This is a genomic window from Ruegeria marisrubri (genome assembly GCF_001507595.1).
Taxonomy (GTDB): domain Bacteria; phylum Pseudomonadota; class Alphaproteobacteria; order Rhodobacterales; family Rhodobacteraceae; genus Ruegeria; species Ruegeria marisrubri.
Genome location: NZ_LQBQ01000003.1, coordinates 1 through 53,933 on the forward strand (window position 1 = coordinate 1; position 53,933 = coordinate 53,933).

The window sequence follows — 53,933 nt, forward strand, 5'->3', positions numbered from 1 at the left end:
GCGATAGCGCACCGAGCGGCCCGACTTGTAGAATTTCGGGCCGAACCCGGTCACGCGCCATTTCTGGATGGTGCGCACGCTCTGGCATAGGAAATCGGCAGCTTTGCTTTCGTCAATAAAGCCGTCCAGATAGTCCGTGGCCGGGCGGTTGTTGTCGTTTGCAGGTTCCTTGGTGAGCATCTGTTTTCTCCCTTTCGAATCTCAGATGCTCTTGATTTGGACCAATCCCCAATCTCGAAAAATATCTTTAAATCCCCAAACAATTTATAGTTTGGAGGATTCCTTCAACTCATTGAAAAGAGGCGCAAAGTACTTTTGGATTGTTTTGTCCGATATGTATGCGGGTGGCACTTCGAGGTCCGGTCGGTGCAATTCAAGCCACCTTTTGACCTTCGGGTAATGTGACATCTGCGACGCTTCCGGATCAATTTCACCGGCTTCGTGGAGCCCGTGAAAGGCCGCTTCGATGTCACGCTTGACCGAAGGCCTGCCGGGCGCTCGGGTCGGTGTGGTATCCACGTTGCCGCGTTCGAGGATTTCATTGCGGATGCGGTTGGTCGTGAGGCGGATGTCGACAAATTCCAATCCCCTGTAGCTCAGAGCACCTCCGGTCCAATCGCAGCGACCGGCCCATGCAGCTTTCGGGATTGCGACAGGGGCACTGGAAACCTTTCTCGGCAATTCGTAGCCAAAGCCATGAAGGTGGCCGCCCGCGATATACTTCAAAATGTTCTTTTGCAGGGTTTCCCGAAGCTCGGTGCGAGCCCTGAGGATTTTCTGCGGCCCTTCGAGCGCCATTTGGATTTTTGCAACTGCATCGCCTTCAGATGCAGATGCCATTGCAGCGCCTTTTTCGAACGCATCGCTCGCCGAACGCTGCTGAAGCTCTGCCCAGCGTTCTTTCAGATCCGGCTTGGCGTATGTCACCCAAGCCTGCGTCATCGGCACACCCTTGTGCCACAAACGATTCAACTGGTCTGTTGTTTCCTGGGCCACTGCATCGCCTCTAATTAATTAGTTAGCAATCCGTACGCCATACGGCGCGTTTAGTTAATAGGGTGCGTGTTCCCGCCTGCGCCTACGTGTACGGGCCACTCTCCACCCTATGTAACGTAGAGTCGACGCGCGCCCCTATGTAGCGTAGGCTTACGTATACGTTTACGGGGGGAGTCGCGCCTAACTAATTACTTGACTAGGCGCAGCCCGGGACTGGTTTCCTGCGCCCCAACGATTGCGTTTAGCCGTGCCGCGTTATCTTCCGCCGCCCGCCGCACCGGATCATCGGCCAGATGCGCGTACCGCATGGTGGTCTGAATCTGGCTGTGACCCAACAACCGCCCGACCATCTGAATCGGCATGCCCGACGATACCGCATTCGACGCATAGGTATGACGCAGGTCGTGAATTCGCACATTTGGCAACCCGGCACGTGCACGTATGCGCCGCCACGGTTTTTGCAGGTCGGTGGCATAGTGGCCGGGAACAGCCCCGGCAATGACGTACGGGTTGTCAGGCAGCCGTGGGAGGGCGCTCAGAACCGCTCTGGCGGCTTGGGGCAGGGGAATGCGCCGCGCGCCTGTCTTGGTATCTGGTAGCTCCATTCCCGCGTCAGTGATGAACGACCATTGCAAGGTCTGGATTTCCCCAAGCCGACAGCCGGTCAGGATCAGCAGTCGGAACGCGGCGACGACGAAGGGCGTTTCCGACCCGTCCTGTTCCGCTTCCGCCAATACCTGCCCAAGACGTTGCAACTCGTCTTGGTTCAGGTATCGTTCGCGCTTCGCTTCCCGGTATTTCGGCACGTGGCGGCAGGGGTTCGACCCGTCAGGCCGCAAGCCCCAGATTTCCGCCAGATTGAACATCTTGGACAGCACACCCAAAGTCCGGTTTGCCTGATAAGGCTTGTCTCTGAACTTGTGATGCAACTCGGCAATGTCTTTCCGCTCCACGTCCACCACTTTGAAGCTCCCCAAGGCAGGGGCAATGAACAGGTCTATTGCCCTGCGGTATTCCCTTTGGGTGGAGGGCTTGCAGCGTTCCTTGACGTGGCTGTCAAAGAACCGCTCACACAAGGCCGCGACCGTCGGCGCACGGCGATGCTGGGCAATCTCTTCGGCGGGGTTCTCGCCCTTGGCGACTTGCCCCATGACTTCTTTTGCCAGCTTGCGGGCTTCGTCGACGGTGATCTTGCCATGCCGACCGATTGAGACCCGCCGGGTTCTTCCGCCTTTGCGGTACTGCGCCTGATAGGTCTTGGCTCCGGACGGCATCACGCGCACCCCGAACCCGGCAATCTGGCTGTCCCAGACAAAGTAATCTTTCGCCTCAAGCGGCAAGGCGTCTACGGCGCGTTTGGTCAGTTTCGGCATCCCTCATCTCTCTCCCTGTTTCCGCCCCGTGGAAGCATTGTGGAAGCAACTGGAAGCGGTTCATGGCGTAACAGGTAGGAACTGGGTGTGCGGATCGTCAATAATAAAACAACGATTACAATAAGATAGGGTAAGTTGGCGTTTGCCGGAGTAGATGGTGCAGATTCCCGCAAGCTATCTCATAACCTGAAGGTCAGAGGTTCAAATCCTCTCCCCGCAACCAATCTTTCCAATCAGATATCAAATGCTTAGCGCCCCAAGGGGCGCTTCCTGCGTTTGAGGCCGCAGCAGCCGGTGCTCCAACGGTGCTACGGAAGAGAGCAAAGTACAGAACTGCAATAGGTATTCGGTGAATCGGTCTAGCCTTCTTGAACAATTGTCCGACCGCTGCCATGGCGGATCTTCGCACCACCGGTAACATGAACGACCGATATGGATCTGTACTTAAGGGAGTGCTTCAAACTACATCGTCATCCAACACAAATATCTCAAGAGCCCATTTTTTGAGATAAGGTTGAACTTGACAGTGGATTTTGCTCTACCCAGCAGTTACTCGGCAAGGCGAGGTTACCGCTTTCGTCTCCTTCACTGCAGAACCGGCTATTGTGAAAAACAACCCAAGATTGAAATCTTGTGTGTTTGGGGGGATGTCTGGAAACATTTGGTGTGGTATGACTGTAAGAAGAATAGGTTTGGCCTCGGATGAAGGGCGGGGCTTTTTGTGGTGAGAAACAGTGGCAGGAGTTACGAATGTTGCATTATGTTGGCATATTGATTGGAAAGCTGAAACGCGACGAGCGGGGGGCAACCCTGGTAGAATACGCGATCGCATTGCTGGTCGCGATCGGAGTGGGCGGTTTTGTTGTTACGAACCTTTCCACAAATACCCAAGACAATTTCTGCAGTGCTGACGACGCGGTTCAGGGAGCAGCGCCTGACGGCTGCTGACTGGGGTGGCTTTCGCTGGTTTGGACGGTTCGGCGTGATTTTCCGGCCTGTCAACCAGCGAACCGATCCGGGTTTTCCGGAACCGGATATGTTGGTTGGACCGGCCGATATGGAAGAAACGAGCCTCTCGTGGCTTGGTGTTGCATTCTGCTGCGGAGAACCGGGGCGGAGCGTTTCCTGAAGTCGGCCTGGCGTCAATGCATCCGCGCTTTATGCGGATGCTCGCTTGCCATTTGGCAAGAGCGCCCGGACAGTTCGACCCCCCATTGACTGCAAGAGACCGTCCGGAATGGACGGTCTTTTCTTGCTGGCCCCTGTCGACTGGAATTGCAAGACGCGCCGCGGAAGCCCCGCCGGTGAAGGGGTCTCCGGCACTATTCAGGGCTGCAATCGTTGGTTGCCGAACCCTTCTGCCAGCGAATTCCAGAACTCCTCGGCCGCCGGGTTGAGACGGCGTGCGGGGTTCGAGATCATCCGCAACTCTCGATCCGCCCGAATGTCCTCGGGTGCAACGAAGCCGATACCATCTGGCCTGTGCGTCAATGCACTGTCAGGCAGCACAGTGGCACCCAGCCCTTCGCGCACGAAGGAGATCAGCGCGGTCGTGTTGCGCGCCTGCAAATTGCAGGAATGCAGCAACTCGAGCACGACCGGCGAGGGTACCAGGTCGCAGAGCGGGTTGGCGATCAAAGGTTCCTGGCGCAGAAGCGACCAGCTCTGTTCCGCGCCCTTGGACAGTGCCCTCGCGATTTCGCCGTCTTCGTGAAAGGCAATGCCAAGCCTGTCCTGCATGATCACGACGCCTTCGACTTCATCTTCACTGGCGGACCCGGTGACGATGCCGATATCCGCCTCATCCATGCGCACGCGGCGGCGCACCGAGGCGCTGTCGAGGTCGCTGATTTCCAGGCGCACCCCGGGGCGGGTCTTGCGGAACGCGGCGATCGCGCGCGGCAGGAACGTGACCGTGACCGAGGGAACCGCGGCTATGCGCACCGTGCCGGCGATGGAACTGGTCAGCCGGATGATTGCCTCTCTGCTGCTTTCGAAGACGTCCGTTGCCCGCGTCGCCTCGGCCAGGACGAGTTCGCCGAGCTTGGTCAGTTGGTTCTTCCGTTCGCCTTCGAAAAGCGGGGCGCCAATGTTGTCCTCGAGCTGGGCAAGCATCATCGACACGGCCGACGGGGTGCGGCCGAGGATCGCTGCCGCCTGTGACAGGGCGCCTTGTTCCGCCACGACGCGAAAGACGCGCAGCATTTCCAGTTTGATAGCCATTTCAAAATTCCTGAAATGATGTTCAGAAGTTCAAGATTGCCTGAAGGGCGGTCGCAGGTCTAGCCTTCGCGAAATCAAGGAGACCATCATGGCACAGGCGACAGGATTGCATATCGCAGGACGTTGGCAGCAGGGGGCGTCGGTCATCGAGAACCGCAATCCCTCGGACATCACCGATCTGATCGGCGAATACGCCCAGGCCAGCAGCGCCCAGCTTGACGAGGCCATCGCGGCCGCCCGTCAGGCGCAGCCGGCGTGGTGGCGCGCGGGTGTGCAGAAGCGGCACGATGTCCTGATGGCCATCGGCTCCGAGCTGATGGCGCGGGCCGAAGAGATTGGCCGGATGGTGTCGCGCGAGGAAGGCAAGCCGCTGGCCGAAGGCAAGGGCGAGGTCTATCGCGCCGGCCAATTCTTCACCTATTTCGCCGCCGAGGTGCTGCGCAACCAGGGGGATCTGGCCGAAAGCGTGCGGCCGGGGATCGAGATCGACGTGCGGCGTGAGCCGGTGGGCGTCGTGGCGATCATCAGCCCGTGGAACTTTCCGGTGGCCACCCCCGCGTGGAAGATCGCCCCGGCGCTGGCCTTTGGCAACGCTGTGGTGTGGAAGCCCGCCAACCTGACCCCGGCCAGTGCCGTCGCGCTGACCGAGATCATCGTCAAGCAGGACATTCCCGCCGGGCTGTTCAACCTGGTCACTGGCTCGGGCCGCGACGTGGGGCAGCGTCTGGTCGAAAGCCGCGACGTGGACGCGATCAGCTTTACCGGCTCGGTTCCGGTCGGGCGCGGTATTGCCGCCAGCGCGATTGCCAACATGACCAAGATCCAGATGGAGATGGGCTCGAAGAACCCGATGATCGTGATGGATGACGCCGATCTGGATCTGGCGGTTGCGCATGTGGCCAACGCGGCCTTTGGCGGGACCGGGCAGAAATGCACCGCCGCATCGCGCCTGATCGTGCATGACGCCATTCACGACGCCTTCGTCGAAAAACTGGCCGCAGCGGCGCAGGCGCTCAAGGTCGGGCACGCGCTGGAAGAGGGAACCCAGATCGGCCCGGCCGTCTCAGAGGGTCAGTTGCAGCAGAACCTGGACTATGTGGCGCTCGGCAAATCCGAGGGCGCGGAACTGGTCTGCGGTGGAGAGCGGCTGACCCGCCCGACCGAGGGCTACTTCATGGCGCCGACCGTCTTTGCCAGCACGCGCAATGACATGCGCATCAACCGCGAAGAGATGTTCGCCCCGATCACCTGCGTGATCAAGGCCGGCAGCTATGACGAGGCGCTCTCGATCGCCAATGACAGCGAATTCGGCCTGACCGCGGGCATCATGACCCGCTCGCTGGCCCGGGCCAATCACTTCCGCGCCAACATGCGCGCCGGCTGCGTCATGGTGAACCTGCCCACCGCAGGCACCGATTATCACGTCCCCTTCGGCGGGCGCGGCGCCTCGTCCTATGGCCCGCGCGAGCAGGGCCGTTATGCCGCCGAGTTCTACACCACCGTCAAGACCGCCTATGTCGCGGCCGGAGCGCCGGAATGAAACCGCTGATCGACGGCCTGCAATACGCCAACTGGTCGGAAAAGATCCTCCGCCAGATGCGCGAGGGCGGAGTCGATGCCGTCCACGTCACCATCACCTATCACGAGAACTTCCGCGAGACGGTTCTGAACATCGAGAAATGGAACCGCTGGTTCGAGCAGTTCCCGGACCTGATCTTTCAGGGGCGCACCGCGTCCGACGTGACCCGCGCCCGTGAATCCGGCCGGACCGCGATCTTTTTCGGGTCGCAGAACCCGTCCTGCATCGAGGATGACATCGGGCTGGTCGAGGTGATGCACACGCTGGGCCTGCGGTTCATGCAACTGACCTACAACAACCAGTCGCTGCTGGCCTCGGGCTGTTACGAGGAAGACGACACCGGCCTGACCCGCATGGGGCGCGAGGTGGTGGCCGAGATGAACCGGGTGGGGCTGGTCGTGGACATGAGCCATTCGGGCGAACGCTCGACGCTTGAGGCGATCGAACATTCGACGCGCCCGATCGCCATCACCCATGCCAACCCCCACAGCTGGCACCCGGCGCTGCGGAACAAGTCCGAGACCGTGCTGCGCGCGCTCGGGGAAAGCGGCGGGATGCTGGGCTTTTCGGTCTACCCCCACCACCTGAAGGGCGGCAGCGCCTGCGGCTTGCAGGATTTCTGCGACATGATCGCGCGCACGGCCGATCTGATGGGCATCGACCATGTGGGCATCGGCACCGACCTCTGCCAGGATCAGCCTGACAGCGTGGTCGAGTGGATGCGCGTGGGCCGCTGGACCAAGGCCATCGACTATGGCGAAGGCAGCGCCGCCGCGCCGGGCTTTCCGCCGATGCCGGACTGGTTCGCGGACAACCGCGACTTTGGCAACATCCAGGGCGGATTGCGGGCGACCGGGATGGGTGACGCGGACATCGCCGCCGTCATGGGAGGCAACTGGCTGCGGTTTTTCGGAACGAGTTTTGGAGGGCAGGCAGAAGAGACGCCCCCCGGTCTTTCCACCAGATGGCAATAGGGCGATTGGAATGGCGATCTCGGTGCAAGCAGGATCATGGCGAACCCGCACTAGGGCACGCGTCGGGCACGAGATGTTCCGGGCCTTGGAGATGCGCGCAATGGCGTTGATACTGACCCCGACCGGTTCAGGCAGGTTCGGCGCGTTGAAGGGTGACGGCGCCGCGGCGCCGGTCTGCCGGAAGCCGGATCAACCGAAGGTGATCGACCTATGAGAAAACACGAGGCCCAATTCGACAAGACCGCCAAACCAGAGCGCCGCTCGCCGGAATGCGTGATGCGGCTGGCCCGGATGGGTTCGGCCCACCCGACGCGCCTGTCCTTCCTGCGCGTGATGCTGCGCCGGATGAAGGAGGAAGGCTGGCGTTTCGACCGGCCGGTCTGGGAGATCGACGCGAAAGGCGTTGGCCGGGCGGTCTACCGCGCCATCGGCCCGGTTCGGACCTACAGTCTGGTGGCCTTTGCCCATGACCTGCCGGACGAGATGCGCTCGGACCGGGTGATCGCCACGGCCTGGGACGCGACCTTCACGCTGTTCGACGGCAGCCCGACGGCTGAGGACCTGGACCGGCTGGCCCAAAACGTCCCGCTGCAGGAGGCCGGGCGCATAAGTGAACGCGAGCTGTCTCTCAGCCGCGCGAACCGCTCGGTCCGGTTGTGGGCGCATGTGGTTGACCGGCTGGCCCAGGGGCGCCAGCCCGACCCGGAAGAGATCGAGAAGGTCGGATACCTGATGCGGACCACGGCGGTTTACGGCTCGGGCAAGTTCGGCGCTGCCGACCGCCGGCAGATCGCCGACCGGCCGGAACTCGCCGCGCCGTTCCAGGCCGAGATGCTGTCGGTCTGGCTGACCCGGCAATTCACGGTCGATATCGTGGAACATCTGGCTGCGGCCAAGGGGGGCGCCTCGGCCGTGCGCCTGTCGCCGCAGATCAAAGGCCGCCTCGGCGTCGGCAACTCCACCGGCCTTGGCATGGCACCCTTCCTTGTGCGCCACCCGGTGCTGCTGAACAACTGGATGGCGGCACGGGAAGAGGCGCTGGCGCGCGTCCGCGCGTTGGGCGCGGCCTCTCCCGAACAGGTCGAAGCCCTGCACCGGGCCTATGAGGCCGCCTGCGAGAATGCGGCGCTTTGGCGGTCCGAGCACCCGATCCAGGTTCGGAAACTGGCTGATCTGAGGGCGGATCTGGAACGGATCGGGGACCGCCTGACAACCTTTCCCGGAGATGAGGCACGGCCTTGGGACGGACTCTGGCGGTGGGGGGAGGACGCCCTCACGCTTGAGGGGCAGGAGATGCTGTTCGCGCTGCTGTTGGAGCCGCATGGCGAGCTGATCGACGATCTGGCGTCCTGCATGGCCGCGGACGAAGAGTCCGCCTTTGCGATCGATGGCGCGATGTCGGTGGGGCAGCTTAGGTCAATTCTGCACAAGCATTATGACTGGGCGCTTGCGACCGATTTCTCGCGCCCCGAGAATGCCGCGCGGTTCTGGTATGTGTCCGAGGAAAAGCTGGAGCCGCGCCTTGGCGACCGTGCCACCGATGCAGGCGTTGAACGCGAACAGCCGCTCTGCGCGGGGCTGCTTGCCAAGAACTTGGATGACGCCCTGTCGGGCTGGCCGGATCCCGAAACCGTCGCCGCCTTTCTGCTGCGCCACCCCGAGCATCGCTTCATGGTGCGGCGCGCGCAGATCGTCGCGCAATATCCCTATGCCGAGGTTCGCGACAACCTGATCGCAGAGGACATGTTGCCCATCGACCTGATGCGTTGCAAGCTGGCCTTCTTCGGCGCCACCCATTTCGACCCGAGATCCGACAAATGGGTGCGGATCAGCCTGTTCCAGGGCGCGCCCTATCCGTTGGACATGCAGGGGAGCAGTTCGGCATGACCTATGAACCCAACGACCCGACACATTCGGGGCCCGTTTTCGAGGACGGGCCGGAAAGCGACCACTTGTCCCGCAACGAAATCGAAAGCCTGTCGATGAAGGCCGCGCGGGGCGCGGGAATGCCCTGGGGGCTGGCCGAAGAGGCCGGCTGGGCCACAGGCTGGCTGCATGCCCGCGGATTGGATGGGACGAGTGCCTTGCTGGCTCATCTGCAGCACATGGATGGAACGCCCTGGCAAGAGGCCTCGCCTGTCGTTCGCCATGGCGCGTGGGGATCGACCACCGGCGGCCTGCTGTGCCCTATCGCCGTTGGAACGGCGTTGAGCGATTTCTGCGGGTTGCCCGAAGGCAGTCTCGCAGATGGCGGGCTTGCAATTGACCCGGTTGCTCGGCCGGTGCTGCTGCTGCCGTTCCTGTCGCGGGTCGCAGGGCGATCGAATCAGGCGGTGACCTGTACCGGAGCCGGGTCCCTTGTCACCGTTTCTGCCATGGGGCTTGTGGCCGGTGATTTCGACCGGTTCTGTGCCTTGTCCCAGTCGGCTATCGAACTGACCGCGACCGCGCCTCCCGAGGGAACCAGCAGGCCGGCGGGCGATTTCACATGCAGGCGCGCGACACTGACGGCGCTCAATGGCCTTGCGATGCGCACGACCGTGCCACCCTCTGAAAAGTCACGCGCCGACGCTGGTGCGGCGACCACTGACAACGACTGAACGGTGGACCGGAAGAAAGGTGGTATGGCGATCACCCACCTGAAACCCGGCTCCTGTATGAGCGAAGCCGTCCGCGTCGGAGAAATCATTTTTCAGGCCGGGCAGATCACCGGAGATAAGGGCACCGGTATCGAAGTGCAGACACAGCAGGTTCTGGACGGGATAGACCAGGCCATGGCCGAGTTTGTCTGCTGGCAATCCGATGTCTTCTGGATTCAGGTTTGGTTGGTGGGGGCAGAAACGGGGGCATTTCCCGGGGCACTCGGGTGCCACGGGTGTCCGTCTATCGATGTTCTGATGAAGTGGCTGGGGTGGTAGGAAACCTTGCCGACCGATGATTGTTATCGGCATTTTCCACTAGCCCGAGAAACTGGGGCGGTTTCGGGGGCATTTTGCGGAGTAGAGCGATGGCGGGTCTGCGCCGGGCATTTCAACCGCCAGAGTGACCGTCGACCACCGCTATCGACCCCGTGGCTGGAGACCTGCTGACTGGTGCTGACGGGTTGGTGGCTGGGGGATGCAGCAGCCTCAAAGCATAAGCGTTACTTGTTGGAGAAGCCGTATCCATCAGCGCTTTCGAGCGAAACGCCGCTTTCTCGTCATCTGTTCGCTGTCAGCTACTCGGATACCGGCCACTTCAACACCCGGCTCTCAAGAGAGCGTCCGCGTGACTTGGCGATGTAGGCCGGATCGCGTCCACCACGATAGCGAGGGCCCTTTTCCACATTGGCAAAGTTGTCGTCGCCAGCCCCGCCCTGCGGCGCTCCGATCCAATAGTCGTCATACGCTCGCAGCTGATATTCCATCCGTCCGGACAACCCACCATTCAAGGGGATTTCGGCGCCGACACCAAGCAAGAAGCCGAGTTCGCTTTCATCCCTGGTCACAACCGGCCCGGAATGCAATTGGTACTGACTGGTGAAGTTGCTGGAAATCGCGCCGAAGCGGCCATACAACAAAGCATTTCCGGGGGTTCTCAATCCCGAGATGGCGCTCAAGCTATAGGCATTGCCGCGCTCGACCGAGAAATTCCGCGCACCGGAATGGGGCCATTCCCCATCATTGAACTCGACCTCGGCCTCCAAGCCGAGCACGAGATCATTCAGGTTTGCCCGATACCCTGCAAACAATCCTGCGACAGGGCTGTTGTCACCGAAATCGGCGGTCAAGAACCCGTTTGAGCCTCGCGGGCCGTCCACCTTGGTTTGCGTAGCCAGGTTCCCGACATGCCCGCCGATGTAGAAACTGGATGCCCCCCAGGATGCGAGATTGCCGGTGCCCTCATCATAATAATTGTCCAGCGCGGCCCCCAACCGCAGGGAAATACGATGTTCATCGTATTCCGCTCCGGCCGCGTCCGACTGTCTTTGTTGAAAGCTGTAGTCCGTATCCAGATAAACGCGAGGATTGAAGTAGTACCGCAGGGATAGTCCCGTTTCCGCCAAATAGTCGGTGCGGTCAGTCTGTTGATAGTCATTCTGGGTCAGGAAAAAGTAACCGGCGAGCGATACGTTCTGCGAAACCCGATGCCGCAACCGCAGCCCCGCAGAGGTCGCCAAATAGCCGGACGCGCCGGTCAGGGTGGTTTCTTCCAAGCTACGTTCGACAATGCCGGTCAATCGTGTGGAGTCACCAATCGACGAACTTAGATCAAGGCCGAAGTCGGGTGCCGTGACTGTATCAAAAGCCGGGTCTTCGTAATCCTGGCTCAGAATCCCAAGCATCACCTCACCGCGCGCGTTACCGATAGAACCGGTGTATCCAACGGCTGCTCTCAGGCCATCGGAATCGCGTTCCACCGCGGTGTCATAGTCCCGCTTTTCATAGATTCCCTGAACGAACACCTCGCCGTTTTCGGTTTTCGAAACACCGATGCGCCCGCCTGCCTCCAAGTGAGTGCGATCACGGTCGTCATTGTCGATGCGTATCCCCGAAATGCTGTCCACGTCATCAAAATCGAGATCACGGGCATTGATGCCAAACCGGTATCTTCTTTCGTCGATTCGACCGCCGACCCCGAAATACCCGCTGGTCTCATCATATACTGTCGGCTCGATACCAAACACAGCATCTGGAGAACTGCGGCTTTCGTGTTCGTGCGCAAAGTCCAGGCCTCCAAAGACGAAAAACTGGCGATCGAATTGGTATCTGAAGTCCGCGCCAACGCTGTAGTCATCATAGTCTTCTGAGCCGTAGTCTGCATAACGGCCAAGTTCTGCCCGAGCATCCAGTCCGAGACTGAACTTCTCGCCTGTTAGCGACAGCCTCGCCCAAGGCGCAATGATCGTTACGAAATCATCACGGCGGTCGTTTGACGTCGCGAAGACGTTGTCGGTGTATTCTTCGGCCAGACTGACGCCAGCGTCGAAATCAACCTGTGCTGCATCCTGAGCCCACACAGAGGGTGCCAGTAATTGCCCGACCGATGCGCCAGCGACAATTGGAAGGAACTTTCTCGTAAGCACTGCCCGACCTTATCCTCAATGTATTCCGAATAATTTATGTATTGATACGACAAGTCGCTGGTGCGTTGACCTGTGTCAATCAAATGCTGAAAACATACGAACCCCTGTTTGACGGCTGCGGTTTTGATACAACGGTTGTCCACTATAATGGCCATCAGTGTGCGAAAGGTATTTTCCGCTCGCCAGCGGGTCACATTCCGCTCCGAAGCCAAGTCTACGGAACACGCGCCACCCAAAAAGAAAAGGAAGTAGCCCCCCGGCAACCCGCTAAGGGCCGCCGAGGGATAGTGTTATGAGGGTGGTCTTCGGTTGACGACATAGTCAGCCAGCCATTGCCAGTAGGCTTCAGCGTCACGATACCCCTGAGCCTGAGCAGCCAGATCTTCCGCTGCCTTACGGGTGCAACCACCATCGTATTCAGCGATAGCGGCTCGTTCCTCGAACGCGTCAATGTCGGGGAACGTCATGTCGGTAACCGGATCTGGTCCACGATCGACCGGCGCTGCTCGTCACTGATGCCAGCCGAGTAAATGCCATAGGTGATCCCGTTCTCCGACCGCGCCGACTTGTGGCCGACCAGAGACGCCGTGAAGTGCTCTGGAACACCGGTTCGCTCGCACTGGGTAATGAACCACTTCCTGGTCGAGTGAAACACTAACCCCGGTCGCGCCAGATCAAGCCGCCGTCTCAGTCTCGCGAACCCCTTGGTCACCTGCGCGACAGTCAGGTCAGGGAACAGTGGGCCAGTCGATGGCAGTCGTCGAAACACCTCGTCCAAGACAGGGTGAACCGGAACCAGTCGCTCCGCCGCCTCCGTCTTCAGCAGTCGAAGCTGGTTGGGTCTCACATGAACGAACGACCCGAGGTTGCCCTTGGACACCAGATCATCCCTGAGCAACCCGACCGCTTCCCCCGCGCGCATTCCCGACAGCAGACAGGTCAGCAGAACAGGATGCAGATCCCGGTCCTTGGCTCGGAGCAGTTGGACCACCTCATCGTCGGTCGGAACCGCGTAAGGCGCTGGGCGCACCTTCCGATCGAAAGGAACCGTCCGAAACGGATTGGCCTCCAGATGCCCCTCGTAGACCACCCAGTCGAGAAAGTGATTGACCTGCGACCAGATCCGCCGCTGGGTTCTGGCCGTTATGGTCACCGACCCCCGCGACGAGTAGGCGACGAGTTGGTCCAAGGTTAACCCTCTCGTGGTTTCGCTCTTGCCGATCATCGGGGAAAGCTGAGAGATCAGGCTCAGGAACTCCCGTCCGTCAGCCCTGGACAAGCTGCAGACAGACCGCTCACCAAACTTGCTGGTGAACAACCCGACGGAGTATCGGACCGATTTGAACCCGCTGGGCCGTAATGCGTTGCTGCGCTTTGAGAGGTAAACTCTACTTGCGTCGCGCACGGACACCTTCAGGCGTCGGAGACGACCCGGACGATCAGGTCCAGCGCCGGTTCGCCGTACTCGCCAGCCAGAGGGCCGGTCAGCGCGGTCCCGGTCACGCAGTCTTCGAACACCTCGTCCACGAGGAACAGATGCTCGGGGACGTCATCGAAGGCCCGGATCACCACGACGTCACCGGGTTTCAGGTCCAACTCAGTCATCGTAGCCTCCGTTCTTCCAAGACCAGAGGACCGCCAGCAGAACCAGCGCCGAGACAACGGGGTGGGAACGCGAGATCACCCAGAGCATCGTCGTCAGGACGGCCTTGGGCGGTGGGCGCAAAAGAAAACCCCCGGCGAGGACGCCGAGGGCAGACAGGTACTTCATGGATCAAACTCCTGCAGTTGCATCTTTATTTAGGTACAGGAGGGTCCTCGGTTTTGGCGCTAGATGTTGCGTGGATCGGCCCGGCATGCTCTTATTCGGAGAATGTTTTTAGTTGGTTTCGCGTTGGAGTGCTTATGACTGGATCGCCGCTGGCTGACGTAATCGTCGTTCTTCTTACCGTCTCACCGGTCCTTGCTATTGTTTTTCTAGTACTTTGGTTGAAACGTAGGCGCGATCTGAAAGCTCTAGAGTTTGAAACCGACAAACGTGACGCTGAGCTGACTAGGCAGATCCAAGCCGCTGAGAATAGCAAGCATCAACTCGAGGAGCGCTTTTCTGCGATCTTGGACATCGAGGCCGAAGTTCAGAAAACTCGAACGGAACGAGATCGGATCGAGAGAGAAATTGAAAGCCTTCGCGCCACCTACAAGGAGAAACGACAGATCTACGACCGCCTGCTCGAACAAGTGGCCATATTTGACGAGCAAATCTCCTTTGCCGAGTTTGGCGTTTACCAGCCGCATTTCGAGTTCGGTGACAGCGAACGATATAAGGAGGCCATAAAGGCGGTGCGGGACGAACAGAAAAACGTGGTGAAGGCTAAGACAGCTGTCGATGTACATACCGCGTGGACGGTCGAAGGTTCTAAAGCAAAAGGCCAGACGATGGCCAATCGGGCTGTTCGGTTGGCACTTCGGGCCTTCAACGCTGAGGCGGATGCAGCAATCGCTAACACCAGATGGAACAACGCCGAGGCGATGATCCGACGTATCGAAAACGCGTGCACCCAGATCAACAAGGCAAACGCATCTCTGAATATTGAGATCACGCAATACTATCTGGACTTGAAGCTGAGAGAGCTTAGGCTGACGCATGAATATCGTGAACAACTCAAGGCTGAACGTGACGAGCGCGCAGAAGAGGCTCGGCTTCAGCGCGAGGAGAAACGGCTTGAGGTAGAGGCCGAAGAAGCTCGCCGCGAAGAAGAAAAATACGAAGCCATGCTGGCAAAGGCTCGAGCGGAAGCTGGAGCAATCCAGTCGGAAGATCAAGGTGCCAAGATCGCTGAACTCGAAAGACAGCTAGCGGAGGCGCATGAAAAGACGGAACGGGCTCAGGCGATGGCAGAGCGTACTAAGACTGGTTTTGTCTATATCATTTCGAACGTTGGGTCATTTGGCGAAGACGTGGTCAAGATTGGATTAACCAGACGGCTAGATCCTGCTGATCGCGTCAGGGAACTGGGAGACGCATCGGTGCCCTTCCTTTTCGATACGCATGCTATGATCTATTCTGAAGAAGCCCCCGCACTGGAGGCGGCTCTCCATGCAGAGTTTGACGGCCAGCGAGTCAATGGTGCCAACATGCGGAAAGAGTTTTTCCGGGCTACCCTTGAGGAAGTCGAGGCGGCTGTTCGCTTTCTCGCGCCAGATGCCGAATTTCACAAAGACGTTGAGGCGCAGGAATTCCGGGAGACATTGGCAAAGCGAAAACAACAGTTGGAGGCGGAACGCCAAGATGAAAAGCTCATGTTCCCCGCGGAAATCTGAAGCGACAATACGCACTGAAATACAAGCGTAATCGGAAGGAATATGAGAGTTATCCAGCCAAAAGGGACCAAAGGAAGCTTGAAATGGATTCAAGAAATGATCCAATGCTATCCTGACCTTCTTCAGCCGTCAGGACTTCCAACTATCGAATGGGTTTCACCTCTAGCGGAAGATGAATACGCCGAGTATCGCGATGAGGCATTCTTGGACCGCCTCGGTATCGGGCACCTCACAGCGTCACTGAAAGACTTCTGGCCGCAACGTGGACCTCAGTGGGATGCTTTGGGAGTGACTTCGAGTGGCCCGGTGCTCGTCGAGGCAAAAGCACACGTTCGCGAGTTTTTTTCGCCGCCGTCGCAAGCCGGTCAACGCTCTCGTAAACAGATTGATCGCGCCTTCGCCTCAGTCCGGGCCGATCTTGGGGTTGGCCGGGCCACTGACTGGTCAGAACTCTATTATCAGTACGCCAATCGCATAGCTTTCCTATGGTGGCTCCGCGAGTAACCGGGCGGTGATTGACGAGACGACGGTGGTTCGCCATCGCTGCCACAACGAGCGCTGCTGTCGGCCGGAGCATCTGGTCGAGGGGTCGGCGGCGGATAACAAGCGCGACGACTGGGACTTCTGGGCGAACGGGGTCGATTACGACCTGCTATAAACGTGGCATGGGCCTTCACCGACCTCTGAGGGCCCACCCTGCACACCCGTAACACCCAAAACCACTGGGGCAGAAACGGGGGCATTTCCCGGGGCACTCGGGTGCAACGGGTGTCCGTCTATCGATGTTCTGATGAAGTGGCTGGGGTGGTAGGATTCGAACCTACGGTACGCGGTACCAAAAACCGTTGCCTTACCACTTGGCTACACCCCAACGGTGAGCGGCTATCTACGGCCATTGCATCCGGGGTTCAAGGCCCCTTTCGCAAAAAAATCGCACCGCCGCTCGCATTTTTTAGCTGACCACTAGGCGCGGCATTGAACGAGCACGGCACCGGCGCGGCCACCGGTTTCGACGGCTTCATGGGCGGCCGCGCAATCGGCCAGATCATACACCGATTGGACTGGGCAGTCCAAGGCGCCGTCCTGCAATGCGGCGGCCAATCGGTCGATGGCCTGCTTGCGTATCGACGCCGACAGCAGGTAGACCAGCACCATCTCGAGCGTCACGGCTTTGAACATCAGCGCGTAGAAGGGCAGGGTCGGTGCCATGTCCTTGGCTGAACCATATGCGTTGATGCGTCCGTTTTCGGCGATGACCTCCGTATCGGTCTCCACGTTCACGCCGAATTCCACCTCGACGATTCGCTGCACCGGATCGCCGCCATTGGCCGAGAGAATCTGTTCGGCCAAGTCGGGGTCTGCATAGTCCAGCGCAACGTCCGCTCCGGCGGCGCGTACGCGGTCCAGGCTGCCTGCACCCGCCGTGGCGATCACCCTGGCGCCGCCCCATTTGGCCAGTTGGACGGCCAGGTAGCCGACCGTCCCCGCGCCCCCATGAACCAGAACGGTCTGACCCGCTATGTCGCCGCCCGAAAAAACCGTATGGCAAGCCGTCAGCCCAGGGATTCCCAGCACTGCGCCGGTTTCCAGCGAGACGGATTCCGGCAGGGGCACCGCCTGCTCGGAGGGCAGTGATATCTTTTCGGCGGCGGTTCCGAAGGCGCGCCGCCACTGGCCGTTCCAGACCCAGACCCGCTGGCCGATCCGCGAGGGCGACACGCCCTCGCCCACTGCCGAGATCACGCCGGAGCCGTCGCTGTGGGGGACGATGACCGGATAAGGCGGCTTGGTTACGCCCGGCCGGGCGCCGGCCCGGGCCTTGACGTCCGACGGGTTCACCCCGGAAAAGGCCAGATCGACCACCACTTCACCGGGCCCGGGGTTCGGCGGTTCCATTTCGCTGATCCGCAAAACGTCCCGCGCCGTTCCGAATTCGCTATAGGTTATGGCCCTCATCCTGCTCCACCTGTTCTTGAAGTCCTGCCAGGAATTCCGGCAAGACGCGGTTTCACTCTGGAAACACATGATGGGCGCGATGGGCACGCATCGCAACACAAGACCGCACCGTCCTGCAGCGCCGTTTCGGGCAGAAGAAACCCCGGCCTGTGGGCCCCGAAAGTTCCGCGCAAACTTTCCCTTGCCCTCAAAACGACTCTCCCTTATAGGGACGCATCCTGCGATCACCCGGGCCTCCCGGGGGATTCGCATGTCTATCATTCATCCACCAGGTCAAAGGTGACCCGAGAAGGGGCCTTCTGGTGTTTTGAGCAAAGGAAAAGGCGATGAACGCCCAGGAACTGCGTAACAAGACCCCGGACCAGCTCCGGGAGGACCTGGTCAACCTGAAAAAGGAAGCATTCAATCTGCGCTTCCAGCAGGCGACCGGCCAACTCGAGAACACCGCCCGGATCAAAAGCGTGCGCCGCGACGTGGCGCGCGTCCAGACCGTGCTGAACGAAAAAGCCGCTGAAGCTGCGAACTGAGGAGCCTGAATAGATGCCCAAACGTATTCTGCAAGGCACCGTGACCAGCGACGCCAACGAACAGACCGTCACCGTGCTGGTGGAGCGCCGCTTCACGCACCCGGTTCTGAAGAAGACCATCCGTAAGTCCAAGAAATACCGGGCTCACGATGAAAAGAACGCCTTCAAGGTCGGCGACACCGTTCGCATCATCGAATGCGCGCCGAAATCGAAGACGAAACGCTGGGAGGTTCTGGAGGCGTAAGCCCCCGGAACTTTCCCTTTGTCGAAACCCTGGGGGAACTAACGAGACCAGCCCCCACAGGTCGGGAGAAACCACATGATCCAGATGCAGACCAATCTGGATGTCGCTGACAACTCCGGCGCACGCCGAGTTCAGTGCATCAAGGTCCTGGGTGGTTCCAAGCGTAAATACGCCTCCGTCGGCGACATCATCGTCGTCTCGGTGAAGGAAGCCATCCCGCGCGGCCGCGTGAAGAAAGGTGACGTCCGCAAGGCCGTCGTCGTGCGCACCGCCAAGGAAGTCCGTCGCGAAGACGGCACCGCGATCCGTTTCGATCGCAACGCCGCCGTCATCCTCAACAACAACCTGGAGCCGGTCGGCACCCGTATCTTCGGGCCGGTTGTTCGCGAGCTGCGCGCGAAGAACTTCATGAAGATCATTTCGCTGGCTCCGGAGGTGCTGTAATCATGGCTGCTAAACTCCGCAAAGGCGACAAGGTCGTCGTGCTGGCCGGCAAGGACAAGGGCAAAGAGGGCACCATCACCTCGGTCGACCCGAAAGCCGGCAAAGCTGTTGTCGACGGCGTGAACATCGCCATCCGCCACACCCGCCAGTCGCAGACCTCGCAGGGCGGCCGTCTGCCCAAGGCGATGCCGATCGACCTGTCGAACCTGGCGCTGCTGGACAAGAACGGCAAGGCAACCCGCGTCGGCTTCCGCATGGAAGGTGACAAGAAGGTTCGTTACGCCAAGACCACGGGGGACGTGATCGATGCTTGATGCTGCAAACTACACCCCGCGTCTGAAGACTCAGTACGCCGACAAGATCCGCGCCGCTCTGAAAGAAGAGTTCGGCTACAAGAACGACATGATGATCCCCAAGCTGGAGAAGATCGTTCTGAACATCGGCTGTGGCGCTGAGGCGGTGAAGGACTCGAAGAAAGCCAAGTCGGCCGTCGAGGACCTGACCGCGATCGCTGGTCAGAAGGCCGTTGCGACCAAGGCGAAGAAGTCGATCGCAGGCTTCCGCGTCCGTGAAGACATGCCGCTGGGCGCCAAGGTGACCCTGCGCGGCGACCGGATGTACGAATTCCTGGATCGTCTGATCACCATCGCGCTGCCGCGCGTGCGTGACTTCCGCGGTGTGAAACCCGCTTTCGACGGCCGTGGCAACTTTGCCATGGGTCTGAAAGAGCACATCGTGTTCCCGGAAATCGACTTCGACAAGGTCGACGAGGTCTGGGGCATGGACATCGTAATTGCCACCACAGCGAAAACCGACGCTGAAGCAAAGAGCCTGTTGAAGCACTTCAACATGCCGTTCAACGCGTAAGCGCCGGGAGGATTAGACATGGCTAAAAAAGCAATGATCGAGCGCGAGAAGAAGCGCGAGCGTCTGGTGGCAAAATACGCCGCGAAGCGCGCCGAGCTGAAAGAAATCGCGAATGACGAAAGCCGCCCGATGGAAGAGCGCTTCAAGGCGCGTCTGAAACTGGCGAAACTGCCGCGCAACAGCTCGGCAACCCGTCTGCACAACCGCTGTCAGCTGACCGGCCGTCCCCACGCTTACTACCGTAAGCTCAAGGTCAGCCGTATCGCGCTGCGCGAGCTGGGCTCTGCTGGTCAGATCCCCGGCATGGTGAAATCGAGCTGGTAAGGAGAGAGTGAGATGAACGATCCTATCGGCGATATGCTCACCCGTATCCGCAACGCGCAGATGCGCGGCAAGTCCACCGTGATCACTCCGGCGTCGAAACTGCGCGCCTGGGTTCTGGACGTGCTGGCGGACGAGGGCTACATCCGCGGCTATGAAAAAGTGACTGGTGAAAACGGTCACCCGGCGCTTGAGATCAGCCTGAAATACTACGAAGGCACCCCTGTCATTCGCGAGCTCAAGCGGGTCTCGAAACCCGGCCGCCGCGTGTACATGGGCGTCAATGACATTCCGCAGGTCCGTCAGGGTCTGGGCGTGTCGATTGTCAGCACTCCGAAAGGTGTGATGTCGGACGCGAACGCTCGCTCCAACAATGTTGGCGGCGAAGTGCTCTGCACCGTCTTCTAAGGAGGTCCGGATATGTCTCGTATTGGTAAGAAACCGGTCGAGCTGCCCAGCGGCGTTACCGCCTCTGTGTCCGGCCAGACCATCGAAGTCAAAGGTCCGAAAGGCACCCGCAGCTTCACCGCCACCGACGACGTGACCCTCGCTGTCGAAGACAACGTGGTCACGGTCACCCCGCGTGGCACCTCGAAGCGCGCACGCCAGCAGTGGGGCATGAGCCGCACCATGGTCTCCAACCTGGTGACCGGCGTGACCCAGGGTTTCAAGAAAGAGCTTGAGATCAGCGGTGTGGGTTACCGGGCTCAGATGCAGGGCAACACCCTGAAGCTGAACCTGGGCTACAGCCACGATGTCGACTATGTCGCTCCGGAAGGTGTCACCATCACCGCTCCGAAGCAGACCGAGATCGTCGTCGAAGGCATCGACCAGCAGCTCGTCGGCGAAGTCGCGGCCCAGATCCGCGAATGGCGCCGCCCGGAACCCTACAAGGGCAAGGGCATCAAGTACAAAGACGAGTACATCTTCCGCAAGGAAGGCAAGAAGAAGTAAGGACGCTAGACATGGCAAACAGCAAACGTACCCTGTTTCTGAAGCGCCGCCTGCGCGTTCGGAACAAGCTTCGCAAGGTCAATGCCGGGCGTCCGCGCCTGTCGGTGCACCGCTCGAACAAGAACATCTCGGTCCAGCTGATCGACGACGTTCGCGGCGTGACCCTGGCTTCGGCCTCGACCCTGGAAAAGGATCTGGGCGTCGTCGGCAAGAACAACATCGAAGCGGCTGCCAAGGTGGGCGCGGCGATCGCCGAGCGCGCCAAGAAGGCCGGTGTCGAAGAAGCATACTTCGATCGTGGCGGCTTCCTGTTCCACGGCAAGGTGAAGGCTCTGGCCGACGCCGCGCGTGAAGGTGGGCTGAAACTGTAAGAACCTGTGGGTGGCCGCCCGGCCACCCCGATGATCCGGGAACCGGCCCTGTTCCGGTTCACCTGGATTGGCAAAAACGGCGCCACGCGCCAGAGAGAGAGGAATGCCGAATGGCAGAACGTGAAAACCGCCGGGGCGGCCGTCGCGAACGCGAGGAAGCACCGGAATTCGCCGATCGTCTTGTTGCGATCAACCGTGTTTCGAAAACCGTCAAGGGTGGTAAGCGCTTCGGCTTCGCCGCTCTGGTGGTTGTTGGCGACCAGAAGGGCCGCGTCGGCTTTGGCAAGGGCAAGGCGAAAGAAGTGCCCGAGGCCATCCGCAAGGCCACCGAGCAGGCAAAGCGCAACATGATCCGTGTTCCGCTGCGCGAAGGCCGCACCCTGCACCACGACATCGAAGGCCGTCATGGCGCCGGTAAAGTGGTCATGCGCACCGCGCCGGAAGGTACCGGTATCATCGCCGGTGGTCCGATGCGTGCCGTGTTCGAAATGCTGGGCGTCAAGGACGTGGTTTCCAAGTCGCTGGGCAGCACGAACCCCTACAACATGATCCGCGCCACCATCAACGGCCTGCAGAAAGAGCAGAGCCCGCGTTCGGTCGCCGCGCGTCGTGGCAAGAAGGTTGCCGACATCCTGCCCAAGCGGGAAGAAGCACCGGCCGCTGCCGAAGCAGCCGAAGCCTAAGGAGACGTCACCATGGCAAAAACCATCGTCGTCAAGCAGATCGGTTCTCCGATCCGTCGCCCCGCCGACCAGCGCGCAACCCTGATCGGCCTGGGCCTGAACAAGATGCACAAGACCCGCGAGCTCGAGGACACCCCCTCGATCCGCGGCATGATCAACAAGATCCCGCATCTGGTCGAGATCGTCGAAGAGCGCGACTGATCGACCTGCGCTGACTACCGGCGTATCGAACGAAAGACACCCTCGGAACTGCTCCGGGGGTGTTTGTTTTTTGTGACTGGCATTCCGCTATCGCATAGCGGCTAGACCGATTCAGAGATTGTCCACGGTGCCGACCGAACCTACTTCCCTGCGATCCGCATCTATTTTGGAAGGCTGCTTGGGAATACGCCCAAGCCAAGGAAAGGAAACGCAAATGGCAGACATCGTGAACATTCCCAATGCCGGGCTGAACCTCTGGGGCCGGATCAGGAATCTCGTGGACGGGATCAAACAGGCCCGCGCCCGCGCGGTCGAGTACAACCGCACTTATTCCGAGCTGCAGAGCCTGTCGGACCGTGAACTGAACGACATCGGCATCCGTCGCTGCGATATTCAGGACATTGCCGAAAAGCACGTCTATTGCCGCTGAGGTCTTGCGCGTGCAGCTCAGGGCCTGCGCGCGCCACGGCAACGGCCCGAAAGAGCCCCGGAGTCCAGCGCCCCGACAGCGGGGCGTTTGGCGTCTGTGGGCATGTTGCCGCCGCAAGCCCTTGCGTGGCTGGGCAAGTGGGTTTATACGCCCCCGGTGGCCCGACGGCCGCATGAGAATCAAAACCAAGAAATGCCGTGTTTGGCCCATCACGCTTCGGGGGCCACATCCGGCTCAGGAGAAGCGAAATGAAACTGCACGAACTGCGCGACAATCCCGGCGCCGCTCCCAAGAAAACCCGTGTTGGCCGTGGCCCTGGCTCGGGCAAGGGTAAGATGGGTGGCCGTGGTATCAAGGGTCAGAAATCCCGCTCGGGTGTGGCCATCAACGGCTACGAAGGCGGCCAGATGCCGCTGTATCAGCGTCTGCCCAAGCGTGGCTTCAACAAGCCGAACCGCAAGGCATACGCCGTCGTCAACCTGGGCCTGATCCAGAAGTTCGTCGATGCCGGCAAGCTGGACGCCAAGGCCGCGATCACCGAGGACGCGCTGGTCGCATCCGGTCTGGTGCGCCGCAAGCTGGACGGTATCCGCGTTCTGGCCAAGGGCGAAATCAGCGCCAAGGTGAACCTGGAAGTGACCGGTGCCTCGCAAGCGGCGATTGAAGCCGTCGAGAAAGCGGGCGGTTCACTCAAGGTCACAAAAGCCGCTGCGGCAGAGTAAGCGCTTGTGAGCGGGCGCCGACCCGCTTACATAGACCACAGAGTTTTCCAAGACGCCGCCCGAGCCGGAAAACGGTTCCGGGCGGTGTTTTCATAAGAGAGACCGATTTATGGTATCAGCAGCAGAACAAATGGCAGCCAACACGAGCTGGGCTGCCCTTGGCAAGGCCACCGATCTGCGCAACCGCATCCTGTTCACGCTGGGTTTGCTGATCGTCTATCGCCTGGGCACCTTCATTCCGGTGCCGGGGATCGACGGACAGGCCCTGCGCGAGTTCATGGAGCAGGCGGGGCAGGGCATCGGCGGCATGGTTTCGATGTTCACCGGCGGGGCGCTGGGGCGGATGGGTATCTTTGCCCTCGGCATCATGCCCTATATCTCGGCGTCGATCATCGTGCAGCTGCTGACCTCGATGGTTCCGGCGCTCGAACAGCTCAAGAAAGAGGGCGAGCAGGGCCGCAAGAAGATCAACCAGTACACCCGTTTCGGCACCGTGGCGCTGGCCACCGTGCAGGCCTATGGCCTGGCGGTTTCGCTGGAATCGGGGGATCTGGCAACGGATCCGGGGCTCTATTTCCGGTTCTCGACCATGATCACTCTGGTCGGCGGCACCATGTTCCTGATGTGGCTGGGTGAACAGATCACCGCACGCGGCATCGGCAATGGCATCTCGTTGATCATCTTCGTGGGCATCATCGCCGAGGTTCCGGCAGCCCTGGCGCAGTTCTTCGCCTCGGGCCGTTCCGGCGCGATCAGCCCGGCCGTGATCGTCGGCGTCATCGTCATGGTGATCGTGGTCATCACCTTCGTGGTGTTCATGGAACGCGCATTGCGCAAGATCCACATCCAGTATCCCCGCCGCCAGGTCGGCATGAAGATCTATGACGGCGGCTCCAGCCACCTGCCCGTCAAGGTCAACCCGGCGGGCGTCATCCCGGCGATCTTTGCCAGCTCGCTGCTGCTGTTGCCGGTGACCATCTCGACCTTCTCGTCGGGCGCGGCGAACGGGCCGATCATGTCCTGGCTGCTGGCGAATTTCGGTCCGGGCCAGCCGCTTTACCTGCTGTTCTTCGCCTCGATGATCGTGTTCTTCGCCTATTTCTACACGTTCAACGTGTCGTTCAAACCGGATGACGTGGCGGACAACCTGAAAAAACAGAATGGTTTCGTTCCGGGCATCCGTCCGGGCAAGAAGACCGCCGAGTATCTGGAATACGTCGTCAACCGCGTGCTGGTGCTGGGCTCGGCCTATCTGGCGGCGGTCTGCCTGCTGCCCGAGATCCTGCGCGGCCAGTTCGCCATCCCGTTCTATTTCGGCGGCACCTCGGTTCTGATCATCGTTTCCGTGACCATGGACACGATCCAGCAGGTCCAGAGCCATCTGCTCGCGCATCAATACGAAGGTCTGATCGAGAAGTCGCAGCTGCGCGGCAAGGGTAAGAAACGCGGCCGGAGGGGGCCAGCTCGTCGATGAATATCATTCTTCTGGGACCGCCGGGCGCGGGCAAGGGCACACAGGCGCGGCATCTGGTCGAAACCCGCGGCATGATTCAGCTGAGCACCGGCGACATGCTGCGCGAGGCCAAGACCTCGGGCACGGAAATGGGCAAGAAGGTCGCCGAGATCATGGATGCCGGCAAGCTGGTGACCGACGAGATCGTGATCGGCCTGATCGAGGAAAAGCTGCAGTCCGAGGCCGGCGCCGGTTTCATCTTTGACGGTTTCCCGCGCACGCTGGCGCAGGCGGATGCCCTGGCGGCGCTGCTGGCCAAGCTGGGCCAGTCGCTTCACACCGTTATCGAGATGCGGGTGGACGACGAAGCCCTGGTCAAGCGGATCTCGGGCCGCTTCACCTGCGGCAATTGCGGCGAGGTCTATCACGACGAGACCAAGCCGACGAAGGTCGAGGGCGTCTGCGACAAATGTGGCGGCACCGAGATGGTTCGCCGCGCCGATGACAACGAAGAAAGCCTGCGCACCCGCCTGATGGAATATTACAAGAAGACCTCGCCCCTGATCGGCTACTACTATGCCAAGGGTGACCTTCGACCGGTGAATGGCCTGGCCGATATTGACGAGGTGACCGCCTCGATAGAGGCCATCCTCAGCTGACCTGCGATAGGGGCTTGACGGCCAGCCGAAAAGCCCATATCGACCCACATCCCCAATGGGAATCAACCGCGCAGGCGGGATTCGTCCTGCCTGCCTGGACTACCTCGTACAAATGCTGGACCCTCTGGCGCCACTGCCACGGTCAAGTGTTGTGAAAAAAGGTTCTGGAATTACGGAACCGCAACGAAAGGAAAGTGACACGTGGCACGTATTGCCGGCGTAAACATCCCGACTGCCAAGCGGGTACCCATCGCCCTCACCTACATCACCGGTATCGGCAACACCTCGGCCAAGGCGATCTGCGAAGCCGTGGGCATCGACGAGAGCCGCCGGGTGAACGAACTGTCGGATGCCGAAGTTCTGGCCATCCGCGAGCACATCGACGCCAACTACACCGTCGAAGGTGACCTGCGTCGTGAAGTGCAGATGAACATCAAGCGCCTGATGGATCTGGGCTGCTATCGCGGTCTGCGTCACCGCCGCAACCTGCCGGTTCGCGGTCAGCGCACCCACACCAACGCTCGTACCCGCAAAGGCCCCGCAAAGCCGATCGCGGGCAAGAAGAAGTAAGGAGGGTCTGACCGATGGCACGTGACAAGACACGCGTAAAACGCAAAGAGCGCAAGAACATCGCATCGGGCGTCGCCCATGTGAATTCGACCTTCAACAACACCAAGATCCTGATCTCGGACGTGCAGGGCAACGCCATCTCGTGGTCGTCGGCCGGCACCATGGGCTTCAAGGGGTCGCGGAAATCGACCCCCTACGCCGCGCAGATGGCCGCCGAAGACGCCGGCCGCAAGGCGCAGGAACATGGCGTCAAGACGCTGGAAGTCGAAGTTCAGGGCCCCGGTTCGGGTCGTGAATCGGCACTGCGCGCGCTGGCTGCCGTGGGCTTCAACATCACGTCGATCCGCGACGTGACCCCGATTGCCCACAACGGCTGCCGCCCGCCGAAGCGCCGCCGCGTCTAAGCGATCGAATTATCAGGCTGGGGCCGTGTTTCCGCACGGCCCCGGTGCGCCGTTTTGAAACCTCGGGCGTCTGCACCTTTCTCGGTCATGGGGCGCAGACAGGAATGGAGGGATTACATGATCCACAAGAATTGGGCAGAATTGATCAAGCCGACCCAACTTGAAGGCAAGCCGGGCAACGATCCTGCGCGCCAGGCGACCCTGATTGCCGAACCGCTTGAGCGCGGCTTTGGTCTGACGCTCGGCAACGCGCTGCGCCGCGTCCTGATGAGCTCGCTGCAAGGTGCGGCCATCACCAGCGTCCAGATCGACAACGTTCTGCACGAGTTCTCGTCGGTCGCCGGCGTTCGCGAGGACGTCACCGACATCATCCTGAACCTCAAGCAGGTTGCCCTGCGCATGGAAGTCGAAGGCCCCAAGCGCCTGTCGATCAACGCCAAGGGCCCGGCCGTCGTCACCGCTGGCGACATCAGCGAAAGCGCCGGCATCGAGGTTCTGAACCGCGACCACGTCATCTGCCACCTGGACGATGGCGCCGACCTGTTCATGGAACTGACCGTCAACACGGGCAAGGGCTATGTCTCGGCCGAGAAGAACAAGCCCGAAGACGCCCCCATCGGCCTGATCCCGATCGACGCGATCTACTCGCCGGTCAAGAAGGTCGCCTATGACGTTCAGCCGACCCGCGAAGGCCAGGTTCTGGACTATGACAAGCTGACCATGAAGATCGAAACCGACGGTTCGATCACTCCCGAGGACGCACTGGCCTTTGCCGCCCGCATCCTGCAGGACCAGCTGTCGATCTTCGTCAACTTCGAAGAACCCGAAGCAGCCGGCCGCCAGGACGAGGACGAGGGTCTGGAGTTCAACCCGCTGCTGCTCAAGAAAGTGGACGAGCTGGAACTGTCGGTCCGTTCGGCAAACTGCCTGAAGAACGACAACATCGTCTATATCGGCGACCTGATCCAGAAGACCGAAGCCGAGATGCTGCGCACCCCGAACTTCGGCCGCAAGTCGCTCAACGAGATCAAGGAAGTTCTCTCGGGCATGGGTCTGCACCTGGGCATGGATGTCGAGGACTGGCCGCCGGACAACATCGAGGAACTGGCCAAGAAATTCGAAGACGCGTTCTAAGCGCGTCTTCACCAATGCCCGGCCCGAAATGGGAATATCCGGGGACCATATGGGCATTTCCGCCCCAAGGAGAGCCGGTGACACGCATCGCCGGCCAGACAAAGCAAAACGCGAAAGAAGGAACTGAAAAATGCGTCACGCACGTGGTTACCGCCGCCTGAACCGCACTCATGAGCACCGCAAGGCTCTGTTTGCCAACATGGCCGGCTCGCTCATCGAGCACGAACAGATCAAGACCACCCTGCCCAAGGCGAAAGAACTGCGCCCGATCGTGGAAAAGCTGATCACCCTCGCGAAGCGCGGTGATCTGCACGCCCGCCGTCAGGCCGCTGCCCGCCTGAAAGAGGACAAGGACGTCGCCAAGCTGTTCGAGGTTCTGGGGCCCCGCTACAAGGACCGTCAGGGCGGCTATGTCCGCATCCTGAAGGCCGGCTTCCGTTATGGCGACATGGCGCCGATGGCGATCATCGAATTCGTTGATCGTGACGTCGATGCCAAAGGCGCGGCCGACAAGGCCCGCGTCGCCGCTGAAGAGGCTGAAGCCGAAGAATAAGCCCGTCACCCAATAGGGTCGATGGTTGCCCCCGCTCCTCGCGAGCGGGGGCTTTCTTTTCCGTGGTGTCCGTCGGGCCGGGGCCTACATCGCGTCCATCTCGGCCTTGATAAGCGTTTCCAGTTTCGGCACCGGATGATTGGTCAGGTCTTTCGGAATTTCCGCGACGACCCGCCTTGCAACTTCCTGGTGCAACGCAGGGCGCAGGGCGCCCAGCACTTTCGGCGAGGCCACGAGGACAAGGGAGTCATAAGCGCCCTTGAGCGCCCGTTTGTATAGAAGATCCGCCAGTTCCGCCGCGAAGCGGTCGCGGGCATCCTGCTGCCAATTCGGCTCCGCCACAGCCGATTTCTGGTTGGGGCCGCCGTCCGCGCGGCGGCCTGACTGATCGGTTGGCTTCAGATCGTCCGCGCCGACGGTCGGCATCTGTTCTGCGATCACTTCGAAACTTGGCGCGGGGTATTCCACGAGATTGCGCAACAGCAACGCCTTGTTGCCGTCGGCCACCACGATCCAGGCGCCTTTTCTCAGTTTCACCATGTTGTTCTCCCCCAATGCCGTAACGAAATCCGACAGTTCCGTTGAGACTGGAACCGTTCGATCATCATCCACGGCAAGGCGACCCGGGGCAAGTCGCATGGTCGCCGCCTTGCTTGCATTCGCTCCCTTCTGGCCGCATATCAGATGCCAGTTCAAAGGAAATGCCATGATCCGTGCCCTGATTATCGCGCTTGGCCTCGTTGTTGCTGCACCTGCGCTGTCGGAAACCCGCGTGCCACAGTCCCAGGCCGAGATCGCTCTTGGCTTTGCCCCCGTCGTGAAACGCGCCGCGCCCGCCGTGGTCAACATCTATGCCCGGATCATCCGGCCGGGCCGGGGCAATACGCTGTTTGACGACCCGTTCTTCCGCGATTTCTTCGGTGGCGGCTTCGGTGCCCCACGGCCGCGGGTGCAGAACTCGCTCGGGTCCGGCGTGATCCTGTCCGAAGACGGCTATGTCGTGTCGAACTACCATGTCGTAGGCATGGCGACCGAGATTCAGGTGGTCACCACCGACCGGCGCGAATTCACCGCCGAAGTGGTGCTGGGGGATGAGGAAAGCGACATCGCCATTCTTCGCCTCAAGGATGCCGAGGGGCTGCCCTTTCTCAGGCTGCGCGACTCGGACCATGTCGAGGTGGGCGAGCTGGCGCTGGCCATCGGCAATCCGTTCGGGGTGGGGCAGACGGTCTCGTCGGGCATCATTTCAGGGCTTGCGCGTTCGGGTACGGCGACCGGCAACGGGCGCGGCTATTTCATCCAGACCGACGCCCCGATCAACCCCGGCAACTCGGGCGGCGCACTGATCGACGTGAACGGAGACCTGATCGGCATCAATACCTCGATCCTCACACGATCCGGTGGCTCGAACGGGATCGGCTTTGCGATCCCTGCCAATCTCGTGGCCGAGTTTCTGCGGCAGGCGCGGGCTGGGAACAAGACCTTTGTCCGCCCCTGGGCGGGCATGGCCGGGCAACCGATGACCGCCGATATCGCCGAGTCTCTGGGCTTGTCGGTTCCCGAGGGCGTGGTGATCTCGGATCTGCACCCCGAAAGCCCGATCGCCAAGGCCGGGTTCCGGGTGGGGGATGTCATAACCCATGTGGATGGAGGCGAGGTCAACTCGCCGGCCGAGATGAAGTTCCGCATGTCGGTGGCGGGGATTGGCGGCGTGTCGGTCATGACGCGGCTGCGCAACGGCCAGCGCGACCAGATCGAGGTGCCCATGATCGAGGCGCCCGACGTGCCCCCCGCCGAGGAAACGGTGCTGGGTGACCGGACGGTCCTGCCGGGGCTGACCGTCGCGCGGGCGAACCCTGCGGTGATCGCGCGCTTGGGTCTGCCGTTGTCGATCAAGGGCGTCGTCGTGCTGGATGCCGGGCCATATGGCGCGCGGGTGGGCCTGCAGCCCGGAGACGTGCTGGCCGCGGTGAATGATCAACAGGTAACCAGCCCCGGCGACGTGCGCGCCGCGCTGACCAATCCCGGCCGCTGGATCAAGATCGACCTTCAACGTCGCGGCCAATGGGTTTCGCTGCGGTTCCGGATCTGACCGATGGCCGATCTGTTCGACAGCGGAGCAAAGACACCGGCCGCCGAGCCCCCCCGGCCGCTGGCCGACCGGCTGCGCCCGAAATCGCTGGGCGAGGTGATCGGGCAGGACCAAGTGCTGGGCCCGGACGCGCCGCTTGGGGTGATGCTGTCGTCGGGCAGCCTGTCGAGCCTGATCTTCTGGGGCCCGCCCGGCGTGGGCAAGACCACCATCGCGCGGCTGCTGGCCGATGAAACCGATCTGCATTTCGTGCAGATCAGTGCGATTTTCACCGGGGTGCCGGAGCTGAAGAAAGTGTTCGAGGCGGCGAAGATCCGCCGCCGGAACGGGCAGGGGACACTGTTGTTCGTGGATGAGATCCACCGCTTCAACAAGGCGCAGCAGGACGGCTTCCTGCCGCACATGGAGGACGGCACGATCCTGCTGGTGGGGGCGACCACGGAAAACCCCTCGTTCGAGCTGAACGCGGCGCTTCTCAGCCGCGCGCAGGTTCTGGTGCTGGAGCGGCTGAGCCTTGCCGACCTCGAACGACTGACCCAGCGCGCCGAAAAAGAGCTTGGCCGCGCCCTGCCGCTGACGCCGGCAGCGCGGGATGCGCTGCAGGAAATGGCCGACGGCGACGGGCGGGCGCTCTTGAACCTGATCGAGCAGGTCTCGGCCTGGAAGGTGGACGGCCCTCTGGATACCGAGGCGCTGGCAAACCGACTGATGCGGCGGGCGGCGAAATACGACAAGTCCGGCGACGAGCACTACAACCTGATTTCGGCCCTGCACAAATCCGTGCGCGGGTCCGACCCGGACGCGGCGCTCTACTGGTTCGCGCGGATGCTGACCGGGGGCGAGGATCCGCGTTATCTGGCGCGGCGGATCACCCGGATGGCGGTCGAGGATATCGGTCTGGCCGACCCGCAGGCGCAGTCGATCTGCCTGCATGCGTGGGAGGTCTATGAACGGCTCGGCTCGCCCGAGGGTGAGCTGGCGCTGGCGCAGGCCGTTGTCTATCTGGCATTGGCGCCGAAATCGAACGGGGCCTATGTGGGCTACAAGGCCGCGATGAAGCTGGCCAGGCAGTCGGGCAGCGAGCCGCCCCCAAAACACATCCTGAACGCGCCGACCTCGCTGATGAAGGATCAGGGCTATGGCGCGGGCTATGCCTATGACCACGATGCCGAAGACGGGTTCTCGGGGCAGAACTACTTTCCCGAAGCCATGAAACGCCCCGTGCTCTACCAGCCGGTCGAACGCGGGTTCGAGCGTGAGTTGAAGAAACGGCTGGACTACTTCGCCAAGCTCCGGACACAGCGCAACCGGTAACGACGTCGGGTCATTTGCGTTGTGTCGCGGCGTCTTTCAAGACAGACGGTCTCGCATCGGCTTCCCTTGGGTCACGCTGTTGGCAGGAGGAGACCGCTATGGCTGTGACAATCGAAAAGACGGATGACGTCTGGACCATCATCCACGACCGCCCCGAGGCGCGCAATGCGGTGGACACCGAACATGCGCATGCCTTGGTCGAGGCGTTCATGGAATTCGAAACCGGACCCGCGAAAACAGCGGTGTTCTGGGGCAAGGGTGGCAATTTCTGCGCGGGTTGGGATTTGAAACTAGCCGCATCGCTGTCGGATCCGCAAAAGCGCGAGGCCTATTTCGATGCACACGCTTTCCCGATCGGAGCCGCCCCGGTCGGGCCCGGCCCGTTGGGTCCGTCGCGGCTGGAGCTTTCCAAGCCCGTCATCGGCGCGATCGAAGGAGCAGCAGTTGCCGGGGGCATGGAACTGGCGCTGTGGTGCGACATCCGGGTGATGGCCGACACCGCCTATCTCGGCGTCTACTGCCGCCGCTGGGGGATCACCCTGATGGACGGCGGGTCGGTGCGCTTGCCGCGGCTTGTCGGGCAGGGCAAGGCGCTGGAAATTGCGCTGACCGGACGCAAGGTCGAGGCGGAAGAGTGCTATCGCATCGGTCTGGCGGAACGGGTGGTGCCGCACGGGCAGGCGCGCGCCGAGGCCGAGGCGCTAGCCCAGGAAATCGCCCGCTTCCCGCAAGAGGCGGTCCGGGCCGATCGGCGCTCGATCATCGAGACCCGCGGCATGCAGGTGCGAGATGCGCTCAAGGTCGAATGGGCGAACGGGCTGGACGCGATCCGCCGCGAGGGAACGGCAGGCGCCGGGCGTTTCCGCGATGGCGCCGGTCGTCACGGCGATTTCACCAATATCTGAACGCTTTCGGGTCTGGGCGGGTCAGGCGAGCACCTCCCCAGCCCGATTACCTCAATTGTTGGCCGAAAACGCCAGCAAAACTTGACATCCCCGCCCGCCCGCGCGACAGGAGCGCCATGTTTTCTTCGGTTCTTCAAGTGGCGCTTGGCGGCGCGGTCGGGGCGACGCTCCGGTATCTCACGGGCATGGGCGTGTTTCGCGTTCTGGGCCCGCAGGAGTTTCCGGTGGCGATCATCATCGTCAATGTCATCGGGTCCTTCCTGATGGGCGTCTTTGTCGTGGCCGCGGCGCAACGTGGTCTGCACCACCTGAGCCCGCTTGTCGTGACCGGGTTGATGGGGGGCTTCACCACGTTTTCGGCATTTTCGCTCGAGGCGGTGACGCTCTACGAGCGCGGTGCATTTGGATATGCGGCGCTTTATGTCGGTTTGTCGGTCGGTTTGTCTCTGGCGGCGCTGGCCGCAGGGCTTTTGGTTGCGCGGGGGATCTGGGCATGAGCGGCGTTCAGACGATCACTGTCGGCGAAGGCGAGGGCGATCAACGCCTCGATCGCTGGCTGCGGCGCAAGTTCCCGCATGTCAGCCAGGGACGGATCGAAAAGATGTGCCGCAAGGGCGAGTTGCGGGTCGATGGTGGCCGGGTCAAGGCCTCGACCCGCCTGGAGGCCGGGCAGGTCGTTCGGGTGCCGCCCCTGCCGGATGCGGATCAGAAACCTGCCGTGGCAAAGCCGCGCGTGTCGGATGCCGACGCAAAGATGATCCAGTCCTGCGTGATCTACCGCGACGATCATGTGCTGGCCCTGAACAAGCCGCACGGGCTGCCGGTGCAGGGTGGCAGCGGCCAGAGCCGCCATGTGGACAGCCTCGCCGAGGCGTTGCGCTTTGGCTACGACGAGAACCCACGCCTTGTGCACCGTCTCGACAAGGACACCTCGGGCGTTCTGCTGATGGCCCGCACGCGCGAGGCGGCCAAGGGGCTGACCGCCGCGTTCCGCCACCGCAACACGCGCAAGATCTACTGGGCGCTGGTCGCCGGGGTGCCGACGCCCTATCTGGGCGAGATCAAGACCGGGCTGGTCAAGGCGCCGGGCCACGGGAAACAAGGCGAAGGCGAAAAGATGATCGCCATTCACCTGGGCGAGATCAGCAGCACGCCGGGCGCCAAGCGGGCGCATACGCTCTATGCGACGCTCTACCGGGTGGCGGGGCGTGCTTCCTGGGTGGCGATGGAGCCTGTCACGGGCCGGACCCATCAACTTCGCGCGCATATGGCGGCGATCGGGCATCCCATCGTCGGGGATGGCAAATATGGCGGTTCGGGGCAGGAAAACCTGGGCGACGGCTGGGGCGCGCAACTGGGCGGGGTCATCAGCAAGAAGCTGCACCTGCATGCGCGCAGCCTGACGTTTGAACATCCGGTGACGCGCAAGACGGTGACGATCACCGCGCCGTTGCCGCAGCACATGAAGGAAAGCTGGGACACCTTCGGCTGGACCGAGGATCTGGCCGCGGATGACCCCTTCGAGGAGTTGCAATGAACGCGCCTTTGCGGCTGATCCTGTTCGACGTGGACGGGACTCTGGTCGATAGCCAGGGCAGCATCGTGTCCGCCATGACGGCGGCATTCGGCGCCCTGTCGCTACCGGTGCCCGAGCGCGCCGACATCCTCTCCATCGTCGGCCTGTCGTTGCCTCATGCGATGGCCCGACTGGCGGCGGAGCAGAGCGCATCGGTGCAGAACAGCCTCGTGGAAGCCTACAAGGAGGCCTACCACGCGCAGCGCCTTGAACAGGGCGCGGCCCAGTCGCCGCTATACCCCGGCGCGCTCGGCGTGCTGCAGGCGCTGCATGCTGTGCCCGAGAACCTGCTGGGCGTTGCCACCGGCAAGTCGCAGCGGGGGCTCGACGCGCTGCTGGAGGTGCATGGGTTGGAGCACTATTTCGTCACGAGACAGGTGGCGGATCATCACCCCTCGAAACCGCACCCGTCGATGATCGACACGGCGCGGGCCGAGACGGGGGTCGAGGCCGCCTCGACCGTGATGATCGGCGACACGAGTTTCGACATGCAGATGGCGAAGGCCGCCGGCGTGGCCGGTGTGGGCGTAAGCTGGGGATATCACGCTGCCGAGTCCCTAAGGGATGCTGCCCTTGTCATCGACAGTTTCGAGCAACTGTCCCCGGCGCTGAACGATCTCTGGAACTGAGCAAATGAGTGATTGGAAACCGAAACGCTTCTGGAAAGATAGCACCGTCGTTCAGGTTGACGACGGCTTCACCGTCGAACTCGACGGGCGCGGCGTCAAGACCCCGGCCAAGGCGCAGCTTGTCGTGCCGACCCGCGCCATGGCCGAGGCCATCGCGCAGGAATGGGACGCGCAGGAAAAAGAGGTCGACCCGACCACGATGCCCCACACCCGCTCGGCCAATGCGGCGATCGACAAGGTGCGTCATCAGCATGCCGAAGTCGCCGACATGCTGGCCGCCTACGGTGATTCGGATTTGCTCTGCTACCGGGCGGAACACCCGGAATCGCTGGTCGCGCGGCAGTCGGAACAATGGGATCCTGCGCTCGATTGGGCCGCCGAGACGCTGGGCGTGCGGCTCGTTCCGGTCTCTGGCGTGGTTCATCGCCCGCAGCCTGACGAGGCGCTGGACCGCCTGCGTCGCCGCGTTCACGACCTAAGCGAATTTCGACTCGCCGCCTTTCACGATCTGGTCAGCCTGTCCGGTTCCCTCGTGCTGGGGTTCGCGGCGGCGCATGGCTGGCGCGAACCGGACGAGATCTGGCGCATTTCGCGTCTCGACGAGCTCTGGCAGGAGGAGCAGTGGGGTACCGACGAAGAGGCCCAGGCACAAGCAGAGGTAAAGCGTCAGGCGTTTCTGCACGCCAAACGGTTCTATGACATATCAGAGTGAACCTTACCCGGCGACCCGATCGGTTGACCAAGGGTAAACTGGAAAAAATGGAATATCCATTTCGCTGATACACCTCTTGACGTTTGTTTATGATTGCGCCCAAACTTGGGCGCACTGAAGGGGGGAAACCTTTTTCGGTAACCTTTCCGGCAAAAGGGAATGCCGGCAGAACCGTTCCGCTAGGGGATGGAAAATCAGGAAGAGGTAAAAATGAAAAAATCCGTAATTTTGGGCGCGGCCACAGTTGCCGGTCTGGCGGCAGGTGCCGCTGCGGCAGGCACCATGGACGACGTCAAGGCACGCGGCAAGCTGAACTGCGGTGTGACCACCGGTCTGGTTGGCTTTGCTGCGCCGGATGCGAATGGGGAGTGGAAAGGATTTGACGTGGCCGTGTGCCGCGCCGTTGCAGCCGCCGTTCTGGGCGATGCAAACGCAGTCGAGTTCGTGCCGACCACCGGCAAGACCCGCTTTACCGCTCTGGCGTCGGGCGAGGTCGACATGCTGGCCCGCAACACCACCTGGACCTTCAGCCGCGACGTCGATCTGAAGTTCGAATTCGTGGGCATCAACTACTATGACGGTCAGGGCTTCATGGTGCCCAAGTCGCTGGGCGTGAGCTCGGCCAAGGAACTGGACGGCGCCACCGTCTGCATCCAGACCGGCACCACCACCGAGCTGAACCTGGCGGACTTCTTCCGCTCGAACAACATCAGCTACGAGCCGGTTCCGATCGAAACCAACGCCGAAGCGCAGCAGCAGTACCTGGCTGGCGCCTGTGACGTGTACACCACCGACGCATCGGGCCTGGCCGCAACCCGCGCCACCTTCGAAAACCCGGGCGACCACGTTCTGCTGCCCGAAATCATCTCGAAAGAGCCGCTGGGCCCGCTGGTCCGCCACGGCGACAACGAGTGGGGCGACCTGGTCCGCTGGACCCTGAACGCGCTGATCTCGGCCGAAGAGCTGGGCATCACCTCGGCCAATATCGACGAGATGGCAGCCGGCACCGAGAACCCGGAAATCAACCGTCTGCTGGGTAGCGAAGGCACCCTGGGCGAGATGCTGGGTCTGGACGCCGAATGGGCCAAGCGCGCCATCAAGGCGGGCGGCAACTATGGTGAAATCTTCGCCCAGAACATCGGCGAAGACACCCCGATCGGTCTGGCACGCGGCCTGAACGCCCAGTGGACCGACGGTGGTCTGCTGTACTCGCCGCCGTTCCGTTAAGAAAGCCGCGAAAAGGGCGCAGGGCAACCTGCGCCCTTTTTGCATCCTTACAAACAACAGGCCCGGTCAATGGGAGCAGGGGCAAACCCTGCCCACGAGGGAACCGGGATGTCACGGGGATTTACATAGGTCATGACGACTCTCACTGACCCGCCGAAGGAGCAGTTCCGGCTGTCCATGCTCCTTTACGATACGCGGTACCGGTCTGCGACCATCCAGGTCATTGCCCTGATCGGTTTCATGCTTCTGGCAGCCTGGCTTATCAGCAACACGATGCAAAACCTGGAAGCGCTGGGCAAACCGGTCGAGTTCGGGTTTTTCGCCGAACCCGCCAGCTATGACATCAACCAGCGCCTGATCGAATACACCTCGCGCGATACGCACCTGAGGGCGGCCTTCGTCGGCCTGCTCAACACGCTGGTGGTTGCGTTCCTTGGATGTGTGACGGCCACCATTCTGGGGGTCATAATCGGCGTGGCGCGCCTGTCGCACAACTGGATCGTCGCGCGCATCATGACGGTCTACGTCGAGATGTTCCGCAACGTGCCGGTTCTGCTGTGGATCGTGTTCATCATGGCGATCCTGATCGAAACGCTGCCGGCGCCACGGGCCTTCAGGGGGGAAACACCCGAGGCCAGCATGATGCTGGGCGACAGCGTGGCGATGACCAATCGCGGCGTCTACATTCCCGAGCCGCTGTTCTCGAACAGCCTGGGTGACGTTCATCTGTTCGGGGCCTCGAGCCTGCGTTTCGACGTCAGCCTGGACCTGATGGCGATCCTGCTTGTGCTCGGCATCGGCATCTGGGTGTCGAACTGGATCAAGCATCGGGCCGACCGCATCCAGGAACAGACCGGTGACCGTCCCGTCACATGGTGGCAGCGCACCGCGGTGATCGTCGTGCCCATGGCGATCCTTCTCTACCTGCTGGGCTTCCACCTGGGGTACCCCGAGCTCAAGGGCTTCAACTTCAAGGGTGGTACGCACCTGCGGAACTCGCTGATCGCGCTTTGGCTTGCCCTGTCGCTTTATACGGCGGCCTTCATCGCCGAGATCGTGCGGGCGGGCATCCTGGCCATCTCGAAGGGCCAGACCGAGGCCGCAGCGGCGCTGGGCCTGCGTCCGCGCAAGATCATGCGACTGGTGATCCTGCCTCAGGCACTGCGCGTGATCATCCCGCCGCTGATCTCGAACTATCTCAACCTCACCAAGAACTCGTCGCTGGCGATTGCCGTGGGCTACATGGACATCACCGGCACCTTGGGCGGCATCACGATGAACCAGACCGGGCGCGAACTGGAATGCGTTCTGCTGCTGATGCTGGTGTACCTGTCCATCTCGCTGATCATCTCGGCGATCATGAACTGGTACAACGAGTCCGTGAAACTGAAGGAGCGTTGAGATGTCTGATATCGGATTTGTCCGTACCGAAATGCTCCCCGAGCAAGATCCGCCTGCATCCGAAGTCGGGATCATAGGCTGGATGCGGCACAACCTGTTCGACGGCTGGTTCAACTCGGCCCTGACGTTGTTGTCGATTTATTTCGTCTACAAGGTTCTGGCGGCGCTTGTCCCCTGGATTCTGTCGCCGACCTGGGATGCCGGATCGCTGGCAGAATGCCGCGAAGTCCTGGGCGCTCTGGGCCGTGAAGGCCATTATGCAGGGGCCTGCTGGGGCGTGATCAACGAGCGCTGGATCCAGCTGATCTTTGGCTTCTACCCGGCTGAACTCTACTGGCGCCCAATTGCGGCCTTTGTCTTGCTCGGTGTGGCTCTGGCACCGGTGCTGTTTTCCGACAAGGTTCCGTCCAAGCTGCTGATCTTCACCATACTGTACCCGTTCATCTTCCCCTGGCTTCTGTGGGGCGGAACGATCTGGGGGCCGATTTCGGTCGTGCTGGGGTTCGTGGTCGGTTGGCTGGTCTATTCGGCCGTCGACAAGGCTGTCAGCAACCTCGCGCTGGTCTATTCGGCCGTCGACAAGGCTGTCAGCAACCTCGTGGGGATCATCGCCGGCGCGGTCGCCGCCCTGATATGGTGGCTTATCCTGTCCGGCTATTTCGTCGGGGCGATGGACTCCATCGCGGCCATCGGCATCGAGCCGGTCGAAAGCCGGAAATTCGGGGGTTTCATGCTGTCGATCACCATCGGTGTCGTCGCCATCGCCTGTTCGCTGCCGCTGGGCATCGTTCTGGCGCTGGGTCGTCAGTCCGACCTGATGATCGTCAAGTATCTCAGCGTGGGCTTCATCGAGTTCATCCGGGGCGTTCCGCTGATCACGCTGTTGTTCGTGGCCTCGACCCTGCTGAACATCTTCATGCCGCCGGGCACGGATTTCGACATCATCCTGCGGGTGCTGATCATGGTGACGCTGTTCGCGTCGGCCTACATGGCCGAGGTGATCCGTGGCGGCCTGGCAGCCCTGCCGCGTGGCCAGTATGAGGGCGCCGATTCACTCGGTCTGAACTACTGGCAGTCGCAGCGGCTGATCATCATGCCCCAGGCGCTCAAGATCTCGATCCCGGGTATCGTTTCGACCTTCATCGGGGTGTTCAAGGACACCACGCTGGTCTCGATCATCGGGCTTCTGGATCCTCTGGGCCTGTCCAACGCAATCCGCGCGGACGCCAACTGGAACGGCATCGTCTGGGAACTGTATGGCTTCATCGCCCTGCTGTTCTTCGTCTTCTGCTTCTCCATGTCCCGCTATTCCATGTATCTGGAGCGCAAGCTCCACACCGGCCATCGTTAAGGAGGGCCCAATGTCTCAACTTGCTGTAGAACGTGAAATCGACCGTTCGAAAATGACGGTGAGCGACGAGGTCGCCATCGAAATCGTCAACATGAACAAGTGGTACGGGGCCTTCCACGTGCTGCGCGACATCAATCTGACCGTCAACCAAGGCGAGCGGATCGTGATCGCGGGGCCGTCGGGTTCGGGCAAATCGACCCTGATCCGCTGCATCAACGCGCTGGAAGAGCATCAGGCCGGCAAGATCGTCGTGGACGGGATCGAGCTGACCAGCGACCTCAAGAACATCGACAAGATCCGGTCCGAGGTCGGGATGGTGTTCCAGCACTTCAACCTGTTCCCGCATCTGACGGTTCTCGAGAACTGCACGCTGGCCCCGATCTGGGTGCGCAAGACGCCCCGGAAAGAGGCCGAGGAACGGGCGATGCATTTCCTGGAAAAGGTCAAGATCCCCGAACAGGCCAACAAGTATCCCGGCCAGCTTTCGGGTGGTCAGCAGCAGCGTGTGGCGATTGCGCGTTCGCTGTGCATGATGCCCAAGATCATGCTGTTCGACGAACCGACCTCGGCGCTTGACCCCGAGATGATCAAGGAGGTGCTCGACACCATGATCGAGCTGGCCGAGGAAGGCATGACCATGCTCTGCGTGACGCACGAGATGGGCTTTGCCCGTCAGGTGGCGAACCGGGTGATCTTCATGGATGCCGGCCAGATCGTCGAGCAGAACGAGCCCGAAGAGTTCTTCAACAACCCGCAGAGCGATCGGACCAAGCTGTTCCTCAGCCAGATCCTCGGGCACTGAGTGGGGCACCCCACGACTTGGGAAAAACGGTAAAGGCGGGGTTTCTCCCCGCCTTTTCTATTCCGGCAACTCGCGCGGGATGACGAAACCCAGCACCTTGCCGCTGCGCCAGCTCACATCCCGCCAATCGCCGATGCCGAAACGGATCACCGTGGTGGCGCCGGTCGGGTAGTCGAAGAAGCGGTCGTGCATCGGCGCTTGTTCCACGATGGCGCCTGCAAACCCGGCGATCCCCGGATTGTGCCCCAGCATCAGAACGGTCTGCCCGGTCGCCGCGGACAGCAGCCGGAACATCCGATCGGGCGGGGCGTGATAGAGGTCGTCGGTGAAGACCTGCTTTTCCGCCTCGAGTCCCATCCGCTCCCAGGTCTCGCGGGTGCGGACGGAGGACGAGCAGAGCAACTCGTCCGGCAGCCATCCCTTTTCCTTCAGCCAGGCTCCGATTGCCGCCGCCGATTTTCGGCCCCGCTTGTTCAACGGTCGGGCATGGTCGCTCAGGCCCGGGTTGTCCCAGCTGGACTTGGCGTGGCGGGTCAGGATCAATGTGCGGGGCATGGTGGGTGAAAGGCCTCCATGTGGTGCGCCGACTGTTCAGGATCGCGCCCTGCGCCGGCGCTGAGGGGGCAGGCCAGCCGGGCGGCGCAGCCCCCGGTCATGCAGGACCGCCCCTCGGCCGTGTCCAGAAAGCCGTGGCAGGCCTCAACATCATAAAAGCTCTCCGCATTCAGCGCCCCCACCGGGCAGGCGGTGGCGCAGGGGGCAGGGCAGGTCAGGCAGGGCGAGGGGGCTTTTGCCTCGGGGATCGGGAACTCGTCCGCGAAATGCAGCGCGCCCCGATACGAGATCATCATGCCCACCGTATCATGCACCATTGCGCCGACAGGGCTGAGAAAGGCGCGGCCGGATTTCAGCGCCCAGTCTATGAATGGCGTGTAGGGCGGGCCGCCGAAGGGGAAATGCGCCTGCGCCCCGAAACGTTCGGCCATCGCGCCAATGACGCGGGTCGACCAGCGATCAACCGGGTCAGGGCCGCCGTCGCGCCATTCGGGCGCGGCCGTGAGGACAGGCCAGAACGCCCCGGCCGCACCCAGCAGGATCAACGTGCCGCCGTCGAGCCCCTTGGCGCCGCTCAGGCGCGGGTGCTGGGCGCCCATCACGATCAGTCCGTTTGCGTGCGCCGCCTGTTCGATCTCGGCATAATTCATTTCTTCTGAAACGGCAGCGACAGGCTCCAGCCCAGCTTCGTGGGGCGGTCGTCCTGCCATTCGAGACCGATGGTCATGCCGTCATGCCCCTTTCCGGGCTGCGCCACGTAAGTTCCCATCAGGCGGTCCCAGATCGACAGGGCAAAGCCATAGTTGCTGTCATGTTCCTCCCTCAGCAACGAATGGTGCACCCGGTGCATGTCGGGCGTCACCAGAACCCTACGCAAGACCGCATCCAGAGCAAGAGGGAGTTTCAGGTTCGAGTGGTTGAACAGCGCCGTGCCGTTCAGAAGGATTTCGAACAGCACAACGGCCAGCACGCTGGGACCCAGCAGATAGACGAGGCCGATCTTCAGCAGCATGGACAGCGCAATCTCGATCGGGTGAAAGCGAACGGCCGTGGTCACGTCCATGTCGCGGTCAGCATGATGCACCCGGTGCAGGCGCCACAGGATCGGCACCTTGTGCGTGATCAGGTGCTGCGCCCAGATCGCAAAGTCGAGGATCAGGATCGACAGCGCCACTTCGGCCCATGCGGGCCAGGACAGGTGGTTGAACAGGCCCCAGCCCTTCTGACCCGCATCCAGCGCCGCACCGACCGCCAGCAGCGGCAGGCCGATCGCCATGAGCCGCAGCACAATGGTGTTGAGGATCGTGATCGACAGGTTGGTGGCCCACCTTTTCGGCCGCCCGTATTGGCGCGGACGGCGCGGCGAGAGCGCCTCGGCACAGGCAAAGATGATGAACAGGCCCAGGAAAGCGCCCAAGCGAATGATGGCTTCGTGCTCCATACATTCACAATTGGGCATGTGATGGGAAATCACAAGCCCGGGCGGATAACGAAGCCGTCAGTCCGGGCGGATCAGCGAACCGGCGCCATGTTCGGTGAACAGTTCCAGCAGCACGGCGTTGGGCGCGCGGCCATCCAGGATGACCACGGCGCGGACCCCGCTGTGCAGCGCATCCAGCGCGGTTTCGGTCTTGGGGATCATGCCTCCGGCAATGGTGCCGTCTCGGGTCATCTCGCGGATCTGGCCCGCTTTCAGCTCGGTCACGACCTCTCCGGCGGCGTTCTTGACACCGGACACATCGGTCAAGAGCAGCAGGCGATCGGCCTTCAGCGCCGAGGCGATCGCCCCGGCGGCGGTATCACCGTTCACGTTGAACGTCTCGCCGTTTTGCCCGGCCCCCAGCGGGGCGATCACCGGGATCACGTCATGCGAGAACAGGTCGTGCAGGATCTTGGGGTTCATCCGTGCGGGCGTGCCCACATATCCCAACGAGGCGTCGGTCTGCTCGCAGATCATCAGGTTGGCATCCTTGCCGGAAAGGCCGACGGCCATGCCGCCCTGATCGTTGATCGCCTGCACGATGCGCTTGTTCACCACGCCGGACAGGACCATCTCGACCACTTCCACCGTGGCGGCATCGGTGACGCGCTTGCCGTTCACGAATTCCGACTCGATCTCCAGCTTGTCCAGCATCGCGTTGATCATCGGCCCGCCGCCATGCACGACCACCGGGTTCACGCCGACCTGACGCATCAGCACCACGTCGCGGGCAAAGCTCTCCATCGCTTCGTCGCTGCCCATGGCGTGCCCGCCCAGCTTGATCACGACGATTGCCCCGTCATAGCGCTGCAGATAGGGCAGGGCGCTGTTGAGCGTGGCGGCGGTGGCTATCCAGTCCCGGTTCATGTCCTGTTTCTTCATGGCTGTGTCCCTCTGACGACCCGTGTTAGGGCCTTTGCGCGGGGCTGCCAAGTCCGGGGGCGCCAAATGCGGCGCATTGACCGTTATTCCAGATGCGCGATGATCGAGCGCAGCGTCGGGATGCCGTCGCCCTTTTCCGACGAGGTCAGAACGATTTCGGGAAAGGCCGCGGGGTGCTTGGCCAGTGCCTTGCGCACCTGCTCCAGAACCTTTTCACGATCCTTGGCCTTGACCTTGTCGGTCTTGGTCATCACGCATTGGAAGGTCACGGCGCTGGTGTCCAGAAGCTTCATGATCTCTTCGTCCACCGGTTTCACGCCGTGACGGGAATCAATCAGGACAAAGGCGCGGCGCAGGGTCTGGCGGCCGCTGAGATACTGCTTGAGCAGCTTCTGCCACTTTTCCACCACCTTGAGCGGCGCATTGGCATATCCGTAGCCCGGAAGGTCGACCAGGTAGAGGTCGGGGCCCTGGGTGAAATAGTTGATCTCCTGCGTTCGGCCGGGCGTGTTCGACGCGCGGGCCAGCCCCTTGGTGCCGGTCAGCGCGTTGATCAGGCTCGACTTGCCCACGTTCGAGCGGCCCGCGAAACAGACCTCGAGCCGATCAGGGGCTGGCAGGCCGGACATGGCGACGACACCCTTGAGAAACTCGGATTGTCCGGCAAACAGTTTGCGGCCGGCCTCGAGCGCCGCGGCATCGGGCTCTTCGGCAATGGGAAAGGGCAGGGATGTCATAGCGGTTCAACCTTGTCTCCGACCCGGATCAGGCCGCCGCGCACCACTTCGGCGCGGACGCTGAAATCCTTGTGGCCCCAGGTTTCCAGCGTGCCGAGCGTGTCGGCGTCCCTGATCCCGGTTTCCGGGTTCGTGGTCGTGGCGGCGCAGCGGTCGGTGCGTTCCCGAACGTGGAACACGGCCTCGCCAATCTGCACCTCGCGGTCGATCCAGTCGAACTCTTCCCAGACCGGTAGGCCGTCGAACCAGATGTTCCCGCGCCAGCGGTGGATGGACAGGTCGCGCCCCATCTTCTGTTCCACCGCGCGGTGCGAGGCCATGTTGCACAGGGTGACAGAGGGGAAGTCGCTGTCGGTCATGCCGCGCCCGGGAACGCGGATGATCCGGGCCGAGGCAGCGCGATCTGCCGGCATCAGGGGCTTGACCCAGTCCAGAAAGGCTGTGGCCTGAGTATCGGGGTCGAATTCCAGATCCGGCCGCTTGGGGTGGCTCAGCCTGACCTTGCCGTCCAGCAGCCGCGCGGTCATGGCCATCAGTTCCGGCGCCTTGGCGACCCGGCTGAAATTGGCGCAGGACACCCATTCCGAACCATCCGCCTTGGACAGCTCATGGGCAACCGCCCAAACGCGATCCCCGGGCATGGTCTGCCCGGGGCTCACTGTCACCTCGTCCAGGGCCTCGCGGCCGTGGCTTTTGATCGGGTGCCTCCAGATGCTGGTGACGGTCCCTCTCATTTGTCGCCTGTCTTCGGTGTCTTCTTGAAGCCGGACTTGATGTTGCCGAAGACGTCAGGCGTGTAGCCCTGGCTGCGCATGATCAGATACTGCTGGGTGAAGGTGATCGTGTTGTTCGCGATCCAGTACACCACCAGCCCGCTTGCGAAAGAGCCCAGCATGAACATGAACACCCACGGCATCCAGGCAAAGATCATCGCCTGAGTCGGGTCCGTCGGCGCCGGGTTCAGCTTTTGCTGCAGCCACATCGAGATACCCAGCAACAGCGGCAGGATGCCGATGAAGATGGTCGCCATCAGCGTGCCCGGCTCGGGGCCGGCCCAGGGCAGCAGGCCGAACAGGTTCATGATCGAGGTCGGATCGGGCGCGCTGAGGTCACGGAACGGTCCGAACCATTCGGCATGGCGCAGTTCGATCGTGACGAAGATCACCTTGTAGAGCGAGAAGAAGATCGGGATCTGCAGCAGGATCGGCAGACAGCCCGAGGCGGGGTTCACCTTTTCCTTCTTGTACAGCTCCATCATGCCCTGCTGCAGCTTCTGGCGATCGTCGCCGGCGGCCTCTTTCAGGGCCTCCATCTGCGGCTGCAGCTCCTTCATCTTGGCCATCGAGACGTAGGATTTGAAGGCCAGCGGGAAGAGGATCGCCTTGATGATCAGGGTCAGGCCGATGATCGACCAGCCCATGTTTCCGATCAGTTGGTTGAGGTTGTGCAGCAGCCAGAAGATCGGCTTGGTCAGGAAAAAGAACCAGCCCCAGTCGATGCTGTCGATGAACTTCTGCACGCCACCCGCCTGGTATTCGCGGATGGTTTCCCACTCCTTGGCGCCCGCGAACAGCCGGGTGGTGACTTCCGCCGTTTCACCTGCCGGGATGGTCAACGTCGGCAAAACGGTTTCGGTCTGGTAGATCTTGCGGCGGGCGTCGAATTTCGCGGCGGCCTTGAAGGGCGAGCCCGGCTCGGGGATCAGCGTCGTCATCCAGTAATGGTCGGTAAAGCCGATCCAGCCGTTTTCCTTGACCTGGAAGACCTCGGCCTGCGCCCGTTCGTTCGGATCGATGTCAAATTCCCTGACATCGCCGTAGTCGATTTCGGACAGAGTCCCGTCGGTCATGCCGATGACGCCCTCGTGCAGGATGAAGAAGTTCTTCAGCCCCGGCAGGTCCGCGTCCTCACCGATGCCGTGGCGCGCAAGGATGCCATAGGGGGCCATGCCCACTTCGGCCTGCGAGGCGTTCTCGACCGATTGGGTCACGGTGAACATGAAGTCCTCGTCCACCGAAATGGTGCGGCGGAAGGTCAGGCCGTTGCCATTCTCCCAGACCAGCGTCACGGGGCTGCCGACGTTCAGGGTCTCGCCCTGCTCGACGCTCCACAGCGTGTTCGGGCCCGGCACGTCGCTGACCTTGAGGCCCGCACCCGGTGCCCAGCCGTAGAGGGCGTAATAGGCCGATTGCGACCCGACCGGCGACAGCAGTTCCACAATCTCGGACTCCTCGTCCAGCGAGACGCGATAGTCCTTCAGAAACAACTCGTCGATCCGGCCGCCCGACAGCGACAGGCTGCCCGACAGGCGCGGCGTGTCGATCTCGACCCGCGGCGCTTCGCTTTCGGGTGCGGCCTCTGCAGCAACCGATGCGGTGTCGCCGCCCGTATCCGTTCCCGCTGCGCTCGGCGTCTGTACCGCATCGGCTTCGGTCGCGGTGACCGGCGTTTCGTCTTGCGGCGCGGTCGGTTCCGGCGGGGGGAACATCACGAACCAAACAAGGATCACGAGAAAGCTGAGCGCGGTTGCGAGGAGAAGATTCTTGTTCTGATCGTCCATCGGGGACAGCCACCTTGTGCAATGCGAGACAGGGTGGGTTCAACAGAGTGCGGCCCCAAAGGTCAAGCGGATTCAGCCCCGAAACCCGCTGTAATTGCCCCAGTCGGGCTTTGGCCCGGTATTTTTCAGCCGGTCTGACGGCCGATCTTGGGCGTCCGGCGAAGTTTTTCCTCGTAGTCGGCAATCCAATGGAAGGTGTGCTCGAGAGGCATTGGCCGCGCGATCCGGAAACCCTGCACATGGTTGCAGCCCAATTGAGCCAGCAATGCGTGCTCGCCGGCGGTTTCCACGCCCTCGGCGAGCGTTTCCAGGTCGAGGCGTTCTGCCATGGTCAGGATGGCGCCGACAAGTTGCTGCTGCCGCGGATCCTGATCTGCCTTCGTGACAAAGCTGCGGTCGATCTTGATCCGCGCGACTTCAAAGCGTCGGATCGAGGCAAGCGAGGCGTGGCCGGTGCCGAAATCATCCAGATCGATGCGACAGCCCAACGCGGCCAAGGCCGCCACGTTTCGGGAAATAACGTCATTCGATGTCTCGCTGAACACGGTTTCCAGGATCTCGACGGACAATCGGTCAGGAGAAAGGTCTAACCGGTCGAGATCCCACCGAACGCGGTCGACCAGGCCCGGGTTGCGCAGTTCTTCTGCGGCAAAATTCACCCCGACACACGGGATGTTCAGACCGGCCTCGTCCCAGGATTTCAGGGCGGACAGGGCGTTGTCGCGCATGGTCTGGCCCAGGCGTTCCATCAGCCCGGTTTCCTCGATGATGGGAAGAAACAATTCTGGCCCCAACAGGCCCCGCGTGGGATGCACCCATCGGGCCAGGGCTTCGAACCCCGTTACCTTGCCTGTGTCGGTCGAGACCTGGGGCTGATACCACGCGACGATCTGCCCGGTGTCCAGTGCATTCCGCATGTCCTTGCGCAGATCGGTATCGGTGCGTCCGACATTGCGCGTTGCCCTTGAAAATGAGCGAATTGTCGAGGGTCCGACCTGTTTCGCCTCACCCAGTGCGGCAATCGTTGCGTCCAGCCAGTCGCGGGCGCTGTCGCCCGGCGAGCGATTGTGCAGGCAGAACCCGACAGAGCACGAGACATAGATGGTCGTGCCGTTCAAAATGATCGGGTCCTCGATTGCGCTCTGGATTCGCCCGGCCAGCTGGATGCAAAGTTCCAGATCGAGTTGCCGGACCGGCGACAGGCAGATGGCGAACCGGTCGCGATCCAGGCTGGCGACGATATCGCTGTCGCGGACGGCGCCAGAGATGCGTTCGCCACTGCGCCGTGCGATCATCTCGGCCGCCATCTGGCCGTGGCGCTCTTCGACGTCGCGATACTCGTCCAGGGCGATGACGAAACAGGCGGAATTCAGCCCTGATGCGACCGTGGCGCTGTGTAGCTCGTCCATCGCGGCAAGAAAGTCGTCTCGCTGGACAAGGCCGGTGATCCTGTCGCGCGCTGTCTGTCTTGGTGACGGGGAAACGTCGAAGGCGCCGGCAGCCGCAAACAGCAACGGCGCCCCCAATGACGTCAGAAGCAAAGCCGCCTCACCGCCCAGCCAGAAGGCCCCGAGTGAAAGGGCAGGGAGGAAGGCAAGCGCCGGCGGCCCCATGAAGATCGAGGCGAGACGGTCAAGATATCGGATGAAAAGGGTTCTGTTCCGCATGGGTTGCACCGGCCTTCGATTGGGACGAGCATCGCTCTGGCCCACCATAGGCGCCCGACTCTGAGTCAGGCGTTAACGCAACTGCGGAATTCCCTCGGTTTTTTCGACTTTCTCATTGGGATCGACCGTCAGCCCCGCGAAATCGAACAGTTTCGGGTCCAGCAGGTGCGAGGGTCGCGCATTGGTCAGGGCGCGGAACATCACCTGCCGGCGACCGGGTGAGTTCTTTTCCCACTGATCCAGGATCTGTTTCACCTGCTGGCGCTGCAGCCCGTCCTGGCTGCCGCAGAGATCGCAGGGAATGATCGGATAGTTCATCGCGGTGGCGAATTTCTCGCAATCCGCCTCGGCCACATGGGCCAGCGGGCGATAGACGAACAGGTCGCCTTCCTCGTTCACCAGTTTCGGCGGCATGGTCGCCAGTCGCCCGCCGTGGAACAGGTTCATGAAGAAGGTTTCCAGGATGTCGTCGCGGTGATGGCCCAGCACCACGGCCGAGCATCCCTCTTCGCGGGCGATGCGATAGAGGTTGCCGCGCCGCAGGCGCGAGCACAGCGCGCAATAGGTGCGGCCTTGCGGAACCTTGTCCACCACGACCGAGTAGGTGTCCTGATACTCGATCCGGTGCGGCACGCCCATGCGTTCGAGGAACTCGGGCAGAACGGTCGCCGGAAAGCCCGGTTGCCCCTGATCCAGATTGCAGGCCAGCAGCTCGACCGGCAGCAGCCCCCGCCATTGCAGCTCGTGCAGCACCGCCAGCAGGGTGTAGCTGTCCTTGCCGCCTGACAGGCAGACCAGCCACTTGGCGCCGCGTTCCACCATGCCATATTGCTCGATCGCCTCGCGCGTCTGGCGCACGATGCGCTTGCGCAGCTTCTTGAACTCGGTGGTCGAGGGCGCGCCGGCAAACAGCGGGTGGATTTCTTCAGTCTCGTCGAACATGGGCCGGCCTTACAAGAGTTGCCGGCCCCGGGCAAGGGTCATGGGGCGGTGCCCAACCGGGCAAGTATGCCGCTGACATCCCCCGCGCTGATCGAGCCGCTGATCCGGCCGCTTTCGCCTGCGATGCGGGTGGCGATGAAGGCGTCCGAGACCGCGGCGGGTGAGCGGCGCAGCAGAAGCGAGGCCGTCAGCAGCAGCGCCCCCCGCTCTGCGAACCAGCGGGCCTCGGCCTCGGGCGGCAGAGAGGGCCAGCGGTCCTCGTATTCCTTCAGAGCGGCGTCATAGCGGCGGTCGATGCCCAGCCCTGCCCGCAACTCGGCGCGCAGCGCCTCGGCGGCCATTGGGTCGCGGGCGAGGCTGCGCAGGATATCCAGGCAGATCACGTTGCCCGACCCTTCCCAGATGCCGTTCAGCGGCGCTTCGCGGTAGAGCATGGGCAGCGGGGTGTCGTCGACGTAGCCCATGCCGCCCAGGATCTCCATCGCCTCGACCACCACGACCGGGCAGCGCTTGTTGGCAAGGAACTTGGCCAGCGCCACGCCGATGCGGGCAAAGGCGCGCTCTTCCTCGTTTCCGTTGTCAAAGGCCTGGGCCACGCGCAGCCCGAGCGCCAGCGCGCCTTCCCAATCCAGCACGAGATCGGCCAGAACCGATCGCATCAGCGGCTGGTCGATCAGGCGGCGCTGAAAGGCGCTGCGGTGGCTGACCCAGTGATGTGCCTCGGCCAGCGCGGCCCGCATCAGCCCGGCAGGGGCAAGGGCGGTGTCCAGCCGGGTGTGGTGCACCATCTCGATGATTGTTCTGACCCCGGCGCCCTCGTCGCCCAGCTGATAGGCCAGGGCGTCGTGATACTCGACCTCGGACGAGGCGTTCGAGCGGTTGCCCAGCTTGTCCTTGAGGCGCATCAGGTGGATCGCGTTGCGTTCGCCGTCCAGCCAGCGGGGCAGCAGGAAACAGGTCAGGCCGCCCGGCGCCTGCGCCAGCGTCAGAAAGCCGTCGCACATCGGGGCGGAACAGAACCACTTGTGGCCCTTCAGCCGCCAGTGATCGCCGTCTCGGGTGGCGATGGTGGTGTTGGCGCGCACGTCCGAGCCGCCCTGCTTTTCGGTCATCGCCATGCCCAGAGTGGCGCTCTGCTTTTCGGTGATCGGGCGCGTCGAGGGGTCATAGCTGCGTGCCATCAGCCGTGGGCGCCAGATGGCCGAGAGCTCTTCGTTCGCCGCCAGGGCCGGGATCGCCGCGTAGGTCATCGTCATCGGGCAGCAATGCCCCGGCTCGACCTGACTGGCGAGATACATCATCGCTGCGTGCGTGACGTGACCGCCCGGCTGGCCCTCCCAGGCGATGGCGGCATAGCCTGCCGACTGGCTGGCCTCCATGACGCGGTGATAGGAGGGGTGGAACCGCACCTCGTCCAGCCGGCGGCCGCCGCGGTCGAACAGTTTCAGTTCCGGCGGGTAGCGGTTCGCGTCGCGCCCGGCTTCGCGCATTTCGGCACGTCCAAGGGTGGCGCCGTAGTCTTCCAGCGGCTTGGTCTGGCCGCCGGATGTCGCGACATGCTCCTGCAGGGCGATGTCAGTGGCCCATGGATCACAGTCGCCCCGCTCGGGCGGCTGATTGAGAACTTCGTGCGTGGGGAGCGTAGTACGGGCTGAAGACTGCATGACGACCTCGCGATTGCCTGACCGAAGTTTTCGGCCAGAGGCCAAACCGGTCAAGACCGACGGGTCGTAACGGCGCGTAACTTGGTTGAGAGCGCAACGTCACTCAGAGTCGTCGGTATGCGTGTGACCTTCGGAATCGGGAACCGGGTCATAGCCCGTGCTGCCCCAAGGATGGCACCGTCCGATCCGTTTGGCGGCCAGCCAGCTTCCCTTGATCGCGCCGTGCTTTTCCAGCGCCTCCAGCGCATAGGCCGAACAGGTGGGCTGATAGCGGCAGTTGAAACCGACCCACGGGCTGAAGATCAGTCGATAGGCGCGAACGGGCAGCGCGATGATATGGGCAAGGACATTCATCTCCGGTCCCCGTGCAACTTGCTCAAAGCATAGCGGAGATCGTCCAGCAGCGCCTTGAAGGGGCGCTCGGCGGTGGCATGGGCCTTGCCGATCAGCACATAGTCCCATCCGTCTCGGCCTTCGCCGGGCAGGACGGCGCGGGCGGCTTCGCGCAGGCGGCGCTTGGCGCGGTTGCGGGCAACGGCATTGCCGACCTTCTTGGAGCAGGTAAAGCCCACGCGGATGCCCTCGGCCTCGCCCGGTTCGCGCCTGCGCGCCTGCACCATCATCGAGGCGGTGCCCTGCCTGCGCGCCCTTGCGGCCTTGAGGAAATCGGATCTGTTTTGCAGGACCGTCAGGCGGACGGGCGCGCAAACGGACGCCGCCGGGGGCGTTTCCCCGGGCTGGTCGGTGCCATCCACAGGGGCCTCCGGCGGCGTCATGAGCGTCAGAACGTCGGTCGGTGGGCGGCTTATGCGCTCAGCGACTTGCGACCGCGTGCGCGGCGTGCGTTCAGGATCTTGCGGCCGGCCTTGGTGGCCATGCGCGCGCGGAAACCGTGGCGGCGTTTGCGAACCAGGTTCGAAGGCTGATAGGTGCGTTTCATCGCTCCGTCTCCAATCTCTTGCGGTCGGGTGCGGCGCGGATTCGCCTCCCGGTATGTGTTCGAAGCCCGTCCTCTACTGGCAAGTTCGGGGTAAGTCAAACCCCTTGGGTCCGGTTTTCGTCACCTTTTGCAACAAAAACTGCGCCGGAGCCGCCGCAAAGGTTTCAAAACGACCTTCTGCTGCGGGAAACCCTCACATTTCCAGCCGAGTCGTTCAACCCGACGTGATGTAGCTGTTGCGTCCCGCCCGTCCGGCGCATGTTGAAGCAGGATGGATCCAGACGAGCAGAAAACGCCCATGAGTGACGCAACCGAAGTCCCCCGGCGCCGATTGGCCCGCCATATCCCGCTGATGGTGATTCTCGTGGTCGCCGTCGTGGGCTATTTCATGCTGGGCGATTACCTGAGCTTTGAAACACTGCGCGAAAACCGCGAGGCGCTGCTGGCGTGGCGCGACGCAAATTACTGGGCATTGGTCGGAGTGTTCATTGCCACCTACATCCTGATCGTCGCGTTCTCGCTGCCCGGCGCGGCCGTGACCTCGATGGCGGGCGGGTTCCTGTTCGGGCTCTTTGCTGGCACCGTGTTCAACGTGACCGCCGCCACGATCGGGGCTTCGCTGATCTTTCTGGCCGCCCGTGCGGGGCTGGGCGAGGTTCTGACCGCGCGGCTGGAGGCCTCGGAGGGGACGGTCAGGAAACTCAAGGACAACCTGAGGGAAAACGAGATCCCGGTTCTGTTCCTGCTGCGGCTGGTGCCGGTGGTGCCGTTCTTTGTCGCCAACCTGGTGCCGGCGCTGGTTGGGGTGAAATTCCGGAACTTCCTGCTGACAACCGCGCTGGGCATCATCCCGGGCGGCATCGTCTATACATGGATCGGCGTCGGGCTGGGCGAAGTATTCGACCGGGGCGAGACACCTGACCTGTCGCTGCTGTGGGAACCCTACGTTATCGGCCCGATCCTGGGGTTGTGTGCGCTGTCCCTTCTGCCCATCGTGATACGGGCCCTGCGCGGGCGCAAAGAGGTCTGACACATGCAGGAAATCAAGACGGACATCCTGGTGATCGGCGCCGGGTCGGGGGGGCTATCGGTTGCGGCGGGCGCCAGCCAGATGGGGGCGGACGTGACCCTGCTGGAAGGCGGCGAGATGGGCGGCGACTGCCTGAACTACGGCTGCGTGCCGTCCAAGGCCCTGCTGGCCAGCGCCAAGGCAGCACATGGGCAGGCGCACACCTCCTCGTTCGGCGTGGCCGATCACGACCCCCAGGTGGACTATGCCGTGGCCAAGGACCATGTGCGCGAGGTCATCGCCCAGATCGCGCCGATGGACAGCCAGGAGCGGTTCGAGGGCTTTGGCGTCCGGGTAATCCGCGCATACGGGAATTTCATCTCGCCGACCGAGGTGCAGGCGGGCGAGTATGTGATCTCGGCCCGCCGGATCGTGATCGCCACCGGATCTTCGCCCTTGGTGCCGCCGATCCCCGGTCTCGACGCCGTGCCTTATCTGACCAACGAGACCATCTTTGACCTGCGGGAAAAGCCTGACCACCTGCTGATCATCGGCGGCGGCCCCATCGGGATGGAGATGGCGCAGGCCCATGTTCGGCTGGGGTGCAAGGTGACGGTGATCGAAGGGATGAAGGCGCTGGGACAGGACGACCCCGAAGCGGCCGGGATCGTGCTCCAGACCTTGCGCGACGAGGGTGTCGAGATCGTCGAAGGCGACATGGTTTCCGAAATCCGCGGCCGGGACGGCGCGGTCGAGGTTCTGGCACAAAGCGGCGCGGCCTATGCGGGAACGCATCTGTTGCTGGCGGTCGGGCGCAAGTCGAATACCGACCGCCTGAACCTCGATTTGGCCGGCATCGAGACCACGCGGACCGGGATCAAGGTGGACGCGTCGCTGCGCACCACCAACCGCCGGGTCTATGCGATCGGCGACGTGGCGGGCGGGCTGCAATTCACCCATGTCGCCGGCTACCACGCGGGGGTCATCATCCGGTCGGCGCTGTTCGGGCTGCCCTCCAAGGCCAAAACGGCGCATATCCCCTGGGCCACCTATACCGATCCGGAACTGGCGCAGGTGGGCCTGACCGAGGCACAGGCGCGCGACGCCCATGGCGACAAGATCGAAATCGCCCGGTTCGACTACCACCACAACGACCGTGCCGTGGCCGAGCGAAAAACCACCGGTTTCATCAAGGTCATGGTGGTCAAGGGGTGCCCGGTCGGCGCCACGATCGTGGGGCATCAGGCCGGGGAACTGATCAACTTGTGGTCGCTGGCCTTGGCCAATAATCTGAAAATGAGCCAGATCGCGGCGATGGTTTCCCCCTATCCCACGATCGGAGAGCTTAACAAACGCGTCGCGGGTGCCTATTTCTCGCCGAGGCTATTTGAGAATCAAATGGTTGAACGAGTGGTCAGGTTCGTCCAGCGTTGGATTCCCTGACCGGGAAGGGAGCCGATGCTG

The 53,933-nt window shown here is 62.1% G+C and carries 65 protein-coding genes and 1 tRNA gene (1 of these 66 running past the window's edge); 42 read left to right on the plus strand and 24 right to left on the minus strand.

Annotation, left to right across the window (positions count from 1 at the left end; all coding sequences use genetic code 11):
* The 3 genes from AVO45_RS19310 to AVO45_RS05000 all read right to left on the minus strand — a co-directional run.
* On the minus strand, nucleotides 1-180 hold a 180-nt coding region (locus AVO45_RS19310; RefSeq protein ID WP_240482075.1), incomplete at its 3' end, for a DNA-binding protein.
* A gap of 84 nt (nucleotides 181-264) precedes the next feature.
* Entirely contained in the window at nucleotides 265-996 is a 732-nt protein-coding gene (locus AVO45_RS04995; RefSeq protein ID WP_157770099.1) for a hypothetical protein, read from the minus strand.
* A gap of 188 nt (nucleotides 997-1,184) precedes the next feature.
* Nucleotides 1,185-2,369, minus strand: coding sequence for a site-specific integrase (locus AVO45_RS05000; protein ID WP_068344850.1), 1,185 nt, complete (start codon nucleotides 2,367-2,369; stop codon nucleotides 1,185-1,187).
* 750 nt (nucleotides 2,370-3,119) lie between these two features.
* Here AVO45_RS05000 and AVO45_RS05005 point away from each other — a divergent pair.
* Entirely contained in the window at nucleotides 3,120-3,317 is a 198-nt protein-coding gene (locus tag AVO45_RS05005) for a Flp family type IVb pilin (RefSeq protein ID WP_068344851.1), read from the plus strand.
* Between the two features lie 378 nt (nucleotides 3,318-3,695).
* Here the strand turns inward: AVO45_RS05005 and AVO45_RS05010 are convergent, their stop codons facing one another.
* The gene (locus AVO45_RS05010) at nucleotides 3,696-4,592 is read right to left on the minus strand and encodes a LysR family transcriptional regulator (RefSeq protein ID WP_068344852.1); all 897 of its coding nucleotides are present in this window, start codon (nucleotides 4,590-4,592) and stop codon (nucleotides 3,696-3,698) included.
* Between the two features lie 88 nt (nucleotides 4,593-4,680).
* Here AVO45_RS05010 and AVO45_RS05015 point away from each other — a divergent pair, with 88 nt between their 5' ends.
* From AVO45_RS05015 to AVO45_RS05035, 5 genes are all read left to right on the plus strand, one after another.
* A complete protein-coding gene (locus tag AVO45_RS05015) occupies nucleotides 4,681-6,132 on the plus strand; it encodes an aldehyde dehydrogenase family protein (protein ID WP_068344853.1) in 1,452 nt (483 codons plus the stop codon).
* Nucleotides 6,129-7,145: a membrane dipeptidase gene (locus tag AVO45_RS05020; protein WP_068344854.1), complete on the plus strand. Its 1,017-nt coding sequence runs from the start codon at nucleotides 6,129-6,131 to the stop codon at nucleotides 7,143-7,145. The genes AVO45_RS05015 and AVO45_RS05020 overlap by 4 nt, the downstream gene beginning before the upstream one ends.
* Before the next feature lie 210 nt (nucleotides 7,146-7,355).
* Nucleotides 7,356-9,032, plus strand: a complete 1,677-nt coding sequence (locus AVO45_RS05025) for a hypothetical protein (protein ID WP_068344855.1) — start codon at nucleotides 7,356-7,358, stop codon at nucleotides 9,030-9,032.
* Nucleotides 9,029-9,745, plus strand: coding sequence for a DUF3726 domain-containing protein (locus AVO45_RS05030; RefSeq protein ID WP_068344856.1), 717 nt, complete (start codon nucleotides 9,029-9,031; stop codon nucleotides 9,743-9,745). The genes AVO45_RS05025 and AVO45_RS05030 overlap by 4 nt, the downstream gene beginning before the upstream one ends.
* A gap of 24 nt (nucleotides 9,746-9,769) precedes the next feature.
* Nucleotides 9,770-10,063, plus strand: coding sequence for a RidA family protein (locus AVO45_RS05035; protein ID WP_068344857.1), 294 nt, complete (start codon nucleotides 9,770-9,772; stop codon nucleotides 10,061-10,063).
* 299 nt (nucleotides 10,064-10,362) lie between these two features.
* Here the strand turns inward: AVO45_RS05035 and AVO45_RS05040 are convergent, their stop codons facing one another.
* From AVO45_RS05040 to AVO45_RS19650, 4 genes are all read right to left on the minus strand, one after another.
* Nucleotides 10,363-12,210, minus strand: a complete 1,848-nt coding sequence (locus AVO45_RS05040; protein ID WP_082688665.1) for an outer membrane beta-barrel protein — start codon at nucleotides 12,208-12,210, stop codon at nucleotides 10,363-10,365.
* 463 nt (nucleotides 12,211-12,673) lie between these two features.
* Nucleotides 12,674-13,399 (minus strand): tyrosine-type recombinase/integrase, encoded by a 726-nt coding sequence (locus AVO45_RS05045; protein ID WP_240482076.1) that lies wholly within the window; start codon nucleotides 13,397-13,399, stop codon nucleotides 12,674-12,676.
* A 224-nt stretch (nucleotides 13,400-13,623) separates the two neighbouring features.
* Nucleotides 13,624-13,815 carry a hypothetical protein gene (locus tag AVO45_RS05050; RefSeq protein ID WP_068344860.1) on the minus strand — a complete coding sequence of 64 codons (192 nt, stop codon included), beginning with the start codon at nucleotides 13,813-13,815 and terminating at the stop codon, nucleotides 13,624-13,626.
* Complete coding sequence (locus AVO45_RS19650) at nucleotides 13,808-13,981, minus strand: hypothetical protein (protein WP_157770100.1); 174 nt, start codon at nucleotides 13,979-13,981, stop codon at nucleotides 13,808-13,810. The genes AVO45_RS05050 and AVO45_RS19650 overlap by 8 nt, the downstream gene beginning before the upstream one ends.
* 134 nt (nucleotides 13,982-14,115) lie before the next feature.
* Here AVO45_RS19650 and AVO45_RS05055 point away from each other — a divergent pair, with 134 nt between their 5' ends.
* From AVO45_RS05055 to AVO45_RS20185, 3 genes are read left to right on the plus strand one after another with little or no spacing between them, the layout of a single operon-like run.
* The gene (locus AVO45_RS05055; RefSeq protein ID WP_068344861.1) at nucleotides 14,116-15,531 is read left to right on the plus strand and encodes an SNIPE associated domain-containing protein; all 1,416 of its coding nucleotides are present in this window, start codon (nucleotides 14,116-14,118) and stop codon (nucleotides 15,529-15,531) included.
* Between the two features lie 42 nt (nucleotides 15,532-15,573).
* On the plus strand, nucleotides 15,574-16,035 hold the full coding sequence (locus AVO45_RS19655; protein ID WP_169795992.1) for a hypothetical protein: 462 nt from the start codon (nucleotides 15,574-15,576) through the stop codon (nucleotides 16,033-16,035).
* A gap of 7 nt (nucleotides 16,036-16,042) precedes the next feature.
* The gene (locus AVO45_RS20185; protein WP_082688667.1) at nucleotides 16,043-16,189 is read left to right on the plus strand and encodes an HNH endonuclease; all 147 of its coding nucleotides are present in this window, start codon (nucleotides 16,043-16,045) and stop codon (nucleotides 16,187-16,189) included.
* A 138-nt stretch (nucleotides 16,190-16,327) separates the two neighbouring features.
* Here the strand turns inward: AVO45_RS20185 and AVO45_RS05060 are convergent.
* Both AVO45_RS05060 and AVO45_RS05065 read right to left on the minus strand, forming a co-directional pair.
* Nucleotides 16,328-16,402 (minus strand) — tRNA-Gln (locus AVO45_RS05060).
* 92 nt (nucleotides 16,403-16,494) lie between these two features.
* Entirely contained in the window at nucleotides 16,495-17,487 is a 993-nt protein-coding gene (locus tag AVO45_RS05065; protein WP_068344862.1) for an NADPH:quinone reductase, read from the minus strand.
* A gap of 326 nt (nucleotides 17,488-17,813) precedes the next feature.
* Here AVO45_RS05065 and rpmC point away from each other — a divergent pair, with 326 nt between their 5' ends.
* From rpmC to rplQ, 19 genes are all read left to right on the plus strand, one after another.
* On the plus strand, nucleotides 17,814-18,014 hold the full coding sequence (rpmC, locus tag AVO45_RS05070) for a 50S ribosomal protein L29 (RefSeq protein ID WP_068344863.1): 201 nt from the start codon (nucleotides 17,814-17,816) through the stop codon (nucleotides 18,012-18,014).
* Nucleotides 18,015-18,027: 13 nt separating this feature from the next.
* Nucleotides 18,028-18,258 carry a 30S ribosomal protein S17 gene (gene rpsQ, locus AVO45_RS05075; RefSeq protein ID WP_068344864.1) on the plus strand — a complete coding sequence of 77 codons (231 nt, stop codon included), beginning with the start codon at nucleotides 18,028-18,030 and terminating at the stop codon, nucleotides 18,256-18,258.
* A 75-nt stretch (nucleotides 18,259-18,333) separates the two neighbouring features.
* Entirely contained in the window at nucleotides 18,334-18,702 is a 369-nt protein-coding gene (gene rplN, locus AVO45_RS05080) for a 50S ribosomal protein L14 (RefSeq protein ID WP_068344865.1), read from the plus strand.
* Between the two features lie 2 nt (nucleotides 18,703-18,704).
* A complete protein-coding gene (gene rplX / locus AVO45_RS05085; protein ID WP_068344866.1) occupies nucleotides 18,705-19,016 on the plus strand; it encodes a 50S ribosomal protein L24 in 312 nt (103 codons plus the stop codon).
* Complete coding sequence (rplE, locus tag AVO45_RS05090; RefSeq protein WP_068344867.1) at nucleotides 19,009-19,569, plus strand: 50S ribosomal protein L5; 561 nt, start codon at nucleotides 19,009-19,011, stop codon at nucleotides 19,567-19,569. The genes rplX and rplE overlap by 8 nt, the downstream gene beginning before the upstream one ends.
* An 18-nt stretch (nucleotides 19,570-19,587) precedes the next feature.
* A complete protein-coding gene (gene rpsN, locus AVO45_RS05095) occupies nucleotides 19,588-19,893 on the plus strand; it encodes a 30S ribosomal protein S14 (RefSeq protein WP_068340744.1) in 306 nt (101 codons plus the stop codon).
* Between the two features lie 12 nt (nucleotides 19,894-19,905).
* Nucleotides 19,906-20,298, plus strand: a complete 393-nt coding sequence (rpsH, locus tag AVO45_RS05100) for a 30S ribosomal protein S8 (protein ID WP_068344868.1) — start codon at nucleotides 19,906-19,908, stop codon at nucleotides 20,296-20,298.
* A gap of 12 nt (nucleotides 20,299-20,310) precedes the next feature.
* Nucleotides 20,311-20,844, plus strand: a complete 534-nt coding sequence (gene rplF, locus AVO45_RS05105; protein ID WP_068344869.1) for a 50S ribosomal protein L6 — start codon at nucleotides 20,311-20,313, stop codon at nucleotides 20,842-20,844.
* A gap of 11 nt (nucleotides 20,845-20,855) precedes the next feature.
* On the plus strand, nucleotides 20,856-21,215 hold the full coding sequence (gene rplR / locus AVO45_RS05110; RefSeq protein WP_068344870.1) for a 50S ribosomal protein L18: 360 nt from the start codon (nucleotides 20,856-20,858) through the stop codon (nucleotides 21,213-21,215).
* Nucleotides 21,216-21,325: 110 nt separating this feature from the next.
* Nucleotides 21,326-21,898: a 30S ribosomal protein S5 gene (gene rpsE / locus AVO45_RS05115; protein ID WP_068344871.1), complete on the plus strand. Its 573-nt coding sequence runs from the start codon at nucleotides 21,326-21,328 to the stop codon at nucleotides 21,896-21,898.
* 12 nt (nucleotides 21,899-21,910) lie between these two features.
* On the plus strand, nucleotides 21,911-22,099 hold the full coding sequence (gene rpmD, locus AVO45_RS05120; protein ID WP_068344872.1) for a 50S ribosomal protein L30: 189 nt from the start codon (nucleotides 21,911-21,913) through the stop codon (nucleotides 22,097-22,099).
* A gap of 214 nt (nucleotides 22,100-22,313) precedes the next feature.
* Nucleotides 22,314-22,529, plus strand: a complete 216-nt coding sequence (locus tag AVO45_RS05125) for a DUF1127 domain-containing protein (protein ID WP_068344873.1) — start codon at nucleotides 22,314-22,316, stop codon at nucleotides 22,527-22,529.
* Between the two features lie 248 nt (nucleotides 22,530-22,777).
* Entirely contained in the window at nucleotides 22,778-23,251 is a 474-nt protein-coding gene (gene rplO, locus AVO45_RS05130) for a 50S ribosomal protein L15 (protein WP_068344874.1), read from the plus strand.
* 109 nt (nucleotides 23,252-23,360) lie between these two features.
* Nucleotides 23,361-24,725 carry a preprotein translocase subunit SecY gene (secY, locus tag AVO45_RS05135; protein ID WP_068344875.1) on the plus strand — a complete coding sequence of 455 codons (1,365 nt, stop codon included), beginning with the start codon at nucleotides 23,361-23,363 and terminating at the stop codon, nucleotides 24,723-24,725.
* Nucleotides 24,722-25,363, plus strand: a complete 642-nt coding sequence (locus AVO45_RS05140; RefSeq protein WP_068344876.1) for an adenylate kinase — start codon at nucleotides 24,722-24,724, stop codon at nucleotides 25,361-25,363. The genes secY and AVO45_RS05140 overlap by 4 nt, the downstream gene beginning before the upstream one ends.
* A 201-nt stretch (nucleotides 25,364-25,564) precedes the next feature.
* A complete protein-coding gene (rpsM, locus tag AVO45_RS05145; protein ID WP_068344877.1) occupies nucleotides 25,565-25,933 on the plus strand; it encodes a 30S ribosomal protein S13 in 369 nt (122 codons plus the stop codon).
* Nucleotides 25,934-25,947: 14 nt separating this feature from the next.
* Nucleotides 25,948-26,337, plus strand: a complete 390-nt coding sequence (rpsK, locus tag AVO45_RS05150; RefSeq protein WP_068344878.1) for a 30S ribosomal protein S11 — start codon at nucleotides 25,948-25,950, stop codon at nucleotides 26,335-26,337.
* A gap of 117 nt (nucleotides 26,338-26,454) precedes the next feature.
* The gene (locus tag AVO45_RS05155) at nucleotides 26,455-27,471 is read left to right on the plus strand and encodes a DNA-directed RNA polymerase subunit alpha (protein WP_068344958.1); all 1,017 of its coding nucleotides are present in this window, start codon (nucleotides 26,455-26,457) and stop codon (nucleotides 27,469-27,471) included.
* A 130-nt stretch (nucleotides 27,472-27,601) separates the two neighbouring features.
* Entirely contained in the window at nucleotides 27,602-28,024 is a 423-nt protein-coding gene (rplQ, locus tag AVO45_RS05160; RefSeq protein WP_068344879.1) for a 50S ribosomal protein L17, read from the plus strand.
* A gap of 84 nt (nucleotides 28,025-28,108) precedes the next feature.
* Here the strand turns inward: rplQ and AVO45_RS05165 are convergent, their stop codons facing one another.
* The gene (locus AVO45_RS05165; RefSeq protein ID WP_068344880.1) at nucleotides 28,109-28,564 is read right to left on the minus strand and encodes a host attachment family protein; all 456 of its coding nucleotides are present in this window, start codon (nucleotides 28,562-28,564) and stop codon (nucleotides 28,109-28,111) included.
* Nucleotides 28,565-28,730: 166 nt separating this feature from the next.
* On the opposite strand from AVO45_RS05165, the gene AVO45_RS05170 reads away from it, so the two are divergent.
* The 11 genes from AVO45_RS05170 to AVO45_RS05220 all read left to right on the plus strand — a co-directional run bounded on the left by AVO45_RS05170 (nucleotide 28,731) and on the right by AVO45_RS05220 (nucleotide 40,033).
* A complete protein-coding gene (locus AVO45_RS05170; protein WP_068344959.1) occupies nucleotides 28,731-30,116 on the plus strand; it encodes a trypsin-like peptidase domain-containing protein in 1,386 nt (461 codons plus the stop codon).
* 3 nt (nucleotides 30,117-30,119) lie between these two features.
* Nucleotides 30,120-31,430 carry a replication-associated recombination protein A gene (locus AVO45_RS05175; RefSeq protein ID WP_068344881.1) on the plus strand — a complete coding sequence of 437 codons (1,311 nt, stop codon included), beginning with the start codon at nucleotides 30,120-30,122 and terminating at the stop codon, nucleotides 31,428-31,430.
* A gap of 98 nt (nucleotides 31,431-31,528) precedes the next feature.
* Entirely contained in the window at nucleotides 31,529-32,335 is an 807-nt protein-coding gene (locus AVO45_RS05180; RefSeq protein ID WP_068344882.1) for a crotonase/enoyl-CoA hydratase family protein, read from the plus strand.
* 116 nt (nucleotides 32,336-32,451) lie between these two features.
* Nucleotides 32,452-32,832: a fluoride efflux transporter CrcB gene (crcB, locus tag AVO45_RS05185; RefSeq protein ID WP_068344883.1), complete on the plus strand. Its 381-nt coding sequence runs from the start codon at nucleotides 32,452-32,454 to the stop codon at nucleotides 32,830-32,832.
* On the plus strand, nucleotides 32,829-33,872 hold the full coding sequence (locus AVO45_RS05190) for an RluA family pseudouridine synthase (protein WP_068344884.1): 1,044 nt from the start codon (nucleotides 32,829-32,831) through the stop codon (nucleotides 33,870-33,872). Before crcB ends, AVO45_RS05190 begins: the two co-directional genes overlap by 4 nt.
* Nucleotides 33,869-34,540, plus strand: a complete 672-nt coding sequence (locus AVO45_RS05195; protein ID WP_068344885.1) for an HAD-IA family hydrolase — start codon at nucleotides 33,869-33,871, stop codon at nucleotides 34,538-34,540. The genes AVO45_RS05190 and AVO45_RS05195 overlap by 4 nt, the downstream gene beginning before the upstream one ends.
* Before the next feature lie 4 nt (nucleotides 34,541-34,544).
* Nucleotides 34,545-35,252: an ATP12 family chaperone protein gene (locus AVO45_RS05200; protein WP_068344886.1), complete on the plus strand. Its 708-nt coding sequence runs from the start codon at nucleotides 34,545-34,547 to the stop codon at nucleotides 35,250-35,252.
* 210 nt (nucleotides 35,253-35,462) lie between these two features.
* Complete coding sequence (locus AVO45_RS05205) at nucleotides 35,463-36,479, plus strand: amino acid ABC transporter substrate-binding protein (RefSeq protein ID WP_068344960.1); 1,017 nt, start codon at nucleotides 35,463-35,465, stop codon at nucleotides 36,477-36,479.
* Between the two features lie 132 nt (nucleotides 36,480-36,611).
* Nucleotides 36,612-37,880: an amino acid ABC transporter permease gene (locus tag AVO45_RS05210; RefSeq protein WP_068344887.1), complete on the plus strand. Its 1,269-nt coding sequence runs from the start codon at nucleotides 36,612-36,614 to the stop codon at nucleotides 37,878-37,880.
* Between the two features lies 1 nt (nucleotide 37,881).
* Nucleotides 37,882-39,231, plus strand: a complete 1,350-nt coding sequence (locus tag AVO45_RS05215; RefSeq protein ID WP_068344888.1) for an amino acid ABC transporter permease — start codon at nucleotides 37,882-37,884, stop codon at nucleotides 39,229-39,231.
* Between the two features lie 10 nt (nucleotides 39,232-39,241).
* Entirely contained in the window at nucleotides 39,242-40,033 is a 792-nt protein-coding gene (locus AVO45_RS05220; protein ID WP_068344889.1) for an amino acid ABC transporter ATP-binding protein, read from the plus strand.
* A gap of 57 nt (nucleotides 40,034-40,090) precedes the next feature.
* Here AVO45_RS05220 and AVO45_RS05225 read toward each other — a convergent pair whose 3' ends face one another.
* From AVO45_RS05225 to rpmH, 13 genes are all read right to left on the minus strand, one after another.
* On the minus strand, nucleotides 40,091-40,588 hold the full coding sequence (locus AVO45_RS05225) for a SixA phosphatase family protein (protein WP_068344890.1): 498 nt from the start codon (nucleotides 40,586-40,588) through the stop codon (nucleotides 40,091-40,093).
* Complete coding sequence (locus AVO45_RS05230; protein WP_082688668.1) at nucleotides 40,573-41,238, minus strand: ferredoxin; 666 nt, start codon at nucleotides 41,236-41,238, stop codon at nucleotides 40,573-40,575. The genes AVO45_RS05225 and AVO45_RS05230 overlap by 16 nt, the downstream gene beginning before the upstream one ends.
* A complete protein-coding gene (locus tag AVO45_RS05235; protein WP_068344892.1) occupies nucleotides 41,235-42,029 on the minus strand; it encodes a sterol desaturase family protein in 795 nt (264 codons plus the stop codon). Before AVO45_RS05235 ends, AVO45_RS05230 begins: the two co-directional genes overlap by 4 nt.
* Before the next feature lie 57 nt (nucleotides 42,030-42,086).
* A complete protein-coding gene (gene argB / locus AVO45_RS05240) occupies nucleotides 42,087-42,950 on the minus strand; it encodes an acetylglutamate kinase (protein ID WP_068344893.1) in 864 nt (287 codons plus the stop codon).
* Nucleotides 42,951-43,033: 83 nt separating this feature from the next.
* Nucleotides 43,034-43,687 (minus strand): ribosome biogenesis GTP-binding protein YihA/YsxC, encoded by a 654-nt coding sequence (gene yihA, locus AVO45_RS05245; protein WP_068344894.1) that lies wholly within the window; start codon nucleotides 43,685-43,687, stop codon nucleotides 43,034-43,036.
* Nucleotides 43,684-44,421, minus strand: a complete 738-nt coding sequence (locus AVO45_RS05250) for an MOSC domain-containing protein (protein WP_068344895.1) — start codon at nucleotides 44,419-44,421, stop codon at nucleotides 43,684-43,686. Before AVO45_RS05250 ends, yihA begins: the two co-directional genes overlap by 4 nt.
* Complete coding sequence (gene yidC / locus AVO45_RS05255; RefSeq protein ID WP_068344896.1) at nucleotides 44,418-46,247, minus strand: membrane protein insertase YidC; 1,830 nt, start codon at nucleotides 46,245-46,247, stop codon at nucleotides 44,418-44,420. Before yidC ends, AVO45_RS05250 begins: the two co-directional genes overlap by 4 nt.
* Before the next feature lie 125 nt (nucleotides 46,248-46,372).
* Nucleotides 46,373-47,914, minus strand: coding sequence for a putative bifunctional diguanylate cyclase/phosphodiesterase (locus AVO45_RS05260; protein ID WP_068344897.1), 1,542 nt, complete (start codon nucleotides 47,912-47,914; stop codon nucleotides 46,373-46,375).
* 72 nt (nucleotides 47,915-47,986) lie between these two features.
* Nucleotides 47,987-48,856, minus strand: a complete 870-nt coding sequence (gene ttcA, locus AVO45_RS05265) for a tRNA 2-thiocytidine(32) synthetase TtcA (RefSeq protein ID WP_068344898.1) — start codon at nucleotides 48,854-48,856, stop codon at nucleotides 47,987-47,989.
* Nucleotides 48,857-48,894: 38 nt separating this feature from the next.
* Nucleotides 48,895-50,520, minus strand: coding sequence for an acyl-CoA dehydrogenase family protein (locus AVO45_RS05270; protein WP_068344899.1), 1,626 nt, complete (start codon nucleotides 50,518-50,520; stop codon nucleotides 48,895-48,897).
* A 99-nt stretch (nucleotides 50,521-50,619) separates the two neighbouring features.
* Nucleotides 50,620-50,874, minus strand: a complete 255-nt coding sequence (yidD, locus tag AVO45_RS05275) for a membrane protein insertion efficiency factor YidD (RefSeq protein ID WP_068344900.1) — start codon at nucleotides 50,872-50,874, stop codon at nucleotides 50,620-50,622.
* Nucleotides 50,871-51,296 (minus strand): ribonuclease P protein component, encoded by a 426-nt coding sequence (gene rnpA / locus AVO45_RS05280; protein WP_068344901.1) that lies wholly within the window; start codon nucleotides 51,294-51,296, stop codon nucleotides 50,871-50,873. Before rnpA ends, yidD begins: the two co-directional genes overlap by 4 nt.
* 29 nt (nucleotides 51,297-51,325) lie before the next feature.
* The gene (rpmH, locus tag AVO45_RS05285) at nucleotides 51,326-51,460 is read right to left on the minus strand and encodes a 50S ribosomal protein L34 (protein WP_005980833.1); all 135 of its coding nucleotides are present in this window, start codon (nucleotides 51,458-51,460) and stop codon (nucleotides 51,326-51,328) included.
* 298 nt (nucleotides 51,461-51,758) lie between these two features.
* Between rpmH and AVO45_RS05290 the strand changes: the two genes are divergently transcribed.
* The 3 genes in view from AVO45_RS05290 to AVO45_RS05300 are tightly spaced (at most 15 nt apart) and all read left to right on the plus strand, a layout consistent with a single transcriptional unit that may run on beyond the window.
* Nucleotides 51,759-52,490 carry a TVP38/TMEM64 family protein gene (locus tag AVO45_RS05290; protein WP_068344902.1) on the plus strand — a complete coding sequence of 244 codons (732 nt, stop codon included), beginning with the start codon at nucleotides 51,759-51,761 and terminating at the stop codon, nucleotides 52,488-52,490.
* 3 nt (nucleotides 52,491-52,493) lie between these two features.
* Complete coding sequence (locus AVO45_RS05295) at nucleotides 52,494-53,912, plus strand: dihydrolipoyl dehydrogenase family protein (RefSeq protein ID WP_068344903.1); 1,419 nt, start codon at nucleotides 52,494-52,496, stop codon at nucleotides 53,910-53,912.
* A gap of 15 nt (nucleotides 53,913-53,927) precedes the next feature.
* Nucleotides 53,928-53,933: the 5' portion of an ATP-binding protein gene (locus AVO45_RS05300; RefSeq protein ID WP_068344904.1), read on the plus strand. It continues 1,380 nt past the right edge of the window; 6 of the gene's 1,386 nt are visible here — the first part of the coding sequence; it begins with the start codon at nucleotides 53,928-53,930; the stop codon falls past the right edge of the window.

Coding starts and splice junctions, on each gene's coding strand:
- AVO45_RS05000 (WP_068344850.1), bottom strand. CDS start 2,369: ATGCCGAAACTGACCAAACGCGCCGTAGACGCCTTGCCGCTTGAGGCG.
- AVO45_RS05005 (WP_068344851.1), top strand. CDS start 3,120: ATGTTGCATTATGTTGGCATATTGATTGGAAAGCTGAAACGCGACGAG.
- AVO45_RS05010 (WP_068344852.1), bottom strand. CDS start 4,592: ATGGCTATCAAACTGGAAATGCTGCGCGTCTTTCGCGTCGTGGCGGAA.
- AVO45_RS05015 (WP_068344853.1), top strand. CDS start 4,681: ATGGCACAGGCGACAGGATTGCATATCGCAGGACGTTGGCAGCAGGGG.
- AVO45_RS05020 (WP_068344854.1), top strand. CDS start 6,129: ATGAAACCGCTGATCGACGGCCTGCAATACGCCAACTGGTCGGAAAAG.
- AVO45_RS05025 (WP_068344855.1), top strand. CDS start 7,356: ATGAGAAAACACGAGGCCCAATTCGACAAGACCGCCAAACCAGAGCGC.
- AVO45_RS05030 (WP_068344856.1), top strand. CDS start 9,029: ATGACCTATGAACCCAACGACCCGACACATTCGGGGCCCGTTTTCGAG.
- AVO45_RS05035 (WP_068344857.1), top strand. CDS start 9,770: ATGGCGATCACCCACCTGAAACCCGGCTCCTGTATGAGCGAAGCCGTC.
- AVO45_RS05050 (WP_068344860.1), bottom strand. CDS start 13,815: ATGACTGAGTTGGACCTGAAACCCGGTGACGTCGTGGTGATCCGGGCC.
- AVO45_RS19650 (WP_157770100.1), bottom strand. CDS start 13,981: ATGAAGTACCTGTCTGCCCTCGGCGTCCTCGCCGGGGGTTTTCTTTTG.
- AVO45_RS05055 (WP_068344861.1), top strand. CDS start 14,116: ATGACTGGATCGCCGCTGGCTGACGTAATCGTCGTTCTTCTTACCGTC.
- AVO45_RS19655 (WP_169795992.1), top strand. CDS start 15,574: ATGAGAGTTATCCAGCCAAAAGGGACCAAAGGAAGCTTGAAATGGATT.
- AVO45_RS05065 (WP_068344862.1), bottom strand. CDS start 17,487: ATGAGGGCCATAACCTATAGCGAATTCGGAACGGCGCGGGACGTTTTG.
- rpmC (WP_068344863.1), top strand. CDS start 17,814: ATGAACGCCCAGGAACTGCGTAACAAGACCCCGGACCAGCTCCGGGAG.
- rpsQ (WP_068344864.1), top strand. CDS start 18,028: ATGCCCAAACGTATTCTGCAAGGCACCGTGACCAGCGACGCCAACGAA.
- rplN (WP_068344865.1), top strand. CDS start 18,334: ATGATCCAGATGCAGACCAATCTGGATGTCGCTGACAACTCCGGCGCA.
- rplX (WP_068344866.1), top strand. CDS start 18,705: ATGGCTGCTAAACTCCGCAAAGGCGACAAGGTCGTCGTGCTGGCCGGC.
- rplE (WP_068344867.1), top strand. CDS start 19,009: ATGCTTGATGCTGCAAACTACACCCCGCGTCTGAAGACTCAGTACGCC.
- rpsN (WP_068340744.1), top strand. CDS start 19,588: ATGGCTAAAAAAGCAATGATCGAGCGCGAGAAGAAGCGCGAGCGTCTG.
- rpsH (WP_068344868.1), top strand. CDS start 19,906: ATGAACGATCCTATCGGCGATATGCTCACCCGTATCCGCAACGCGCAG.
- rplF (WP_068344869.1), top strand. CDS start 20,311: ATGTCTCGTATTGGTAAGAAACCGGTCGAGCTGCCCAGCGGCGTTACC.
- rplR (WP_068344870.1), top strand. CDS start 20,856: ATGGCAAACAGCAAACGTACCCTGTTTCTGAAGCGCCGCCTGCGCGTT.
- rpsE (WP_068344871.1), top strand. CDS start 21,326: ATGGCAGAACGTGAAAACCGCCGGGGCGGCCGTCGCGAACGCGAGGAA.
- rpmD (WP_068344872.1), top strand. CDS start 21,911: ATGGCAAAAACCATCGTCGTCAAGCAGATCGGTTCTCCGATCCGTCGC.
- AVO45_RS05125 (WP_068344873.1), top strand. CDS start 22,314: ATGGCAGACATCGTGAACATTCCCAATGCCGGGCTGAACCTCTGGGGC.
- rplO (WP_068344874.1), top strand. CDS start 22,778: ATGAAACTGCACGAACTGCGCGACAATCCCGGCGCCGCTCCCAAGAAA.
- secY (WP_068344875.1), top strand. CDS start 23,361: ATGGTATCAGCAGCAGAACAAATGGCAGCCAACACGAGCTGGGCTGCC.
- AVO45_RS05140 (WP_068344876.1), top strand. CDS start 24,722: ATGAATATCATTCTTCTGGGACCGCCGGGCGCGGGCAAGGGCACACAG.
- rpsK (WP_068344878.1), top strand. CDS start 25,948: ATGGCACGTGACAAGACACGCGTAAAACGCAAAGAGCGCAAGAACATC.
- AVO45_RS05155 (WP_068344958.1), top strand. CDS start 26,455: ATGATCCACAAGAATTGGGCAGAATTGATCAAGCCGACCCAACTTGAA.
- rplQ (WP_068344879.1), top strand. CDS start 27,602: ATGCGTCACGCACGTGGTTACCGCCGCCTGAACCGCACTCATGAGCAC.
- AVO45_RS05165 (WP_068344880.1), bottom strand. CDS start 28,564: ATGGTGAAACTGAGAAAAGGCGCCTGGATCGTGGTGGCCGACGGCAAC.
- AVO45_RS05170 (WP_068344959.1), top strand. CDS start 28,731: ATGATCCGTGCCCTGATTATCGCGCTTGGCCTCGTTGTTGCTGCACCT.
- AVO45_RS05175 (WP_068344881.1), top strand. CDS start 30,120: ATGGCCGATCTGTTCGACAGCGGAGCAAAGACACCGGCCGCCGAGCCC.
- AVO45_RS05180 (WP_068344882.1), top strand. CDS start 31,529: ATGGCTGTGACAATCGAAAAGACGGATGACGTCTGGACCATCATCCAC.
- crcB (WP_068344883.1), top strand. CDS start 32,452: ATGTTTTCTTCGGTTCTTCAAGTGGCGCTTGGCGGCGCGGTCGGGGCG.
- AVO45_RS05190 (WP_068344884.1), top strand. CDS start 32,829: ATGAGCGGCGTTCAGACGATCACTGTCGGCGAAGGCGAGGGCGATCAA.
- AVO45_RS05195 (WP_068344885.1), top strand. CDS start 33,869: ATGAACGCGCCTTTGCGGCTGATCCTGTTCGACGTGGACGGGACTCTG.
- AVO45_RS05200 (WP_068344886.1), top strand. CDS start 34,545: ATGAGTGATTGGAAACCGAAACGCTTCTGGAAAGATAGCACCGTCGTT.
- AVO45_RS05205 (WP_068344960.1), top strand. CDS start 35,463: ATGAAAAAATCCGTAATTTTGGGCGCGGCCACAGTTGCCGGTCTGGCG.
- AVO45_RS05210 (WP_068344887.1), top strand. CDS start 36,612: ATGACGACTCTCACTGACCCGCCGAAGGAGCAGTTCCGGCTGTCCATG.
- AVO45_RS05215 (WP_068344888.1), top strand. CDS start 37,882: ATGTCTGATATCGGATTTGTCCGTACCGAAATGCTCCCCGAGCAAGAT.
- AVO45_RS05220 (WP_068344889.1), top strand. CDS start 39,242: ATGTCTCAACTTGCTGTAGAACGTGAAATCGACCGTTCGAAAATGACG.
- AVO45_RS05225 (WP_068344890.1), bottom strand. CDS start 40,588: ATGCCCCGCACATTGATCCTGACCCGCCACGCCAAGTCCAGCTGGGAC.
- AVO45_RS05230 (WP_082688668.1), bottom strand. CDS start 41,238: ATGAATTATGCCGAGATCGAACAGGCGGCGCACGCAAACGGACTGATC.
- AVO45_RS05235 (WP_068344892.1), bottom strand. CDS start 42,029: ATGGAGCACGAAGCCATCATTCGCTTGGGCGCTTTCCTGGGCCTGTTC.
- argB (WP_068344893.1), bottom strand. CDS start 42,950: ATGAAGAAACAGGACATGAACCGGGACTGGATAGCCACCGCCGCCACG.
- yihA (WP_068344894.1), bottom strand. CDS start 43,687: ATGACATCCCTGCCCTTTCCCATTGCCGAAGAGCCCGATGCCGCGGCG.
- AVO45_RS05250 (WP_068344895.1), bottom strand. CDS start 44,421: ATGAGAGGGACCGTCACCAGCATCTGGAGGCACCCGATCAAAAGCCAC.
- yidC (WP_068344896.1), bottom strand. CDS start 46,247: ATGGACGATCAGAACAAGAATCTTCTCCTCGCAACCGCGCTCAGCTTT.
- AVO45_RS05260 (WP_068344897.1), bottom strand. CDS start 47,914: ATGCGGAACAGAACCCTTTTCATCCGATATCTTGACCGTCTCGCCTCG.
- ttcA (WP_068344898.1), bottom strand. CDS start 48,856: ATGTTCGACGAGACTGAAGAAATCCACCCGCTGTTTGCCGGCGCGCCC.
- AVO45_RS05270 (WP_068344899.1), bottom strand. CDS start 50,520: ATGCAGTCTTCAGCCCGTACTACGCTCCCCACGCACGAAGTTCTCAAT.
- yidD (WP_068344900.1), bottom strand. CDS start 50,874: ATGAATGTCCTTGCCCATATCATCGCGCTGCCCGTTCGCGCCTATCGA.
- rnpA (WP_068344901.1), bottom strand. CDS start 51,296: ATGACGCCGCCGGAGGCCCCTGTGGATGGCACCGACCAGCCCGGGGAA.
- rpmH (WP_005980833.1), bottom strand. CDS start 51,460: ATGAAACGCACCTATCAGCCTTCGAACCTGGTTCGCAAACGCCGCCAC.
- AVO45_RS05290 (WP_068344902.1), top strand. CDS start 51,759: ATGAGTGACGCAACCGAAGTCCCCCGGCGCCGATTGGCCCGCCATATC.
- AVO45_RS05295 (WP_068344903.1), top strand. CDS start 52,494: ATGCAGGAAATCAAGACGGACATCCTGGTGATCGGCGCCGGGTCGGGG.